Here is a 57,671-nt window from a genome sequence, read left to right on the forward strand (position 1 = left end):
TAAGCTGTTCGGCCGCCGGGTGTCCGGCGCCGGAGGCTGCGATGGCTGCAACGGAGCGGATCACGATGACGATGCGCGAACTGGACCGGTTCAAGGTCATTCAGGACGTGGTGGATGGCAAGCTCAAGCCCGGACGCGCGGCCGAACGCCTGGGCTTGACGGTCCGACAGATCGAGCGTCTGGTGATCCGCTCCCGGGAATCTGGTGCGGCTGGCCTGACCTCGCGCAAGCGTGGCCAACAAGGTAACCGGTTGGCTGGACGATCACCATGACGACGCGGGAGCTGGCTCGTCTGAAGGTTCGTGGGAGCCGTGATCGAGCAGCGTCTGACGCCTTGGCGAGCCGCCGAGCAGCTCGGGATCAGTCGACGGCAGATTGAACGGCTGGTCGCCCGATATCGTGCTGCTGGTCCGGCCGGACTGGTTTCGCCGCGTCGTGGCCGCGCAAGCAATCATCAATTCTGCTCGTCTCAATCTGGAGCGGCGCTCTCACGCACTCAAGCGCTCTCCCCAGGCCAAGCGCTTCGAATCTGAGCGATCGCGCCGCCATGGGCCGCTCCCCCAGGTGCGCAACACGCGCGGGTGGAGCTGAACCTCCCCTTTTTCTCAACGAAAATGACCGATCCGCTCACACTAGGGTTTTCATTGACTGATCCGCTCACTATTTCGGCTAAAATGCACACATCGATCAATTTCAATGATCGAAATGAGCACTTCTGCTGAAGGACATCGGACGGCGCGGTCGCCTGCGCAAGTAGCACGGAATGACGCGTTCAGCGGCGCGATCTTGATCGCCGGCACGCGGCCTCCGCTGATGTCGACATAACCCTTGGGAGACGGTGATTCCGCCCGCCGTTCCTTCCGCGATGGAGCAAGCATGTCAATTTCGTTCAAGGGAATCGTTCCCGCGCTGATCACGCCGATGACGGCGGACGAGAATGTCGATGAAGACGGTCTGCGCGCGCTCGTCGAACGGCTGATCGAATCGGGCGTGCACGGGCTCTTCGTGCTCGGCACCAATGGCGAATTCATCGCACTGAATGAAGGTGAGAAACTTCGCATCGCGCGCATCGCGGTCAGCCAGGCCCGCTCGCGCGTACCGGTGATCGCGGGCACCGGCGCCTATGCGACGCGCGACGTGATCGACCTGAACCGGAAGATGGCCGAGGCGGGCGTGGACGCCGTGTCGGTGATCACGCCGTATTTCAACGGCGCGACCCAGCCCGAGCTCTACGCGCACTACAAGAAGATCGCCGACGCCACGCCGCTACCGGTCATGCTCTACACGATTCCCGCGAAGGCGGGCATCACGCTGACGGTCGATACCGTGCGCCGACTGTCGGAAATTCCGAACATTCGCGGCATCAAGGACAGCGGCGGCGACTTCGACCGCCTGCTGCAACTGATCGACCTGCGGCGCGACGACTTCTCGGTCTTCACCGGCACCGACTCGATGATTCTGTGGACGCTGATCGCGGGTGGCGACGGCGCGGTCGCCGCAACGACCAATGCCGTCCCGCATGTCGTCATGTCGATTTGGAACAGGTTCCAGGCGGGTGATATCGCCGGCGCCCGCGAGGCTCAGGAATCGTTGCGTGCGCTGCGCGATGCGTTCGCGCTGGGGACGATGCCCGTCGTGCTGAAAACCGCCGCGCAGATGCTCGGAATGCCTGCCGGCCCCGCACGGTCCCCCGCCCTGCCGCTCGACGCCGGCGCCCGCGAGCGTCTCTCGCAGGCGCTGTCCATTTATCGCGACGCCGCGCGCGGCCACTGAAACGGATCATCAGCATGACCACCTATCACTTCCAGACCGTCAAGCACATCGTCCACGGCGCCGGCAGCCTCGCCACGCTTCCCGACAAGCTGGCGCTGCTCGACACGCCGGTCGAGCGCATCGCGCTGATCACCCAACCGTCGATGGAAGCGCTCGGCATCGCCGATCGCGTGATCGCATCGCTCAACGCGAAGGACATCGACGTGCGCATCATTCGCGGCGTCGAGCCGGAGCCGACCATCGGCAACGTCGAGACGGTCTACAACGAGCAGATCGCGCCGTTTGCGCCGCAAGCGATTTTGTCGATCGGCGGCGGCAGCGTGCTCGATGCGGCGAAGCTGTTCGCGGTGCGGCTGACCAACGACGAACCGCTGCAGAACTGGCTGGGCATCGATCTGATCAAGCAACCCGGCGTGCCGATGATTCTCGTGCCGACCACCGCCGGAACCGGCTCGGAAGTCACGCCCAACGCGATCGTGACGCTGCCGGACGAATCGTTGAAGGTAGGCATCGTCAGCCGTCACCTGCTGCCGCAAATCGTCATTCTCGATGCGGAGCTGACGCTCGGGCTGCCGAAGCCGATCACGGCCGCGACCGGCATGGACGCGTTCGTTCACGCACTCGAATCGTACATCTCGACGAAGGCGAACCCGATCAGCGACATGTATGCGATGGAGTCGATGCGCCTGATCGGCGCGAACATCGTCGAAGCGTACGACAACGGCCAGTCGCTGAAAGCGCGCGAAGCGATGATGCTCGGCTCGATGTACGGCGGCCTCGCACTCACCGCCGCCGGCACGGCAGCGGTGCATGCGCTCGCCTACCCGCTCGGCGGCATGTTCAACGTCACCCACGGCGTCGCGAACGCGATGCTGCTGCCGCACGTAATGGCCTTCAATCTCGATGCGATCGAGGGCCGCCTGTCGAACGTTGCGCGCGCACTCGATCTGGCCTCGAAGGCCGATTCGGACGCGGCCGCGGCACGCAAGCTGCTCGTCAGGATCGAGGAATGGACGGCCGCCGTCGAGATTCCGCAGGACCTGCGCAAGTTCGGCGTGTCGGAAGAACATCTCGATGCGCTCGCGGTCGCGGCATCGAAAGTCAAGCGCCTGCTCGGCAACAATCCCAAAGCGCTGACGCTCGACGACATGAAAACCATCTACCGCCGCCTGCTGCCGTGAATGCGCTCGCACGGCATACAGCCCGGCTTCTGATCATCGCCGACGATCTGTCGGGCGCGGCCGATTGCGCGGTGGCCGGGTTGCGTCACGGCCTGACGACGATGGTCCTGCTCGACGCCGGGCATGCATCGACATCGACGGACGGTGTCGACATCCTGTCGATCGACGTCGATTCGCGCCGCGCATCGAAGGACGTGGCGGCCCAGCGCAATGTCGCCGCGGTCGAATCGTTGTCGGCTGCCGGCACGCGCCTCTACAAGAAGGTGGACTCCACGCTGCGCGGCAACGTCGCAGCGGAAGTCGCCGCGCTCGCATCGCACCTCGGCATGGCGATCGTGTGCCCGGCCTACCCGGCCGCCGGCCGCACCACCCGCGACGGACGGCAATGGGTGCGCGGCGTGCCGGTCGAAGCAAGCGAATACTGGCGCAACGAGCACATCGTGGGCAAAGCCGACCTGGTTGCGCTGCTGTCCGCCGAGCATCTGCGCGTCGCGCATGCGGGATTCAGCGAGGTGCGCAGCAGTGAGCCGGGCGCACTCGCTGCTTACATTCGGCAACTGCAATCCGACGGCACGCAGGCCGTCGTATGCGACGCGGAGTCCGACGACGACCTGCAACGCATTGCCCGCGCATCCGCGACGCTCGACGACGTGTTCTGGGTCGGCTCGGCCGGCCTGGCTCCCGCCGTCATCGAAGCACTGGCGCTACCGCGCAGCGTGAGCGGTCCGGCGACCGACGATCAGCATCCGCACGGCCCCGTGCTGACGGTCGTCGGCACCATGTCGAGCATCTCGCATGCGCAACTGGACTGCCTCAAGGCGAACGCCGGCCCTCATCTCGTTGCACTCGAAGTCGCCGTCTCCGCGCTGGACGATCCGCAAAGCGACCTGACGACGGTCGTATGCGACGCGCTGCGCCGTGGCGAGCACGTGGTGGTGTCGTTGAGCCAGACGCACCGCGGGGACGTAAAGGACGGCCTGCTGTTCTGCAACCGTCTTGCATTGCTGCTGGCGCCCGCCATGCCCTACGCCGGCGCGCTCATCGCAACCGGCGGCGAAACGGCGCGCGCACTGCTCGCCGCGGCCGGCGCGAGCGCGTTGCGCGTCGTCGACGAAATCGAGGACGGCATGCCGCTGCTCGAATGCCGGCTGCAAGGAAAAGCACTTCCCGTCGTGACCAAGGCGGGCGGCTTCGGCCAGCCCGAGTCGATCCATCACGCCTGGCGTCGGCTTGCGCAGGAACGCAAGACAGCCGACACCACTCAATCCAATCAGTGAAGGAAGCTGCCATGGACAATCGTCCCATCATCGGCATCACCATGGGCGACGCGGCCGGCGTCGGACCGGAAATCATCATGAAGAGCCTTGCCCATGCGGCGGTGTACGACCAGTGCCGCCCCGTGGTCGTCGGCGACGCCGCGCGGCTGCGGGATGCCGGCCGCCGCGCGGGCGTCGATCTCGACGTTCGCACGGTCAGCCGGCCCGCCGAAGGCGCGTTCCGTGTCGGAGTTGTCGATTGCATCGATCTCGCGCTCATTCCGGCGGACCTGCCGTACGGAAAGCTGTCGCCCGTCGCGGGAGATGCCGCATATCAATACATCGCGCGCACCGTGGAGCTGACGTCCAAAGGCGAACTCGACGCGATCTGCACCGCGCCGCTCAACAAGGAAGCGCTGCATGCGGGCGGCCATATTTTCCCCGGCCACACGGAAATGCTCGCGCATCTGACGGGCATCGACGAGGTGTCGATGATGCTGGTCGCGCCCAATCTGCGCGTGATTCACGTGACGACGCACATCGGGCTGCTCGACGCAATTCGCAAGATCGAGCCGGGGCTCGTGCAGCGCACGATCGAACGCGCGCACGACACGCTGGTGCGTGCCGGCATCGCGAATCCGCGCATCGGCGTGTGCGGGATCAATCCGCATGCCGGCGAGAACGGCCTGTTCGGCTACGGCGAAGAGGAACAGAAGATCGTTCCGGCGATCGAGGTTCTTCGGGCGCGCGGCTGGGACGTCGAAGGCCCGCTGCCGGCCGATACGCTGTTTTTCCGCGCGGGGCGCGGCGATTTCGACGTGGTCGTCGCGATGTATCACGACCAGGGACACGGGCCGGTGAAAGTGATGGGCCTCGAAGCCGGCGTGAACGTGACGGTCGGCCTGCCCGTCATCCGCACATCGGTCGACCACGGCACCGCCTTCGACATCGCCGGCAAGGGCATCGCCGACGAACGCAGCCTGCTGGAGGCATTCCGTCAGGCCGTGGACCTCGCGACGCGGCGCAACGAGTCGTCGCCCGTCGCCACCGCCGCGTAAGCGGAGGACGCAACGACACGCACTATCCGCGGGCGACATCGGCAGGCACATGCCGGATCGCTCGAGGCACCGAACGCACATCAACCGAAGGTAACGTGGAGACAAGCGATGGCCACCTTCAGTTATTGGGACACAGCCACCATCATCGGGATGGTGATCGCCTACATCGTCACTACCAGCCTCATCAGCATTCGTCTGCGCAGCCGCAATTCCGAGCAGTTCATGGTGGCCGGGCGCTCGATGCCGGCGCTGGTGGTCGCGATCCTGCTGATGTCGGAATTCATCGGCGCGAAATCGACGGTGGGCACCTCGCAGGAAGCATTCTCGGCCGGCATCGCCGCGTCGTGGTCGGTGCTGGCGGCGGCCATCGGCTTCCTTTTCTTCGGTCTGTTCATGGCCAAGCGGCTCTATGCGTCCGGTGAGTTCACGATCTCCGGATTCATCGCGCAACGCTACGGCCATGGCGCGAAGCTCGCGGTCTCGGCGATCATGATCTACGCGCTGTTCGTCGTGAACGTCGGCAACTACGTGAGTGGTGCGGCGGCGATCTCGACGGTCATGCATATCAACCTGCCGACGGCCGCCATCATCACCGCGACCGTCAGCACGATCTATTTCGTCTGGGGCGGCCTCAAGAGCGTCGCGTACCTCACGGTCGTTCACAGCGCGGTGAAGCTGCTCGGCATCGCGATTCTGGTCGGCGTCGCATGGAAGTTGTCCGGCGGCATTGCGCCGATGGCGCAGCACATGCCAGCGCACTACTTCACGTGGACGGGCGCGCTGTCCGGCGGAACGATCGGCGCGTGGATCATCGGCACGGCCGGCGCGATCTTCTCGACGCAGTTCATCATCCAGGCCATCTCGGCCACCCGCAGCCCGGAGGGCGCCCGTGCATCGTCGCTAATGGCCGCGCTGCTGTGCGTGCCGATCGGGCTCGCGCTCGGCTTCATCGGCGTGGCGGCGAAGTACCTGTATCCCGACATCAAGAGCCTGTACGCCCTGCCGGTGTTCCTGCAGCACATGAACCCGATCCTGGCCGGCGTCGTCACGACGTCGCTCGTGGCCTCGATCTTCGTGAGCGTCTGCACTGTCGCACTGGCCATCGCCTCGCTGATCGTGAAGGACTTCTATGTGCCCCGCTTCAATCCGACGCCCGACGTCGAACTGCGAATGACGCGCTGGATTTCGCTGATCGTCGGCTTCCTGCCGCTGATCTTCGTGCTGTTCGTCCCGCAAATCCTCGCGTTGTCGTTCTTCAGCCGTGCGCTTCGCCTGTCCGTATCGGTCGTCGCGCTGATCGGCATATACCTGCCGTTCTTCAGCGGCAAGCGCGGCGCCGTGTCGGCACTCATCGTCGCGACGATCGCCACGACGCTCTGGTATCTGCTCGGCAATCCGTTCGGCATCGACAACATGTACGTCGCGCTCGTGACTCCGGCCATCGTGCTGATCGTCGGCAAGCTGCTGTTCCATGGCGAGAGATCGGACCTTCGCGACAAGCGGCTCACGCATCGCGAATCGCACTAACGTCGCCACTCGAGAGACATTTCATGAGCACGAATTTCGTTGAAGCGGCGAGCGCCGCGTCGGATCATCGCGTTCGCACCGCGTATGCCGACGCGGAACGGCAGGAAGCGTTCCTGCCCACCGCGTGCGTGCAGAATCACGCGGCCAACCTGCACTGCCTCGACAACGGCGACCTGCTGTGCGTATGGTTCGGCGGCACCCAGGAAGGCATTCCGGATGTATCCATCTACCTGTCGCGTCTCGCGGCCGGGACGAACGAATGGTCGCCGCCGCGAAAGCTGTCGTACGACCCGACCCGCTCCGAACAGAATCCCGTGCTGTTCACCACGCCGGACGGCCGCCTGTGGCTGATCTACACAGCGCAGTTGTCCGGCCACCAGAACACCGCGATCGTGCGCCGTCGCGTGTCGACGGACAGCGGCATTACCTGGGGCCCCGTCGAAACGTTGTTCGATCGCCCGGGGACCTTCGTGCGCCAGCCGATCGTCGCTCTCGACAGCGGCACGTGGATTTGTCCGATATTCCTGTGTCGCACGGAGCCCGGCGAGCGATGGGTCGGCAACGACGACGTCAGCGCGGTGATGGTGTCCGACGACCAGGGCGTGTCGTGGACGCTGCATGAAGTGCCGCATAGCGTCGGGTGCGTTCACATGAACGTGCACGTACTGCACGACGGTTCGCTGCTCGCGCTCTACCGCAGCCGTTGGGCGGACTTCGTCTACGCGAGCCGCTCGACGGATGGCCGCACGTGGAGTGCGCCCGCACCGACCGACGTGCCGAACAACAACTCGTCGATTCAGTTTGCAGTACTTCATAACGGGCACCTCGCGCTCGTATTCAACGAAAGCGATGCGTCGCACGGCAACGCGCGCCGCGCTTCCCTGTACGACGACATCGAAGATTCGGAGGACAGCGGCGAGCTGCGCGACCAGAAGGCGTCCTCCCGCGGCACGGCCTTTTGGGGCGCACCGCGCGCGCCGATGTCGCTGGCGATCTCCGAGGACGGCGGCAGGACCTGGCGGCGCCGCCGCAACCTGGAAATCGGCGACGGCTACTGCATGACGAACAACTCCTCGGACCAGCGCAACCGGGAATATTCGTATCCGTCGATCGTGCAGTCGCGGGACGGCACGTTGCACATCGCGTTCACGTGGTTCCGCCAGAAGATCAAGTACGTGCGCGTCGACGAGGCGTGGGTTCGCGGTCGATGATCGCTGTCGCGGCAAATGGCGGGTCACTGCCGCAATTCGATAAACTTGTCGGTCGCGAGGCGCGAACTTGCGCGCCCATTCGATCAGACCAGGACATCACGCACATGAAAGTGACCAGGCGCCGGGAGGCGATGCTGCAGGCCGTGCTCGGGGGCATGACGGACGTTGCGACGTTGTGCGAGCACTTCGGAATGTCGGAAGCGACGGTTCGACGGGATCTGCGTGCGCTGGCGAGCGACCGGCGCATTCTTCGCACGTACGGCGGTGCCGCCGCGGTCGGCGGCCACGAGCCGGAACTCTCGCTCGAGGAGCGGCGCGTCAGTTCGCAGGAACAAAAGGAGGCGATTGCGCACGCGGCGAGCGCGTTCGTCGAGGACGGCGACACCGTGTTCCTGGACGGTGGCACCACGACGGCGGCGCTGGCACGGGTGCTTGCCGGCCGGACCGAGGTTCACGTCGTCACCAACAACCTGCTGATCGTGAGTGCCCTCGCGTCGTCCGGCGTTCCCGTGACGGTGATCGGCGGCGACGTCCGGTCGTCCAGCATGAGCACGCTCGGGCCGCTCGCGCAGATCGCGCTGAGCCGCCTGAGCGTCGACAAGGCGTTCCTCGGTGCCGATGGCGTGGTCGCCGAACTCGGCTTGTGCGAGGCAAGCAGCGAGCAGTCGTATCTGAAGGAGTGCGTGATGCGACAGGCCGCCGAGGTTTTCGTGCTCGTGACCGCGGACAAGCTCGGGCGCGCTAGCCAGCAGCACTGGTCGCCACTGGAGCGCGACTGGACGCTCGTGACGGACGATGCGGCTCTCCACGAGCAGCTCGAACCGTTCCATGCGCAAGCGCGGGCCACGGTTCATGTCGTCGGTACGAAGGCCGCGTCGGCATCCGGTGGTTCATCGCGGAATCCAACCTAGTAGGAGCGAGCGTGGGTCGATTGGAGCAGTCGGGTTCGGGTTTGCGCCATGCCGTCGTCACGGGCGCATCGTCGGGAATCGGTCGCGCCATCGTCGATCGGCTGCTCGCCGACGGCTGGCGCGTCACGGGACTGTGCCGGTCGCACGTCGCCGCGACTCGCGATGCGCTGAAAATCGTGTCGGTCGACGTCACCGATTTCGCTGCGCTCGGGCCCGTATGCGATGAACTGGGCGCGGTCGACGCACTCGTGCATGCGGCCGGCTTCATGCGCACCGCACCGCTCGGCCAGCTATCGCACGAGGACGGCGCGGCGATGTGGCGCCTGCACGTCGAGTCCGCCATCTTCCTCGCCGATCGTCTGGCGCCGCGGATGGCGGCCGGCGGCCGCATCGTGCTACTGGGCAGCCGTACCGCCAACGGCGCGGCCACGCGCAGCCAGTATGCGGCGACCAAGTCCGCGCTGATGGGTCTCGCGCGGTCGTGGGCGGCGGAACTCGCGCCCGACGGCATCACCGTCAACGTCGTCGCGCCCGGCGCGACGGACACGCCGTTCCTGCGCGATCCTGCGCGCGCGGCAACACCCCCGAAGCGTCCACCGATCGGGCGATTCATCACGGCCGAGGAAGTCGCCGCGTTGACGGGCTTTTTGCTGAGCCCTGCCGCAGGCGCGATCACCGGGCAACAGATCGTCATGTGCGGCGGTGCATCGCTTTGACGCGGCGAGATCAGCGCCTCCGCCAATCGCTCCGGTTCAACACGGAACCCGACCGCCCCACACCGTTGCACCGCATCGAACTCAACGAAATGCTTCGGCAAACCGGTATGCGTTGAAGTCATTCTCGCCAGCACGCTGATGATCTCGGACGAGTTCCCGGAATACGATCTCTTCGCCCTTGACCCGGACGGCAACGCGCCGATGGCGCTCCATCTTCATGTCGACGGCGCCGATGCGACGATCGCCGCCGCCGTCGCGGCCGGCGCGCGCGTGACGCGTGCGCTCCAGGACCAGTTCTACGGCGAGCGTTCGGGCCGGATCCGCGATCCGTTCGGTTACGATTGGCTGATCGGGCATACGATCGAAGCGGTCGAACCCGACGAAATGCAACGGCATTACACGGCGCTGCTGTCCGGCGATCAGTAAGCAATTCGGACGGCATACCCCGAGCGATCACTCCGACATCCGCGATGCACTACCACCCCGACGACATCAGCCGGCTTTTCCTCGGTATTCCGCCGCTGCAGTTGAACCGCCCCGCGCCGGCCGAACGGTTTCTCGCCGTCGCCGTCGATACCGGCGTCGAACTCCGGCAGGTGCTGCGCGACTACCCGCATGTCCGCTACCAGCCCCTCGACTTCCACTATCTATGCCAGCAAAGCCTGTCCGCGCTGGACGACGCGCTGCTGGCCGACCTGACACGTGACATACGGCATGGCTGGCGCGGCGCGCACTGGGCCGCGCTGCTGATCGCGTTGTCGGGCAACGCGCGTTATCTGCCGCACCTCGACGAGGCCAGGCGCCACCGCGGCGTCGAATGGACCGCCGAGCTTGCCGAAGCTGCATCGGCAGCCAATGCGCAATCGTCGGCCTGCCGTTGCTGCCGGTCGATCGTGCAGTTGCGCAAACAACTGGCCGAGTTGCCGCGCGTCGTCGTGCGGTTGAGGCCCTGGTTTTCACCCGAAGCGCTCGAAGCGAGGGCAAACGCCGTTCGCATTGCCTATCGAAGCGGCGGCGCCGATGCGGCGCTGCCGATCGCCCGTCGCTAGGCGCTCGGCCCACCCTCGCGCGCTGACGCGCCGAATCCCACGCCCCGCCACGCACGCCTCCCTCCCCGACCGCTTCCCGCAGTCGCCGCATCTCGATTCCGAGCGATTCCGCAGAGGACCTTTCCTGCGCAGCGCCTTAATCGACCGCCGCCCGATCTCCAATAATGGCCGCTCGATCCATCGGCCGCCAGGCCGGTCCAACAACAACAAACACCTATGCATTCCTGTCAATCGAACCAGCATGCCGGCGCACGCGTCGCGGGGACCGTCATCGCCGCCTGCCTGACCGGTTTCGTGCCGGACGTCGCGCTTGCCCAGAGCAGCGTGACGCTGTACGGCCTGATCGACACGTCGATCACCTACTCGACCAACCAGCGCACGCGCGGTGCCGGCTCGCCCGGCAGCGGCGGCGTCGCGATGACGAGCGGCGCGCTGAACGCATCGCGCTGGGGGCTGCGTGGCCGCGAGGATCTCGGCGGCGGAACGGCCGCGGTCTTCGCGCTCGAAAACGGTTTCTCGGGCACCACCGGCAAGCTGTCGCAGAAAGGCGTCGACCTGTTCGGCCGCCAGGCGTGGATCGGCTTGAGTTCCCAGACGGCCGGCACGCTGTCGTTCGGCCGCCAGTACGACCTGATCCTCGATTTCGTGACGCCGCTTGGCGCGTCCGGCCCCGGCTGGGGCGGCAACCTCGCGGTTCACCCGTACGACAACGACGATTCGAACCGCAATCTGCGCATCAACCACGCGGTGAAGTACACGAGCCCGATGGTTCGCGGGCTGAGGTTCGGCGCGATGGTCGGGCTCTCGAACACGGCCGGCCAGTTCTCCAACAACGCGGTGTGGAGCACGGGCGTGTCGTATGCGAACGGGCCGCTGAAGCTCGGCGCCGGCTACCTGAAGATCAGCCGCGACCGCAACGCGCCGAACCCGGACGGCGCGCTCAGCACGGTCGACGGTTCGGCGACGATCACGGGTGGCAACCAGCAGATCTGGGCGATGGCCGGGCGTTATGCATTCGGGCCGCACTCGGTCGGCGCCGCGTGGTCGCATTCGACCACCAACGGCGTGACGGGCGTGCTTCAGGGCGGCAACATCGTGCCGCTGAAGGGCGAATCGCTGGTTTTCGACAACTTCACGATCGACGGACACTACTTCGTCACGCGTGCGCTGAGCGTCGCCGCCGCGTACACGTACACGATGGGCCGCTTCGACACCCGCACGGGCCAGACGCGCCCGAAATGGAACCAGGTCGTCGCGCAGGCCGACTATGCGCTGTCGAAGCGCACGGATGCCTATCTCGAAGGCACGTACCAGAGCGTGAGCGGCGGCAACGGCAATCCGGCGTTCAACGCGACCGTCTGGACCTTGACGCCTTCCGCGAACGGCAACCAGGCCGTCGTCGCGCTGGGGCTGCGGCACAAGTTCTGACGAAGCCGCGTGCGCCGCGGCCTCATGCGGCCTCATGCGGCCGACCGACGGCATCCGGCAAGGGCTCCCCGCATCACCCCGCTGTCCGCTGTGGCGTGCGGCACATACCGCACCCCGCTGGCGATAGCAAGAATGCCTCCCGACTGTCGCGTTTGCGCAAAAAATGCGGAGAAACTGGGCACGTTGTGACATTTTTCCTAATCTATTTGCAGCGACGCCGCGATCCGGCGTTCCGGTCGCAACATTCTTTCATCTGGCGCACCACCGGCTTACGAGCCCGCATCACGGCAACGGAGCCGGACCTTTCGCGCCATGGCGGCCGGACAGCTGCGTGCGGATGGCACGCGCCACGCTTTCAATGCAGTCAACCGCTGGAGACGAACGATGAGCAAAATGAACCGAATTGCGGTCCTGGCAACTTTCGTACTGCTTGCCGGTTGTCACAACGCGGCGAAAACGCCCGAGAATGCCGGCGCGGCGCCGCAGCCCTCGAGCGAAACCGTCGCGACGGTGACGGCCGACGATCTGAACAACCCGAACAGCCCGCTCGCCAAGCGCAGCATCTACTTCGATTTCGACCAGTACTCGGTGAAGCCCGAATTCCAGTCGCTGCTGCAGGCGCACGCCGACTACCTGCGCAGCCACCCGGCGCGGCACGTGCTGATCCAGGGCAACACCGACGAGCGCGGCACGTCCGAATACAACGTCGCGCTCGGCGAGCGCCGCTCGCAGGCCGTGATGAGCGCGCTTGAAACGCTTGGCGTGCAGGCCACGCAACTGGAGGCGGTCAGCCTCGGCAAGGAGAAGCCGGTCGCGCTCGGCCACGACGAGGAAGCGTGGGCGCAGAACCGCCGCGCCGATCTCGTCTATCGTTGATCCAGGCGCCGCCGCCGCGGCGATACGTAAAAAGCATGGAATAACTGCGCCGCCGAAACGTCTTTTCATCGCGCAGACGCGCGGTTCACGCGAACCGCCTTTCCTGTGGCCTGCGCGTTGCAAGGAGATTGCAATGAAATCGGCAACGTTGGCTGCGGCACTGATCGCGGCGCTGGTGCTCGTGCTGTCGGCGAGCTGTACGTCGTCGGGCAGCGGCGTGTCGCAAGGACCGGGCATGAGCCGGTATGGCGGCTCGGGAGGCAGCGGAGGCGGTGGCGGAGGGGGCGGCGGCTACTGACGCGCCGCGGCAAGGAAAACGGGGCGACGCATCGCGCGCGCGCGCCGGAAACCGGTTGCCTCGCCCGCGACGCCCCGCCCCCGGGCACGACTCAGCGCATCGCCTTCACGTCGGCCGGCGTGACGCTCGCGGGCTGGCCGCCCCACGTCGCGCGCAGGTAGTTCGAGAGCTGCGCGAGTTCGTCGTCGCTAAGCGTGCGCGCGAAGCCCGGCATCGGCTGCAGGTTTTCGAAGCCGGCGAACTTCTGCTCGTCGATGCCGTCGAGCATCGCGACCAGCAGGTTGCGCGGATCGCCCTGGCGCACCGTCGAGTTGCCGTTCATCGGCACCGCCACGTGCGGCTTGCCTTCGCCGTTGAAACCGTGACAGCCGGCACAGACCGCGAGATACACCGAGCGGCCGGGGGCCAGCTGCGCGGCGTCGGCCGACACCGGCTTCACCGGTTGCGGCGCGGGCGGCGTATCGCCGAGCAGGTACACCGACAGCGCGCGCAGGTCGTCCTTCGTCAGGTACTGCGTGCTCAGGTGCACGACCGGATACATCTCGCCGAACGCCGAGCCTTGCGGCGCGATGCCGGCGCCGAAGAACGTCTGCAGGTCGGTACCCGTCCACCCGCGCGCGGCCAGGCCGGCCGGCGTGATGTCGGGCGCGGCCACACGGCCGAGCGCCGCCCCCGCGAACGGCTTCGCACCGTCGAGCTGCCCGGTGAACGCGCGCGGCGTGTGACATTCCGCGCAGTGGCCGAGCGCACCCGCGAGATAGCGGCCGCGCTGCCAGTCGGCGGATTGCCCGGCCGACGCGTCCGGCAGGCTGTCCTTCAGGAACACCATGTCCCAGAAAACCATGCCGAAGCGCAGGTTGTACGGGAACTTGAGTTCATGCGCGCGGTTTTCCTGCGCGACCGGCTTGATCGTCATCAGGTACGCGTACATCGCGTCGGTGTCGGCACGCGTGAGCTGCCGGTACGACGTGTACGGCATCGACGGGTACAGGCGCTTGCCCGGCGCCTTGCCGTCGTGCAGCGCGGCGTAGAAGTCGTCGGCGCTCCAGTTGCCGATCCCGTGATCCTTGTCGGGCGTGATGTTCGAGCCGTAGAACGTGCCGAACGGCGATTCGAGCGCCGCGCCGCCGGCGAACGGCGCGCCGTCCTTCGCGGTGTGGCACGCCGCGCAGTCGGCGGCCTTGACGAGATAGCGCCCGCGCGCGATCTGGTCGGCGCCGGGTGCGCCGGACGCCGCGCTCGACGCCGGCGCGTCGTGGCCGCCGCAGGCGGCGAGCAGCAGCGCGCAGGCCGCCGCGAGCGCGGGCAGGCCCGCGGCCCGTGCGACACGATGAGCGAATGTGCGTTTCATGCGGCGTCCTTCACGAGTCCCGGCGTCGTCAGCACCACGTCCTTGACGGCTTCGTAGTAGCGGACATAGCCCGTGCAGCGACAAAGATGCGCGTCGAGCGCATCGGTGATCGTGCGCTCCACGTCGGCCTTCGCGATCGGCTCGCGCTTCAGGCGTTCGATCAGCACGGTCGCCGCGTTGACGAAACCCGGCGTGCAGTAGCCGCACTGGAAGCTGAAGTGCTCGAGGAACTTCTGCTGGATCGGCGACAGCTCGACCACTTCCCCGGCTTCGTTGCGCTTCGCGTGGCCTTCGATCGTGCGGATCGAACGGCCGTGGAAGAAGTGCGCGCCGGTAATGCAGGTGCGCATCTCCTCGCTCGTGCCGTCCGGCTTGTCGACGATCACGACGCACGCGTGGCAGATGCCCTGCCCGCAGCCGAGCCGCGAACCGGTGAGGCCGGCGTACTCGTGCAGGAACTCGATCATCATCAGCCCTTCCGGCACCTGCATCGGGCCGACGGACTTGCCGTTGATCCTGACCGACAGCGGCTTCTGCTGGAACCGGACGAGCGGACGCTCGACGGCAGCCGATGTCGATGCCGGCGCGGCAGGCGCGGACGCCGGTGCGGCGGAAGCCGCGGTCGGCGCGACAGGCGCGGACGCCGGTGCGACGGAAGCCGCGGTCGGTGCGGCAGCGCCGGTCGCAGCCGCGCCGGCGCTCGCGGCCGAAGCCGCGGTTTGGGCGGTCGTCATGCGAGCACCTCCTGAATCTTTTGCGGGGTCACCGGCAAGTCGGTGAAACGATGGCCGATCGCGTGCGCGATGCCGTTCACGATCGCGCCGACGACAGGGATCATCACCACTTCGGCGACACCCTTCGGCGGATCGGTTTCGGACAGCGGCGGCAGCACGTCGTCCGTCTGCGTCCAGACGGCGACATCGGACGCGCGCGGCAACTGATAACGGTTGAAGTTCCACGTGCCGTTGCCGGGGCCGTCCTCGTAGAGCGGCAGGTATTCATGCAGTGCATGGCCGATGCCCATCGCGAGACCGCCCTGCAACTGGCCCGACACGAGCTGCGGCGAAATCTGGTTGCCGCATTCCATGATCGAGTGGTGCGTGAGCAGTTCGACCTTGCCGGTCGCTTCGTGCACGGCCAGCTCGACGAGCGTGCCGACCGCCGTGTAGTACGTGACGGCCGCGTTGTTGCGGCTCGTCGGCGGGATGAACACGCGCTTGCGATCGAGCACGCGATAGCCGTTCGCGGTCGGCGGCAGCGTGCCGCGCAGCGCGGTCGCGCCCGACGGTGCGGCGGTGCCCGGCACCGGGCCGTCGTCGGTGCCCGTCTTCGGCGCGCCGACACGCAGCGACAGCCCGTCGATCGGCAGACGCTCGACCGTGCCGCCCACGTCGAACTCGGCGTCGGTCCACTGCCAGCGGTTGAACACGTGCACGACGGCGCCGGTCGGCAGGCCGAGCGCATGCGCCTGCTTCGCGAGCTGCTCGAACGTCAGCGGCTCGAGGCCGTCGGCGGTCAGCTTGCCGTCGACCCAGCGCGCATCTTCGATACGAATCGTGTACGGCGCGGCCTGGCCGCCGCCCAAGCCACGCGTCCAGATCGACATCGCGGCCGGCCACAGCCCGTAGCGGAACACCGCGCGCGCGGCCTCGCGCGTGCTGTGCGTGAAGTAGTACGCCGAATTCGTCGCGCTCGACGGCGACGCATAGCCCGGCGACCAGCGCGGGTTCGCGCTCAGGCGGTCCTGCTCGGCCTGCGACATCAGGTACGGATCGCCGCTCGTCTCGACCGGCAGGTCCGGCCATTCGGTCAGGGCCACGCGGACGTCGGTCGCCGGGCGGCCGAGCCATTTCGCGACCGCGACGGCCTGCGACGTCGACATCCCCGTGCCGATCTCCGCGGCCGTGTGTTGCAGCGACACCTTGCCGTGCGCGTCGAATTCGACCTTCGCGAACGATGCTTCCGCGCCCGTGCCGAAATCCTTCTGCACGCACGCGAAGCCGACGCCGTAGCGCTTGCCCGGATGCGCGGCCTCGAATTCGGCCTTGCGCGCGGCGCGGCGCGTCCACAGCGGATGCTGCTTCGCACGCTCCAGCACTTCGTCGACGCGCAGCGCGCCGGCGGGAATCGCGCCCTGCGTGTTCTTCATCCCCGAACGCAGCGCGTTGCGCAGACGGAAGTCGATCGGATCGATGTTCAGTTGCGCGGCGATCTCGTCGATCGCCATCTCGGTCGCGGCCATGCTCTGCAGCGTGCCGTAGCCGCGTGCGGAGCCGGCGTCGATCGCGCGCGACGCGATCGCGACCGCCGCGAGGTCGCTCTTCGGGAAGTAGTAGATCGATTGCGCGGCGGTGGCGCCGACCATCGCGACCGACGGCGAGAAGTTCGAGCGCCCGCCACCGTTCGCCTCGAAGTCGCCCTTGAACGACTGCAGCAGGCCCGTGTTGCGGTCGACCGCGATCCGGTAATGCATCTTGAACGCGTGACGCTTCAGCGACGTCTGGAACTGTTCGTAGCGGTCGTTCGCGAAACGCACCGGGCGGCCGTCCGCGTACAGCGCGCACACGAGGCCGTAGAACGGCACGTTGCAGTGATCCTTCGAGCCGTAGCCGACCGTGTAGCACGGATGCACGAACAGCTTCTTCACCGGGAAGCGGCATTTCGCGACCATCGCGGCGGCGTTCTCCGACACTTCGAGCGGCGACTGGGTCGGCACGACGAGGTGCAGCGCTTGCGTCGCGGCGTCGTACCAGCAGTTCGCGTTGTCGGGTTCGAGCGCGGCCGTATCGACCGACTGCGTGTTGTATTCGCGGTCGAACACGAGCCAGTCGGCGGACGGATGGTCGAGCTCGCCGGCGATCTGCCCGGCGAGGAACATGCCCTGCTCGTCGAGCTTGCCGTGCTCCTTGCCGTCCGGCCAGACCGGCAGGTGCTTGCGCATCATGCTCGGGAAGATCGGCGCGTCCTTCAGGCTCGAATAGACGTCGTCGTCATAGGCGGTCTTGCCGCCCACACGCACGTAACGGAAGGTACCCCACGGATCGCGCTCGAGCGGGCCCGTGACCGTGCCGTAGCGGATCACGTCGTCGCGGAACTTCAGCGCATTCTTCGCGAAGCGGAAGCGCGCGAAGTCGTGATAGATCAGGATCGCGACCGCATGGCCGAGATACGCGGGCGTCTTGCCGGCCGGCAACAGCATGTCGTCGCCGTAGAACGCCGGGAACGCGACGCCGTCGCGCGCGAGATCGTCGGCGGTGACCACGCGGTCCGGCTTCAGCTCGTCGCCGAGCAGCGACAGGTCGAAGCCTTCGTACGTACGATCGGCCTGCGTGACGCGCAGGATCATCGCGTGCGACTGCTGCTGCGGCCAGTGCGGCATGTCGGCGGCGCGCACGTCGCGGGCGAATACTTTCGAGCCCGTGACCTTCGCGATACCGTCGATGCGGAATTGAGGGATGCCGGTGACGCTATCCCATTTGACGGGAGTGAGGAGTTTTTCTTCGAAGAGCGCCGCGAACGCGCGGCTGCCGATGGGCGCGACATACACCGCGACGCCCGCCAGCACGCTGGCTTTCAGAAAACCCCGCCGTGACAGGCCGTGGTTTTTCATTGGGGGAACCTCCTGAGGCGGCTCGGACGGCGATCGGGTGTCGCGGCGTTCGGAGCGGCGCGCATTCTGGCATTGTTTTTGATATATCGCCTATAGTATTTCCCGCATGAAATACTTATCGAAATTCTTATAACGGGACTCAGCCGGGCTGCGGCGGGTGGTCGCGGGGGCGATTCGTTGTTCGTTTGCGTGCAGCTTGCGGCCGCCGCGCCGGCTTCGCGGTCTGCGGTCGGCCGCCGCACATCGTTCCGTTCGCAACGATGCTGCCTTCGCGCCGACGAATCCGCAAGCCTCCCGCAGCCGTGGTTTACGACTACCGCGCGAGGCGGTGCGCGGTGCTGCCGGGCGGCCCGCGACGCCGGTTTTTCATGGTAATGTCGTGCGCATCCGGCTCGGCCGGGCGCCCGCCACGTGCCGTGCGGATGCCGCCAGCCATCGCGACATCGTGTCGAGGTCAACGACCATGGCAGTCAGGGCATCTCTCCTGAACTCCGTTCTCGCCACTCCCCCCTCCGGCAATCACCGCGTGACGGCCGCGCTGCGTCCGTCGATGCTCGTGACGCTGTTCGAGGACGTGCGCCCGATGGCGATGTCCGGGCTCGCGAGCGGCTTCGTCGCGGCCGTCGCGCTGATGCGGCTGCAGCAGCTCTGGTGCCTCGTATGGCTGATCGTCGACATCGCCCTGCTCGCCACGCGGCTCTCGATCGCGCGGGCCTACGCGGTTCGGCGCGACGCCGGCGACGACCGTACCGAATACTGGGCGAGGCGCTATGCGCCCGTGTCGCTCGTCGCGTGCTTCGTGCTCGGCCTCGGCGTGATGGGCTGCGTGCAAGCCGCCGACGTCGAGCTCGGCACGCTGTCGGTAATGGTCGCGGGCGGCGTGTTCGGCGGGATCGCGTCGCGCAATTCGGCGCTGCCGCGGCTCGCGATGACGCAGGTCGCGCTCGGCGTGCTGCCGATCGGCGTCGGCGCGCTGCTGGCCCATCGGCCGGGCGCGTGGCTGCTGTTGCCGCCGCTGGCGATCTATCTCGCGGCGATGCGCACGGTGGTGCAGCGCCACTACCGCGTGCTCGTCGCGCTGATCGCCACGCGCCAGCGCAACGCCGAACTCGTCGCCCGCTTCGACGCCGCCCTCACCTACATGCCGCACGGCCTGTGCATGATCGACGACGAGAGCCGCGTGATCGTCGCGAACCGGCGCACCGCGCAACTGTTCGGCTCGCCGCGCGAGATCATGCTCGACACGCCGCTGCCGGCCGTCGTCGCCGCGCTCGGCGCCAATGCCGTGATCGATCCCGGCGGCGCCGGCCTCGCCGTGCAGTGCGACAACTGGCTGAACCGAGACGAACCCGGGTCGCTCGACATCACGCTCGCCGACGGCCGCCAGCTCGAACTGACGCGCCACCGCGTACCGGACGGCAACGCGGTGATCATCGTCGAGGATGTCACCGCGCGCCGCCAGACCGAACAACACATCCGGCACCTCGCGCGGCACGACGCGCTGACGGGCTTGCCGAATCGCCACGAACTGCATGCGCAGCTCAAGCGGATGCTCGCGCGCCGGCCGCGGCTGCCGAGCCCCGCGTTCGCGGTCATGTATCTCGACCTCGACGGCTTCAAGTCGATCAACGACCGCTTCGGCCACCAGGCCGGCGACGAAGTGCTCACGCAGGTCGCCAGGCGGCTCGGCAAGACGCTGCCGCCGGGCGAACTCGCCGCACGCATCGGCGGCGACGAATTCATCGTCGCGATCGACGACACGACGATGCATGCGTGCTCGATTCTCGCCGCGCGCATCATCCGGCAGATTTCGGCGCCGTACACGCTGTCGATCGGCCAGACCGTCTGCATCGGCATCAGCATCGGCATCGCACTCGACGACGGGCACGGCTCGCCCGACGAGTTGATCCGGCAGGCAGACAGCGCGCTGTACGACGCGAAGTCGGCCGGCAAGGGCATCTACTGTTTCTATTCGAGCGGCAGCCGCCGCGTGGCGCCGGTTACCGCAAACTGAGGCGACGACGCGCGCCGCACCGCGCATTCCCCTTTCCGCATTTCCGTCACCGCGTCCGCCGCATCCTCCCGACGATTCAATTCCGAAACGTTTTGCCGGTTCCCACGTGGCGCCGCGCGTTCGCGTGTCACGTGACGTGTTCCGTAACATCGCTGTCCGGCACGCCCAAAGATGGCTGCAGAAGCCCGCACGATCGCGGCAGAGGGCGGTATTTCGAGGCTGGCACTCTTATTGCTCCTTGATGGGAAAAGAACGTTTCAGGGAGCCCCAACATGAATACCGTCGACGTCATCGCACGAACCGAAATCATCGACGAACAGGCTGTGATCGACGGCGCGTCGCTGATTCGCCGGCTCGTGTCCGACCGTCGGATGCCGGCCGCGTACGAAGCCGCATGCGTCGACAATCCGCCGCTCACGCTGTACGGCGCGTATCGCCAGGGCGTCGCCGATCACGCCGCGCGGCGCGCGAATCCCTATCGCGCCGGCAGCCGTTTCTGGGCACTGTGGGAAGAAGGACGTCTCGAAGCTGAAACATCCGGCCGGTAAGCCGGTTGTACGCGTCGCCCCTGTCGCGACAAGGGATCGGCGCGACATCCGGCGCGTGGATGCTGCCGGCCGATGCGCCGGCATGCGTTCATCGCTGCAACATCCGCCTCGGTCCGGCGAGGCATCCTCGTCGATCAGGAAGAACGCGGGCAGTCGCGATCGGGGTGGGCGACACTACACCGATCGCCGGCGGATCACGACGCGATCGCCAAAGCGCGCACGGCATGTCGATGCCCGACGCCGCCCCCACATCAAGCAGCCACGCGCGCGCCCCTTCAGCCGAACAACTTCATCGCCGTCGTCAACGTATTCACGACGCCCCAAGCCAGCGGCACCAGCACATACAGCCAGAACACGGCCAGCACCGCCTTGTTGGTCGGACGAACGGCAGTCACGGTCTGATTCATTTCCAGCGTCTCCTGAATTTATTTGCCGGCTTCGAGCTGCGCATCGGTCATGTGATGGCGTTCGTTCACGTGCTTGACGAACAGGTTGCAGACGAAACCGATCACGAGCAGCGCCGCCATGATGTGAACCGTCATCGTGTACGCGTCGGCCTTCACGACGCCGTGCGCGACTTCATACGCACGGATGTAGTTCACGAGAACCGGCCCCGCGATACCCGCCGCGGCCCACGCCGTCAGCAGCCGTCCATGAATTCCGCCGACATATGCGGTGCCGAACATGTCCGCGAGATACGCCGGCACCGTCGAGAACCCGCCGCCGTACATCGACAGAATCAGGCAGAACGTCAGCACGAACAACGCGATCTGCCCCGACGCCGCAAACAGCGGCACGCAGAAATACAGCACCGCACCGAACGCGAAGAAAATGAAATACGTGTTCTTGCGTCCCACCCAGTCCGACGCCGATGCCCACACGAAGCGCCCGCCCATGTTGAACAACGACAGCAGCCCGACGAAGCCGGCCGCGGCCGCCGCGCTCACCGCCCCCTTGAAACTTTCCTGAATCATCACCGATGCCTGCCCGATGATGCCGATCCCGGCGGTCACGTTGAGGAACAGCACGAGCCAGATCAGATAGAACTGCGGCGTCTTCAGCGCTTCGTCGATGTGCACGTGATTCGACGTGATCATCTTGTTCTTCGTCACCGCGGGCGGCGTCCAGCCGGCCGGCTTCCACCCGGCAGGCGGCACCCGGATCGCGAGCGAGCCGATCGACATCGAGATGAAGTATGCGATGCCGAGCACGATGAACGTCTCGGCGACGCCGACACTCGTCGCGCTCTTGAAGTGATTCATCAGCGCGACGGACAGCGGCGCGGCGATCATCGCGCCGCCGCCGAAGCCCATGATCGCCATCCCGGTCGCCATCCCGCGGCGATCGGGGAACCAGCGGATCAGCGTCGACACCGGCGACACGTAGCCGAGCCCCAATCCGATGCCGCCGACCACGCCGTAACCGATGTACAGCAGCACGATCTGGTGCGTCTTCACGCCGAGTGCGGAAATCAGGAAGCCGCCGCCGAAGCAGCATGCCGCCGTGAACATGGTGCGACGCGGGCCGACCCGTTCGAGCCACTTGCCGGCAAAGGCCGCCGACAAGCCGAGGAAGAAGATCGCGAGCGAGAAGATCCAGCCAAGCGTCGTCAGCGACCAGTCACCGGGCGCGGATTCGGTGACGCCGATCACTTTCGTGAGCGGGCCGTTGAATACCGAGAACGCGTAGGCCTGGCCGATACACAAATGTACGGCCAGTGCCGCGGGCGGCACCATCCAGCGCGAAAACCCCGGTTGCGCGATGGTGGCTTCCTTGGAAAAGAAAGGCGCGGCGCCCGCGGGGGCGCCTGGCTCGATAACGCTGCTCATCAGTGGTGTCTCCGTTGGGGGATCGTGTGCGATCCGTTTTGTATGTCGGCGTTTCGACCGGGCGCTGTCGTCGCTCGTCTGGCGGGAGCGCCGCCTTATATGCAACGCGCGATCATATTGAAAGGCGCGTCGGGTCGATCCGCTGGCCGTTTTGGCATCGGCCTTGGAGAACTTAGTTGATCAAAACTGCATGTTCAATATGCAATTTTTTATCCTATTCGGGATGACCCGGGCGGCGAAGCGAGTCGGGACCGGCTTGAATGCCCTGCCCGGTCGGCTCCCGACGGGCCCCGGCCGCGGCGCCGGGCGAGCGGCTCGCGGAATGTCGCTTGTCGCGTGATCGCGACCGATGCGCGCCTCCAAATCATGCGACGGGTCGGCGCCACGAACCATCGAATGCGGCGCCCCGCATCGCTCGTCGTGGCCCATCCGCGCAATCGCTCGCCGCGCGTCCGTGCATGCGTGAATGGGATCGAACGGGGATGGGAACCGTATTTCGATCGACGCGTGCAAGCGTTCGGCACGGAACGCGCCCGGCGCGGCGCGCAGCGCTCGTTTCCTCTATAAGATGGCAGATTCCGTTCATCGAACGATGCTGCCATGACTTCCTCCTCACCCCGAAATCCCATTCACTGCGAAATCGATCTCGACGCGCAAGGCAAGCACGCGGGTTACCTGCGGCTGCCGCACTCCGTGCACCGCTCCGCATACGGCTGGCTGCCGATCCCGATCGCGTCGATCCGCAACGGCGACGGCCCGGTCGCGCTCGTCATGGCCGGCAACCACGGCGACGAGTACGAAGGCCAGATCATCGTGTCGCAACTGATGCGCGAGATCGAGCCCGACATGATCAGCGGGCAGTTGATCCTGCTGCCGATGGCGAATTTCCCGGCGGCGGACGCGGGCCAGCGCGTGTCGCCGCTCGACGAAGGCAACCTGAACCGCAGCTTTCCCGGCGACCCGACCGGCACGCCGACGCAGATGATCGCCCACTACATCGAGCACGCGCTGCTGTCGCGCGCGCAGTACCTGGTCGACCTGCATTCGGGCGGCAGTTCGCTGCTGTACCAGGGCGGCAACATGCTCGCGATCGATCCGCTCGACGCCGACGAAGCCGCGAAGCTCAACGGGCTGCTGGTCGCGTTCGGGTTGCAGAATGCGCTGCTGCACGCGCCGAATCCCGTGCATTCGGCGTCGGCCGCGCGCCGGCAAGGCGCGATCTCGATCGTCACCGAACTCGGCGGCGCCGGCATGGCCGACCCGTCGCTGATCCGGCTCGGCCGGCACGGGCTGCTGCATTACCTCGGCTACATCGGGCTGCTGCATGGCGCGCTCGTGCCCGACGCGCCGCCGACCGTCACGCGCTTCATGCGCGTCGACGGCGATCGCCATTTCGTCTATGCGTACGAGCGGGGGCTGTATGAACCGCTCGTCGAACTCGGCGACCAGGTGAAGGCCGGGCAGCCGGCCGCGTGGGTGCATTTTCCCGATACGCCATTGCGCGAACCGGTGCTGCACCGGTTCAACGGCGATGGCGAGGTGGTGTGCAAGCGTGTGCCCGCGCAGGTGCGGCGGGGAGATTGCCTGTTTCAGTTGGCGGAATTGTCGACCCCGCCGCGTGTCATCGAGTGACGAATCCGACTGGCGCGTTCGCGACCGTCGTACGCCGACGCCGGTGCGTACGCGCTAACCGTCAGTCGGACGACACCGGCGACTCGTTTCCCTGCGCGACGCCGCATTGATGGCAATGCGGGAAGAAGAAGAAATTCCGGCCGCCGCATTCGCATACGTTGAAAAGCTTCAATCCACAATGCACGCAGAAAGTGGAATCGTCGCCGCCGAGATTCCATTGTTTGTCGCATGACGGGCAGCGCTTTTTCTCGAGTGACCGGACGGCTTTTTCGTATCCGATCGTGCGCGCGCGTTCGCCCTGATCCTGCTGCAATTCGAGCCGTTTGCGTTCGGCATAGCGCTGAAACGCCTTCATCATGTAAAGACCGGCGAACACCGTGAGCACGATGCCGACCAGGACCCGGACATAGCCGCCGAAATTCGGCAAGTACGGGACCAGTTCAATGAAAAACGCACTCAGCGCAAACAGGCCGAAACCGTACACGAAAGGCCAGTAGCGCGCCTTGCGGTAGCGGATGAACAGCCAGATCGCAACCAGCAGGATCGGTAGCGTCAGTGCCAGCCGCAGCCCGAACACCTGCATCTCGTAGTGCCGTGTGGCTTCGTCGAAGCGCCGTTCGGCTGCTGCGTTCGCTTCGGCGATTTGCGTGTCGACTTGGGTTTGCTGCGATGCCAATGCCCGTTGCTGGTCGCCGATCGCATCGATCTGATGCTGCCAGTTGACCACCACGGCCTGGAGCGTATCGAGCTTGCGCGTTCTCGCCAGAATGTCCGGGTCCCTCGCACCGCCTCCCGTCACCGCGCGGGTGGCCAGCCAGTTGCGGAAACTTTCCTTCTCGGCCGCGTATTCCTTCGCGGCGCGGCCACGCGCCACTTCCATCGTGTCGACTTTCTCGGCAAGCGCGTCGCGCTGCGCCAGCAACTGGCGCCGCGCCGCATCCAGCCGCGCTTTTGTCGGCGCATCGGCGAATTGCTCGACGACCGGCGGACCGCCGCTCGGAGCGAACGCCATGTCGCGGATCACGAGGCTGCCGAGCATGTTCAGAAAGACGGCGAAGATGATCGCGATCACCCATGAAGCGAGTCGCAGGAGCCGCGCAGGGCTGGTCAGGCCATCGCCGGAAGTCATCATTGTTTTTTTCCTTCTTGTTGGAATGGTTTCCATTGTCGTCAATCTTGAAGCAACCGTCGATTGTCTTTCTCGCCGGTGACAGCCCGGAACCGCTCTGATGCCGAATGCCGATCGGTTAGGGGCCTTCGGCGCCGTCAAGCTTTTGGTATCCTTGATCCGCAAAGCGAACGGTCGCGTGGGGGCCGGGAATTCCCGGTCAGAAAGATGCCCCCTCGCCCGAGCGAGTCTTTGGCCTGATGCAGCGATTCATAGAGCGTGCACCCTGACTCCACGGAATATGCTCGATATCGTCCGATTCATCATCGTCGCGATCGTTTTCTATGGTTCCGGGATCGAGGCTATGCGCTGGCTGTCCGGCTGGAAGGAGCTTGAGCCGTACGTGGCAAGCCGGAATGCCCCGGACGGAAGGCAAGTCTCCAACGGCTCCTATCGTTGGGTTTCGTGCCGATCAAAATGGACAAGATTTGCCGTGGCCGTTGAACTCTATCCTCAACACTTATGGCTACGACCCGGCTTTCCCCTGAACTTGCGACTTCCCGCGATCTGCATACCTTGGGACGCCATAAACGCGTCACAAAAAGAAGTATTCCTTTCACGCACGGTCACGTTACGTATTCAAGGTTGCTCGACCTCTCTGCGCTTTTGCGGCGCGGTAGGCCAGCGAATTCTGGCGGAGGTTGAAACGCAAAGAGCGAGACGCGTAGCCCCTGACTCTGTTGATCACGCCGACGGGCGCACCGGCCTTTGAGCTTGCTGGTATCCCGTCCAATGACCGCGTCCGAGTACGAGCCGGGCGCTGTCATCGGCTAACCCGGTGGCCGCTTCCGGCCACCGACCCTCCCCGTCATATAGAATGACTCGCTTTGCCCGTACGCCTATGTGGTTCAAGAACCTTCAGCTTCATCGTCTTCCGGCACCTTGGGCCGTCACCCCCGATCAGATGGAAAAATGGCTGGCGCCGCACGCGTTCCAGCCGGGCAGCAGCGTCGAAATGCAGCGCGTCGGATGGGCGTCGCCGCGTGACGACGGCGCGCTCGTGTATTCGATCAACCGGCAGATGCTGCTGGTGTTTCGCTCCGAAAAGAAGCTGCTCCCGGCATCGGTCGTCAATCAGGTGACCAAGGCGCGCGCGCTCGAAGTCGAAGAGCAGCAGGGCTTCAAGGTAGGCCGGAAACAACTGCGCGAGCTCAAGGAACAGGTCACCGACGAACTGCTGCCGCGCGCGTTCAGCATTCGCCGCGACACCCGCGTGTGGATCGACACGGCGAACGGCTGGCTCGTCATCGATGCCGCAGCACAGGCGCTCGCCGACGACGTTCGCAGCCTGCTCGTCAAATCGATCGACGGGTTGCCGCTCGCGGGCGTTCAGGTGGCGCGTTCGCCGGTCGCCGCGATGACGGACTGGCTGTTGTCCGGCGACGCGCCGGGCGGATTCACCGTGGACCAGGACGCCGAGTTGCGCTCGAGCGGCGAAGGCGGCGCCACGGTGCGGTACGTCGGCCACGCGCTGGAAGCGAACGACATGCGCCGGCACATCGAAGCCGGCAAGCAATGCATGCGTCTCGCGATGACCTGGGATGACCGGATCTCGTTCGTGCTGACACCGTCGCTGACGATCAAGCGTGTCACGCCGCTCGACGTGATCAAGGAGGCGGCGGATCCGACCGCGCAGAACGACGATGAGCGCTTCGACTCGGATGTCACGCTGATGACGGGTGAACTGGCGCGGATGCTGACGAGCCTCGTCGATATCCTGGGTGGCGATCAGCAGGACTCGATTCCTCAGCCGGCTGCAGCCTGAACGCCGTCGTCGAGTATCGTCGCCCCGCGACGGCGGGGCTTCGCGCCGATGCGACGAATGAGAGGCGGACCGTCGCCACCGTGGCGGCGGGTCGCGCCGGGCGCTCGCATCTCTGCCGATCCGCGGCGGTCATCTACGTCGCCCGCTCCGCAGACGGACGTGGCTCCCCACCACGCCCGTTCGCCCCCACCCCACTCCCGCTGCAAGCCTTCTTCCACCTCCCGCGAAATCCTTATCGAAATTGCTTCGTTCGCCTTTGCCGGCCGCGCCGCTAACGTGTTCGAAACGGCGGCGGCGCGCCGGATGCCTCGCACGAAGCACGACAGCAGCCGCCATCACGACAACTGCGTCGCGATAACGGAACGGACCGGACGGGCTGCGTGCCCGCCCCCTGCCAGGAACGTCCGCATCGCGCGCCATTCGCGATGCCCATGGCCACGAACGACCGCATCATCGACACGACGCCGCTCGACGTCCGCGCGCAGCCGCTGATCGACGCGCTGATCGACGAGTATTCGACCCGTTACGACGCGTACCGCCCCGACAGCCGCGCGTCGGCCCGCGACGAGCTCGCGCGCTACCCGGCCGAACTGTTCGCGCCGCCCGACGGCGCCTTCGTGCTGCTGCTGCGCGACGGCGAAACGATCGGCGGCGGCGCATTCAAGCGCTACGACGCGCAGACCGCCGAACTGAAACGCATCTGGACACGCACCGACCTGCGCCGCCAGGGTCTCGCGCAGCGCATCGTCGAAGCGCTCGAACTGCGCGCCGTGCAGCAGGGCTATCGCCGCCTCTACCTGACGACCGGCTTTCGCCAGCCCGAAGCATGGGCGCTGTACGACCGCACCGGCTATACGCGGCTATTCGATTCGTCGATCGATCCCGAAGCGTATTTCCACCTGCGCTTCGGCAAGGACCTTCTCGATCCGTCGCGCACGTCGACGCTGGCCGATTTGTGGGCGCCCGTGCCCGAACCGGTGCTTCCGCGCTGAGTGCACGGCGTCCCGCGTTTCATGTCGCCCATTCCGCATTCCACGCTCTCCACGCTTCCACGACAGGACGTTTTCATGCATCGAGCCGTACCGCTTTCATCCCGTGCCGTGCGCATGCTGGCCACCGCACTGATCGGCCTGAGCACCATCGCCGCCGTAACGGCCGCGTCCGCCGCGACGTTCGACCTGAGCCCCGAGCAACGCGGCCGCCCGCGTGGCGCCGCCGATGCGGCAGTCGAGCGCGCGGTGCCTGCGTCGTTCAAGTTCGCCGACCCCGGCACGCTGACGATCGGCATCGCGCCGAGCCTGCCGCCGATCAGCTCGTATGCGACCGACGCTCGCACGGTGATCGGCTTCGACGCCGACGTCGGCCAGCTCGTGGCCGACAGCCTCGGCCGCAAGCTGAAGATCGTCGCGCTCGCGTGGGCCGACTGGCCGCTGGCGCTCGAATCGGGGAAAGTCGACGCGGTGATCTCGAACGTGACCGTCACCGAGGAGCGCAAGCAGAAGTTCGATTTCTCGACCTATCGCAAGGATCAGGTCGGCTTCTACGTGCGCAACGACAGCAAGATCCAGGCGATTCGCGAGCCGAAGGACGTCGCCGGGCTGCGCATCGTGACCGATGCCGGCACCAACCAGGAAAAGATCCTGCTCGCCTGGGACCGCGAGAACGTCGCGCACGGGCTGAAACCCGTGCAGATCCAGTACTACGACGACCAGGCGATGCGCATCGTCGCCGTGCAGTCGGGCCGGGCGGACGCGGTGTTCAGCGTGAACTCGGTGCTCGCGTATCAAAGCGCGCAGCAAGGCAAGACGCGGCTCGTCGGCGCGATCAGCGGCGGCTGGCCGCGCACGGCCGACATCGCGATCGCCACGCGCCGCGGCAGCGGGCTCGCCGAGCCGCTGACCGTCGCGCTGAACGGGCTGATCAAGAACGGCCGCTACCGGCAGGTGCTCGACCGCTGGAACCTCGCGTCCGAAGCGATCGACCAGTCGCGCACGAATCCACCGGGGTTGCCGAAGAGCTGAGCGCCGCGCGCCCGCAACCGTCCATCCACGCTCACGCAGGAACGCCGCTCACCATGTCTTATTCGCTTTCGTTGCTGGACAAGAGTCCGATCGCCGACGGCGCGAACGCCGCCGATGCGCTGCGCTTCACCACGACGCTCGCGCAACGCGCCGAACAGCTCGGCTACGCGCGCTTCTGGGTCGCCGAACATCACGGCACGCCGGGCTTCGCGAGCTCGGCGCCGGAGATCGTCGTCGCGCACCTGCTCGCGCACACGTCGCGCATCCGCATCGGCTCGGGCGGCGTCATGCTGCAACACTACAGCCCGTTCAAGGTCGCCGAGTCGTTCAAGCTGCTGGCCGCGCTCGCGCCGGGCCGCGTCGATCTCGGCATCGGCAAGGCGCCCGGCGGGCTGCCGCTGACCACGCGCGCGCTGCAGTGGTTCCACGACAAGGCGCGCAAGCCCGATTTCGCGGGCCAGCTCGCGGAACTCGACGCGTTTCTCGGCTGGGGCGTGGCCGAAGATCATCCGCTCGCCGGCGCGGTCGCGATGCCGGTGCCGCCGCAACCACCCGAACGCATCCTGCTCGGCGGCTCGCCGGACAGCGGCGCGCTCGCTGCGCGCAACGGCTGGCGCTTCTGCTACGCGGGCCATTTCAACGGCGACGACGCGAATCTCGAACGCTCGCTCGACGCATACCGCAGCGCGGGCGGCAAGAAGCCGCTCGTCGCGCTGTACGCGGTCGCCGCCCCCACGCGCGACGAGGCCGAGCAACTGATCGGGCCGCTGAAGATCTTCAAGCTGCAGTTCGCGGGCGGCCAGAGCTTCAACCTCGCCAGCGCGCAGGCGGCTGCGGAATTCGCGCGGCAAAGCGGCGCGTCCGACTACCGGATCGACGAGCTGCGCCCCACGGTGCTGGCCGATACGCCCGAACGCGTGCACCGCGCGCTCGATGCTCTGAGCCGGCGGCTCGACGTCGACGCGTTCGTGATCGATTCGCCGGTGACCGACTACGCGGCGCGGCTCGCGTCGGCCGAATGGCTCGGCGGCGCGCTGTCCGTCACACCGCTGCAGGCGGCTCTCGCGGCCGACCGCTCCCTTTCCCCTGACCAGAACGCGTGACGCTCCCATCATGACGACCCGACGATCGATACCCTTCGGCCTGATGCTGCAAGGCGCAGGCAGCCATATGAACGCGTGGCGGCATCCGAGCAACCCGCCCGACGCGAGCATCAACCTCGACTTCGCGATCGGCGTCGCGCGCAAGGCGGAAGCCGCCGGCATCGCGTTCGCGTTCGTCGCGGACGGCCTCTACATCAACGAGAAGTCGATCCCGCACTTCCTGAATCGCTTCGAGCCGCTGACCGTGCTGTCGGCGCTTGCGGTCGCGACGAAGAAGATCGGGCTCGCGGGCACGATCTCGACGTCGTACAGCGAGCCGTTCACGGTCGCGCGCCAACTCGCGTCGCTCGACGCGATCAGCGGCGGGCGCGCAGGCTGGAACGTCGTGACGACGCCGCTCGAAGGCACCGCGAAGAATTTCGGCAAGGCGCACCCGGATCACGAACTGCGCTACGAGATCGCCGACGAATACCTCGAGGTCGTGCAGGGCCTGTGGGACAGCTGGGACGACGATGCATTCGTGCGCGACCGCGCGACCGGCCGCTTCTTCGATCGCGACAAGCTGCATACGCTCGATCACCACGGCCGCTTCTTCCAGGTCGCGGGCCCGCTGAACATCCAGCGCTCGCCGCAGGGGCAACCCGTGATCTTCCAGGCCGGCTCGTCCGACACCGGGATCGGCCTCGCGGGCAAATACGCGGATGCCGTGTTCACGCATTCGCCGTCGATCGAGGAAACGGCGGCGTTCACGCGGCGGGTGAAACAGAGCGCGATCGAGCACGGGCGGCAGGCCGGCGACGTGAAGATCTTCCCTGGCGTGGGGCCGATCGTCGGCCGCACGGCCGCCGAAGCGGAGGACAAATACCAGGCGATCCGCGACCTGCTGACGATCGACGAGGCGCTCGCGTACCTCGGCCGCTATTTCGATCACCACGATTTCACGCAGTACGCGCTCGACGCGCCGTTCCCGGAACTCGGCGAGCTCGGCCGCAACAGCTTCCGCTCGACCACCGACCGGATCAAGGCCGATGCGAAACAAAAAGGCCTGTCGCTGCGCGAGACCGCGCTCGCGGTCGCGACGCCGCGCCCGAACTTCATCGGCGCGGCCGAGCACGTCGCCGACGAGTTGATCCGCTGGCACGACGCCGGCGCCGGCGACGGCTTCATCCTCGGTTTTCCGGTACAGGCGCAGGGTATCGACGATTTCATCGAACTCGTGATTCCGGTGCTCGAGGCGCGCGGCCGCTACAGCCGCGACCTGCCCGGCGCCACGCTGCGCGACCACCTCGGTCTGCCGCGCAAGGCGAGCCGCTACGCGACGCCCGGCGCCGCAAAAGAAACGGCTGTCGAAGCGCACGCCTGACGCCGCCGCGCCGCGTGCGCGGCGCGCCCGCCGAACGATCGATTCGAGGATTCTGACCACATGAGCGACACGACCCACCTCGGCGGCGCGCTGCCGCCGCTCTCTTCCTCCGGCGCACGCGAGCCCGGCACGCGTTTGCGGATCGTGCCCGCGCGCCACCGGTCGCGCACGGCCGGCACCGTGCTCGCGCTCGTGCTGATCGCGATCACGCTGCATTCGGTCCTCGGCAACCCGCAATGGGGCTGGCCGGTGTTCGCCGAATGGTTCCTGTCGCCGCCGGTGCTGTCGGGGCTCGCGCGCACGCTGGTGCTGACGCTGCTCGGCGCGGTGTTCGGCTTCGTGCTCGGCGCGTTCGTCGCGCTGGCCCGGCTGTCGCGCTCGCGCCTGCTGTCCGCCAGCGCGTGGACCTTCGTGTGGCTGTTCCGCTCGATTCCGCTGATCGTGCTGCTGCTGATCCTGAACAACCTCGGCTACCTGTACGAGCATGTGCGGCTCGGCGTGCCGTTCACCGACATCGTGTGGTTCGACACGCCGACGACCGACCTCATCAGCCCGTTCCTCGCGGCCGTGCTCGGCCTCACGCTGAACCATGCGGCGTTTTCCGCGGAAGTGATCCGCGGCGGCATTCTCGCGGTCGACCAGGGGCAGCTCGAGGCCGCCGCCGCGCTCGGGCTGCCGCGCGGCCGGCAGACGTCGCGGATCGTGCTGCCGCAGGCGATGCGCGCGATCCTGCCGACCGCGTTCAACGACCTGATCTCGCTCGCGAAAGGCACGTCGATGGTGTACGTGCTCGCGATGCCGGAGTTGTTCTATACGGTGCAGGTGATCTATCGCCGCAACCTCGAAGTGATTCCGCTGCTGATGGTCGCGACCGTCTGGTACCTGATCATCCTGACCGTGCTGTCCGCGATCCAGGTGCAGGTCGAGCGGCACTATGCGCGCGGCGCGCTGCGCAATCCGCCGCCGTCCGCGCTCACGTTCGCGCTTGCGCGCATCGGCGCGCTATCGCGGCGTGTCGCGTCGCGCCGCGCGGCATCGGGCACGCAGGCCGCGGGCGACACCCGCACCGATACCGCGGCCGCCGTGTCGCGCACCGGCGGCGAAGTGGCCGTGCATGGCGTGTCGAAGCAGTTCGGCATGCAGCGCGTGCTCGACAACGTGTCGTTCGTCGCACCGCGCGGCAGCGTGACCGTGATCGTCGGTCCGTCGGGCTCCGGCAAGTCGACGCTGCTGCGTACGATCAACCATCTCGAACGCGTCGACGACGGCTTCATCGACATCGACGGCGAACTGATCGGCTATCGCCGCGACGGCGACGTGCTGCACGAATTGAGCGAACGCGACGTGTTGAAGCGGCGCACGGCCGTCGGCATGGTGTTCCAGAACTTCAACCTGTTCCCGCACCTGACGGTGCTCGAGAACCTGGTCGAAGCGCCGGTCGCCGCCGCCGGCCTGACGCGCGACGCAGCCGAGCACGCCGCGCGCACGCTGCTCGCGCGGGTCGGCCTCGCGGACAAAGCCGATGCGTATCCGCGCCAGTTGTCCGGCGGCCAGCAGCAACGCGTCGCGATCGCGCGGGCGCTCGCATTGCGGCCGAAGGTGCTGCTGTTCGACGAGCCGACGTCGGCGCTCGACCCGGAACTCGTCAACGAGGTGCTCGACGTGATCAAGGAACTCGCGCGCTCGGGCACGACGCTCGTGATCGTCACGCACGAGATCGGCTTCGCACGCGAAGTGGCGGACAACGTGCTCTTCATGGAACGCGGGCGCATCGTCGAGGCCGGGCCGCCGGCCGTCGTGCTCGATGCACCGTCGCATCCGCGCACCCGCGCGTTCCTGTCGCGGGTGCTGTGATGCGCGCCGCTTCCGACTCGCGAGGTGCCGCGCGATGACCGATCGACGCCAGTTCATCACGGCCGCGCTGGTCGCGGCAACGGGCTTGCCGTGGCATGCGGCGCGCGCGGCTGCGGCCACCGCCGACCTCAATCCGCGCCAGGCCGGGCGCGTGCGCGCCGGCCCCGACGACGCGGCCATCCGCGCGGCAAGCGGCTACCGCTGGGTGCGCGACGGCGCGTTCACGGTCGCGATTTCGCCGCACGCGCCGCCCGTATCGACCTATGCGACCGATGCGCGCACCGTGGTCGGCGCCGATCCCGACTATGCGCAGCTCGTTGCCGACGCGCTCGGCCGTACGCTCGTGCTGGTGCCCATCGCATGGGCCGACTGGCCGCTCGGGCTGACGTCCGGCAAGTACGACGCGGTGATCTCGAACGTCGGCGTGACCGAGAAGCGCAAGGAGAAATACGATTTCACGACCTACCGGCTCGGGCTGCACGGCTTCTACGTGCGCACCGGCAGCCCGATCCAGAAAATCGCCGAGCCGAAGGACATCGCGGGTTTGCGGATCATCACCGGCGCCGGCACGAGCCAGGAGCGCATTCTGCTCGAATGGAGCAAGCGCAACGTCGCGCAGGGGCTCAAGCCGGCCGAGCTGCTCTATTTCGACGACGATGCAACGGCGCGCGTCGCGCTGCTGTCGGGCCGGGCGGACGCGGAGTTGAACCCGAACGCGTCGCTCGCGTACGAGGCCGCGCGCAGCGGCAAGATCCGGCGTGTCGGTGTCGTCAATGCCGGCTGGCCGGCGAATGCGGATGTCGCGATCGCGACACGTCGCGGCAGCGGGCTCGCGCCCGCGCTGACGCTCGCGACCAATGCATTGATCGGCAATGGCCGCTACGGGCAGGCGCTGGCGCGTTGGGGATTGCAGAGTGAAGCGATCGCGCGGGCGGAAACCAATCCGCCGGGGTTGCCGTCGTTCTGACGAGCGGCGACGTGGGTCGCCGTTCAGGTCGCGCTGCGCGCGAGGGCCGTCATGGGCGGTGCAGCGCTGTCCCGGACGTGCCCGGCCGCCCCGCCGGTCGACAGCCGGGCCTCTTGCCCAAACCGGTACCGCCGAGCCCTGCCGGTCAAGCTCTGCAACCCGCGCACGGATCGCCGGGATCAGTGCGCGCCCGTAGTCGAGCATGAGTTTTCCGTCCTCAATCTCGCATCGCGCGTCGGGCTGCGTCCTGCCAGGCCATCTCGTCAGCCCAATCGCCCTCATTCGCCGTGCCGAGCAGGTCGCCAGTAGCTTCGTCGTAGACGATTGCGTCATGCTCATCGTAAGTAGAAGTCGCCATTGGATAGGTATCGCGCACGACTCGACGCACATTCGCTTCCGCATCGTGGCCTGGTCGATAACGTTCACTCATGACGTTTTCCGCTACAGGTCGTATTTGGCGCGCAAGTCTACATCCGCGCCAGGCGCGCGTGATGCGCCAAGCGAGCGTCAGCCGGAACGTCCACGAGATTCGCTTTTCCACAGTCGACCGACGTCTCCCATTCGGTCGTCCGGCGAACAAGGTCGACCAGCTCGCTCAATTCGCGCTTCATCGTGTCGAACACCATCTTGCACCGCCGTTTTTCTTACTCGATGATCGTCTGAAGCCTAGCGAGTGCATCTTCTACAACCTCAACAGGTGCGCGTTCGACCTTGCGAGCGCCCCGCGCTTCCAGATCAAGCATGCGAACCATGTTCACGAGCGCTACGCCTTGCGTCTCGGTCCCCGCACCGGACAGCGGTACCGCGAACCCTGCGAAGCGGGCAAATTCGCCACCCTGGGTGATCGGTGCGACCAGTGCAACGCCCAAAGCGTTGAACGCTGCGGGCGAGAGCACAAGCGCCGGACGAAAGTCGCCTTGCTGCTCACGGCCAACAGTCGGATTCAGGTTCACGCGCACGATATCGCCTCGCTCGAACTTGACTCGCCTCACCATGCCTCACGCCCCACCGGCTTGACTTCGCCCCACGCAGCCATGTCGGCCGGGAAAGGGGCTTTCGCGTCGCATTGGGCGACAAGATCATTCAGCGAATACTTACGGCGGGCCGGGGTCAGCAACACGCCATCCGGACGCACGTCCGCGCTCAGCGAACTGCCGACCGTTGCGTGGATCTGTTCGAGCAAAACGCTCGGCAGACGAACTGCCGCACTATTGCCCCATTTTTGAATCTTGAGTTCCATGACCACCTCCATGTGTCGATCCATTGTAGATACATGCAGGACGAATTGCAAGCGTCGAGTATCTACAATGAAGATACGGAGATCGGCATGTCCAAAGGGGAGCCACCCGCTCGTTATCGGCAGGGATCCCCCACCCCTTTATGCATATATGCCCTTCACTCTCAAAGCTCGATCCCGGCGGTCGCTTCGCGAAGTTCATGTGGTGACGTGTCGAGATAGGGCGAAACGTGGTCGAGATGAGAATGTCCCCGCGCGTAGCCTTCGAACGATTCCTCGACATATATTTCGCACACGAAATAAGCTTCGCATTATATTTCGTATGCGAAATAAATTCCCGGAGCGACGACGACCATGACTGCCCAACCCATCGAGTTCTCCGCCATCGACGGCTATCCGCTGCGCGGCACGCTGTGGACACCCGACGCCGAACCGCGCGCACTGGTGCTGATCCATCCGGCGACGGCCGTCCCTGAACGGCTGTATGCAGGCTTCGCGCGCTTTCTGACCGAACGCGGTTTCGCGGCGCTGACCTACGACTACCGCGGCATCGGCGCATCGCGGCCCGCGCGTCTGGGCGCGCTGCAGGCCCGCATGCGCGACTGGATGGAGCTCGACGTGGCCGCCGCGACCGCGTGGGCCCGGCACACGTATGAAGGGCTGCCGCTGCTGGCGATCGGCCACAGCGTCGGCGGACACGCGATCGGGCTGTCCGGCGCGACGCCGCATCTGCGCGCCGCCGTGCTCGTCGCCGCGCATGCCGGCAGCACGCGGCTGATCGCGCAGGCCACCGAACGCCTGAAGGTGCGGCTGATCCTGCGCGTACTCGGCCCGCTGATGTCCGCGCTGCTCGGCTACGTGCCCGGCAAGCGGCTCGGGCTCGGCGAGGATCTGCCGGCGGGCGTGTTCCGCGAATGGAGCCGCTGGACGACGCTGCCGCACTATTTCTTCGACGATCCGACACTCGGCGCGGCCGAGCGCTTCTCGAAGCAGCAGTTGCCGATCCTTGCGCTCGGCTTCGACGACGATCCGTGGGCTAACCCGGCCGCGATCGGCCTGCTGGTAAGCTATCTGACCCGCGCGAAGGTCGAACGCCGCCAGATCGATCCGCGCGCGGCGGGCAGCGGCCCGGTCGGGCACATGGGCTTCTTTCGCAGCCGGCCCGGCGCCGTGCTGTGGCCCGACGTCGCCGATTGGCTCGCACAGGCGCTCGACACGCCGCGCACCGCGAGCCGCCCCTCCCTTTCCATTGCAGCCGGGAACCCAGCTTGAGCGAAGACCGACGACTGTTTTTCATGTTGAACATCGGCCAGCGGCGCGTGCAGCGCTGGATCGACCGCAAGGCCGAAACCGAGACGCGCGCGAGCGCCGCGCAGGCCGGCGCGCTGTTCTGTCTCGCGAAGCAGGACGGCGCGCTGATTGGCGAAGTCGGCGCCGCATTGCAGCTCGCGCCGTCCGCGATGACGGGGCTCGCCGACCGCATGGCGAAAGCCGGCCTCATTACGCGTCATGCCGATTCGGACGACGGCCGCGCGACGCGGCTGTACCTGACCGACGAAGGCCTCGCGGCACTCAAGCGCGCACGCGTGCTGCTGCGCGAACTCAACGGCAAGCTGTGCGACGGGTTTTCCGACGACGAACTCGATGTCGTCGCGCGCTGGCTGCACGCGTTGCAGGAGCGGTTTCCAGCGGAGCGCTGAGCAGCGCGTCACGCGCTCACGAGCGGCTCGCGCCGACATCAATCGCGAGCGATTGCGATTCGCGTTTTCGATTCGATTTTCATGCCGCCGCAGCGGCAAATCTTGCGTGCCCGCGCCCGCTTCCGGCAACGCTTTCCGGCTACGTACTGTTACAAAAAACCGTCTGTCGCGCGGCATTCGAATCGCCTACATTGCAATCCACTTCGACGCATTCGTCGCATGCCCGGACCGGCTTTCCCGTCGGGTCGACATCGCAGGCACACCCGACAAGCAATGAAAATGAAGAGGAGTCTTAACCGAAGCGCTGGCGGCATCCAGCGCACGCGGATGGCGATGACCGAAGCGGCATGCTGAACGGCACGTAACGACGCGCGCGGCTCGATTGGCCGCGCCCCGGCTCGCGTCGTCTCGTCGTGCCCCGCCATCGCATCCGCACCTCACCGAGGAGTCGTCCATGCGACGCATGATCGTGTCCCATCCGCTTGTCACCCGCCTGTCCGCCGCGATGGCGCTGGCCGCCGCTGCCGCGGCGCACGCCGAACCCGTCGTCGTGTCGGGCCCCAGCCCGTTCGCCGCGTGCACCATCGGCGGCCCGGGCACCAACTACGTGAATGCAGAAGTCGAACCGTGGCTCGCGGTCAACCCGGCGAATCCGAACAACATGATCGGCGTGTGGCAGCAGGACCGCTGGTCGAACGGCGGCGCCCACGGGCTCGTCGCCGGCTACTCGTTCGATGCCGGCGCAACCTGGGCGCGCACGCCGCAGCCGTTCAGCGCATGCGCGCCGGGCGGACTGAAGTACGAGCGCGCATCCGATCCATGGGTGTCGTTCGGTCCGGACGGCACCGCGTACTCGGTGTCGATCTCGTTCAATCAGTCGAACAACGGCAACGCGGTCGCCGCGTCCGTCTCGACCGACGGCGGACAGACGTGGAGCGGCCCGGCCGTGCTGATCGCGAACGACGAACCGACGACGCAATTCTTCAACGACAAGGAATCGGTGACTGCCAACCCGGTGAAGGCCGGCACCGCATACGCGGTATGGGACCGCCTCGAACTGCCGAACGGCAACCCGTACGCGAACCTGCACACGCAGGCATTCCGCGGGCCGACGCTGTTCTCGAAGACGACCGACGGCGGCAAGACGTGGAGCGCCGCGAAGGTCATCGTCAATGTCCCGTCGCGTCAGCAGACGATCGGCAACCAGATCGTCGTCGATCCGAAGAGCGGCACGCTCTACGATTTCTTCGACCTGATCCAGCCGCCGTTCAGCAAGGCGGCCGGCAAGGTCGCGTTCATCAAGTCGACCGACGACGGCGCGACGTGGACCAAGCCGCAGGTGATCGCGGGACTGCAGACGGTCGGCGTCACGGATCCGAACACCGGCGAACCCGTGCGCACCGGCGACATCATTCCGGAGCCGGCGATCGACCCGGCATCGGGGCAGCTCTACGTCGTGTGGCAGGACAGCCGCTTCAACGGCGGCACGTACGACGAGATCGCGATATCGACGTCGAAGAACGGCGGCGCGACATGGAGCACGCCGCAACAGGTGAACACGCCGACCGGGCGCCCCGCGTTCAATCCATCGGTGCGCGTCGACAACACGGGTGCGGTGATGGTCACGTACTACGACTTCCGCGACCTGCAGGCCGGCAACACGACGACGCTGCCGACCGGCTTCTGGCGCAAGATCTCGCACGACGGCGGCGCCACGTTCGCGGACGAGCGGCGCGTCGGCGGCCCGTTCGACATGAAGCTCGCGCCCAATGCCGAAGGGTTCTTCATCGGCGACTACCAGGGGCTCGACGTCCTCCCGTCGTCGTCGTTCCATCCGTTCTTCGTCCAGACCAACGCGGGCAACCTGACGAACCGCACCGACGTGTTCTTCGCGCCGTGATGCGAGGATGACGTCACGCCGCCGCGCGACGCCATGCGCCGCGCGGCGGGCGGGCGCAGGTTCGGCGCATCAATGCATGTCGGTCAGCACGATGCGCCCGTCGACCTTCCCTTGCCTCAGCTTCGCGAATACGTCGTTGATGTTGGCGAGCCGGTCGCGGTGGATGTGGGCGCGCACCAGGCCGTCCGCCGCGAAATCGAGCGACTCCTGCAGATCGCGCCGCGTGCCGACGATCGACCCGCGCACGGTGATCCCGTTCAGCACGGTCGAGAAGATCGGCAACGGGAAATCGCCGGGCGGCAGGCCGTTGAGCGCCACCGTACCGCCGCGCCGGACCATCCCGAGCGCCTGCGCGAACGCGCCGCGCGACACGGCCGTGACGAGCACGCCGTGCGCGCCGCCGATTTCCTTCTGGATCACTTTCGCGGGATCGTCGACCGATGCATCGATCGTCAGGTGTGCACCCAGTTGCCGCGCCAGCGCGAGCTTGTCGGGCGAGATGTCGACGGCCGCGACGTGCAGGCCCATCGCACGCGCATACTGCACGGCCACGTGCCCGAGGCCGCCAATGCCGGAAATCGCCAGCCACTGGCCCGGACGCGTGTCGGTGACGCGAATGCCCTTGTAGACCGTGACGCCCGCGCACAGGATCGGCGCGATCTCGTCGAACTCGACCTGCGCGGGCAACTGGCCGACGTAATCGGGATCGGCCAGCACGTATTCCGCGTAGCTGCCGTTCACCGAATAACCGGTGTTCTGCTGGCCATGGCACAGCGTTTCCCAGCCCGTGCAGCAGTACTCGCAATGACCGCAGGCCGTGTAGAGCCACGGCACACCGACACGGTCGCCCTCGCGCACGTGCGTGACGCCCGCCCCGACCGCCGCGACGATCCCCACGCCTTCATGGCCCGGGATGAACGGCAGCGACGGCTTGACGGGCCAGTCGCCGTCGGCCGCGTGCAGATCGGTATGGCACACGCCCGACGCCTTGATGTTGACGAGAATCCGGCCGGGCCCCGGTGCGGGGATCGGGACTTCCTCGATGCGCAACGGCTCGCCGAACGCGTGTACCACGGCCGCTTTCATGGTCTGGGTCATGCGTTGCTCCTGTCTGGTCGATGAGCAACCCAGTATCCGGTTTCGGAATCGGAGCACGTTGATACGCGTCAACGCATCGGGGCGCATGCCACGGTCAACGCGGCTTCGCCACGATCGGCGTCGTTTGACGCGAAAGCTCGAGCCGGCGTTTGCACGCCGCGTCGCCGCCCCGCCGCTCCCACGGCCATCGCCGATCCAACGGAAACCCGACGGGATCCTGCCATTCGGCTTGGAATTTGAAATGATATAACATATCATTTCGCGTGCTCGTCCGCCTGACGCCATTCCAACCGAGGTGGCCGAGCCTCGCCGAGCCATGTTTCAACGGGTCATTGCGCGTCATTGACGCAACAATATATCGTATCTAGCGGTGACCCGCATCGCTCGTTATCCGATCCGATTCCAACCGATTCACCGACCATGCGCGACCACCCTCGCTTACCGCTTCGCCCGCTCTCGTCCTTGTCGCTGATGCTGTTCGCCGCCGTCGCCCACGGGCAGACCGATGCGCCCGCCGCATCCGGCACGCCGGCCGCCGCCCCGCTCGCACCGATCTTCGTGACCGCGAACCCGCTGGGCGACACCGAACTGATCGCACCGACCGTCCAGCTTTCCGGCGATGCGCTGACGCGCCGCCAGGCCGATTCGCTTGGCGAAACGCTCAACGGACTGCCCGGCGTGTCGACCACCACCTACGGGCCGATGGTCGGCCGTCCGATCATCCGCGGGATGGACGGCGACCGGATCCGGCTGCTGCAGAACGGCGTCGCGGCCTATGACGCGTCGTCGCTGTCGTACGACCATGCGGTGCCGCAGGATCCGCTGTCGATCGAGCGCGTCGAGATCGTGCGCGGCCCGGCCGCGCTGCTGTACGGCGGCAATGCGGTGGGCGGCGTGGTCAACACGATCGACAACCGGATTCCGCGTGAAGCGATCGAGGGCGTGACCGGCGCGCTCGACGCGCGCTACGGCGGCGCGAATTCCGTGCGCGCGGGCGCCGCGCAGGTCGAAGGCGGCAACGGCCGCTTCGCGTTCCACGTCGATGCATTCGATCGCGAGACGAGCAAGCTGCGGATTCCCGGCTACGCGCGCAGCAGCCAGCAACGCGCGATCGACGGCCCCGACACGCCGCAACCGGAAGGCAACGTGCCGAACAGCGACGGCCGCGTGCACGGCGGCGCGGTCGGCGCGTCGTACACGTGGGCAGACGGTTTCGCGGGCCTGTCGTACAGCGGCTACGAGTCGAACTACGGCTCCGTCGCGGAAAGCGACGTGCGGCTGCGGATGCGCCAGGAACGCCTCGCGCTCGCCTCCGAGGTACGCAACCTGAGCGGACCGTTCACGAAGCTGAAATTCGACTTCGCGTACACCGACTACCGCCACAAGGAAGTCGACAACGGCGAGACGGCGACCACCTTCCGCAACCGCGGCTACGAGGCGCGCATCGAGGCGCGCCATCGCAAGATCGGCCCGTTCGAAGGCGCGATCGGCGTGCAGTTCGGCCAGAACACGTTCTCCGCCCTCGGCGACGAATTGCTCGTGCCGTCCACGCGCACGAACAGCGTCGCGCTGTTCGGCCTCGAGGAATGGCAGGTCGTCCCGGCGCTGAAGCTGAGCCTCGGCGGCCGCTTCGAGCACGTGAAGGTCGATCCCGATCCGGCCGGCGTCGAAAAATTCGCGCTCGCGCAGCCGCGCGACTTCAACGCCGGCAGCCTGTCGGCCGGCGCGCTGTTCTCGCTGACGCCGGTATGGTCGATCGCGGCGAACGTCGCCTACACCGAACGCGCGCCGACCTTCTACGAGCTGTATTCGAACGGCCCGCACGATGCGACCGGCCAGTTCCTGATCGGCAACCCGAACGCGTCGAAGGAAAAAGCCGTGTCGACCGACCTGTCGCTGCGCTATGCGAGCGGGCCGAACCGCGGCAGCGTCGGCGTGTTCTACAACCGCTTCTCCAACTACCTGACCGAGTACAACACCGGCCGCGTGGTGGACGGCGACGGCGAGCCCGTCGCGCCCGGCACCGACGGCTCGCTCAACGAGGCGATCTATCGCGGCGTGCGCGCCGAGTTCTACGGCATCGAGCTGGACGGCAAGTGGCGGGCATTCGCGCGGCGCGGCCATACGGTCGATCTCGAACTGACGGCCGACTATACGCACGCGCGCAACGTCGACACGGGCCAGCCGTTGCCGCGCATCGCGCCGCTGCGCGCGACGCTTGCGGCCGACTACGGTTACGGCCCGTTCGGCGCGCGTGCGCAGGTCACGCACGCGTGGTCGCAGCATCGGGTACCCGACAACGACTTCTCGACGGACGGCTACACGTCGCTCGGCGTGATGCTGACCTACAAGTTCCGCGTCGGCTCGACGCACTGGCTCGCGTACCTGCGCGGAGACAACCTGACAAACCAGGAGATTCGCTACTCGACTTCGGTCGTGCGCGGCTTCGCACCGGAAGGCGGCCGCAGCGTGATGGCCGGATTGCGCACCACGTTCTGACCCTCGTACGGCCCGCGGCGCCCGCCGCGGGCCTGTTACCGGCGCGAATGCGAACCGCCCGCGCCGTTCCGTTTTATTCGTCAATCCATCGCGCCATTACGTCGATTACACCGTTCACGTCGAACCCGCGCATCGTAACGAAATTCCTTTATTCGCCAGTAAATCAGAACGAAATCATCTGATGATTATTATAAAAAAGATGTTTTTTGTTTTGCCAGTAAAGCCGGCTTCAAATCCTGCGCATAACAAATTGAATAACCGCGCCCCGCGAGATTTTTGATCCAGATCAAGAAAGCCCATCCGATAAGGCCGTCAGCATCAAGAAAACGAATGTAAGGGTTTTCGAAGGCTAAAGAATCATCCCGAATGCCCGTTAAATCCGGCACGAGCCCGTATCTGGTCGCACGATAAATTCAATTTACCAAACCACACGCGCAGGGGCACCACGTGAAAATCGCCAGAATGAGCATCAAAACAAAACTCCTTGGCGGCTTCGGCCTGCTCGCCGCGGTCGTCGTGACCGTATCGGGCATGGCCCTCAAGGCACTGTCCGACACCAACACCGAGTTTTCACGCTACATGAACGGCATCAACGCGCGGGCGAACCTGTCCGCGCAAATCCGCACCGCGGTCGACCGGCGCGCGATCGCCGCGCGCAATCTCGTGCTCGTCACCCGGCCGTCCGACATCGAGGCCGAACTGGCCGAGGTGAACCGCGCGCACAAGGACGTGCAGGACCATCTCGCGAAGCTCAAGGAACTCATGGCGGACGCGACCGACACCTCCGCTCGCGCACGCGAACTGGTGGCCGAGATCGTACGCATCGAAACCCGCTACGGGCCGGTCGCGCTGCGCATCGTCGGGCTCGCGCAAGCCGGCAAGAAGGACGAGGCAATCGCCGACATCGACGACAATTGCCGCCCGCTGCTCGCGCAACTGGTGCGTGCGACCGACGCCTACGCGACCTATACGCATGAACGCGAAATCGAGATCGCGCAGGCATTCGCGGATCGCTACGCGGTGGAGCGCAACCTGCTGGCCGGCATCAGCCTGCTCGCCATCGCGATCGCGACCGGCGGCGGCCTGTGGCTGACGCGCAAGATCACGGTGCCGATCGGCTCGGCCGTGGACGTCGCGCGCACGGTGGCGAACGGCGATCTCGGCAGCCGCATCGAGGTGCGCGGCAACGACGAAACGCGCGACCTGCTCGACGCGCTGCGGACGATGAACGAGCGGTTGATCGGCATCGTCGGCCGCGTGCGCGACTCGTCGAACAGCATCGCGCACGCGGTCAGCGAGATCGCATCGGGCAACCTCGACCTGAGCCTGCGCACCGAGGAACAGGCCGCATCGCTGCAGGAAACAGCGGCGACGATGGAGCAATTCACGTCCACCGTGCGCCTGAACGCGGAAAACGCGCAGCAGGCGAGCACGCTCGCCGCGAATGCGTCGGACGTCGCGCATCGCGGCAGTTCAGTGGTAGGTCGCGTGGTCGATACGATGACGGAGATCGGCCAAAGCTCGTCGAAGATCGCCGACATCACCGGCATCATCGAAGGCATCGCGTTCCAGACCAACATCCTCGCGCTCAACGCGGCGGTCGAAGCCGCCCGCGCGGGCGAACAGGGTCGCGGCTTCGCGGTCGTCGCGAGCGAGGTGCGCAGTCTCGCGCAGCGCTCGTCGACGGCGGCGAAGGAAATCAAGGAGCTGATCTCCGCGTCGGTGCAGACGATCCGCGACGGTTCGGCGCTCGCGGGCGAAGCCGGCAAGACGATGTCCGACGTCACGCAGGCCGTGGCGCGCGTGACGGACATCATGGGCGAGATCGCGGCCGCGTCGGCCGAGCAGAGCCGCGGCATCGACCAGGTGAATCTGACGATCACGCAGATGGACGAGACGACGCAACAGAACGCGGCGCTCGTCGAGCAGGCGGCGGCCGCATCGAAGTCGCTCGAGGCGCAGGGCCGCGAGTTGTCCGAAACGGTCGCCGTATTCCGGATGCCGGCTGACGCCCATGCGGCATTGCCCGGCACGCATGCGCGGGAAGCCGACCTGCGTCGCTGGCAACCGGCTGCCGCGTAACGGCATACGCGAAGGAGACGACGATGCGCACGCTGTTCCGCTTGTCCGCCTGTGTCGCGCTGGCGCGCCCCGCACGATGCGCGGCCGCGCGCGGCACGCGATGCGCCGGCGCATCGTCGTCGTCCGATGCGCCGGGAAGCGCACGCCCACGGCGGCGCGCGGTGCCGCTGCGCGTCGCACGTTCGCGGCATGCGTGCATATAGGCCCGCGAGACCCGCGCACGGCATGTAACCGCCACATCCGCATCGAAAATCATTCCAGTCGATACGCATGCCGTCATGCACGCATACGCATCGTCGGCACCGTCACACGCGATTCGCCCCACTCGCCGCACGGCCTTGCACACACGGCTTCTAAGTGCGGCGCAAGTTTCGGTCCCGCTCCCGCATCGCCCGTTGCCGCAGCGCCGCCGTCGATCCCGCGCGGCATGCTCGCCCGCGCCGTTCGTCGACACGGACTTTTAAAACGCACGAATGACGAGTATCCTAAAAAAGCACTTTTCGACCGGACGGCGAATCGCGTGCCCTGACTCCCGTCCGATCGCCATGCGGCCCCGTCGTATCGCGCAGCGCGCGCCGATGGCGGCGTCTGCCTCTCGCGCCCTGGCCGCACGAACCTTCCCCAACAATCTTCAGGAGAGCTGGTGAGCCGACTCGTCGTCGTATCCAATCGCATCGCAGATCCCCGTAAAGCCGCGGCCGGCGGCCTCGCCGTAGCCGTGAAGGACAGCCTGCAGGAAACCGGCGGCGTCTGGTTCGGCTGGAGCGGCAGGCTACGGGGCGGCGACGATCAGCCCGCGCATGGCGACGACGTGCAGATCCAGAACGTCGGCGGCATCCAGCTCGCGACGGTCGATCTCGATCCGCAGGATTACGACGCTTACTACCTCGGTTACTCGAACAACGTCCTATGGCCGGTGTTTCACTACCGGCTCGATCTCGCGCAGTTCGACCGGCGCTTCGCCGACGGCTACCGACGCGTGAACCAGCTGTTCGCGCGCAAGCTGCGCACGCTGCTGCGGCCCGACGACACCATCTGGGTCCACGACTATCAGCTGATTCCGCTCGCGGCCGAGCTGCGCGCGATGGGCTGCACGAATCCGATCGGCTTCTTCCTGCACATCCCGATGCCGCCGCCGCCGATCATGGCGGCAATCCCGGAGCACGAATGGCTGATGCGCTCGCTGTTCGCGTACGACCTCGTCGGCTTCCAGACCGAATCGGATCTGCTCCACTTCGAGCATTACGTCGAAGCGGAAGCCGGCGCGGCGCGGCTGCCGGACGGCCGACTGCGCGCGTTCGGCCGTACGCTGTCGGCCGGCGCATTCCCGATCGGCATCAACGTCGACGAATTCGAGTCGCTCGCGCGCGATCGCGACGGCCTCGCCATGTTCGAACGAATGCGCGACGAATATTCGCGCCGCCAGTTGCTGGTCGGCGTCGACCGGCTCGATTACACGAAAGGGCTGCCGCAGCGCGTGCATGCGTTCCGCGAATTGCTCGAACAGTATCCGGAGAACCGCGACCGTGCGACGCTGATCCAGATCGCCGCACCGAGCCGCGAGGATCTCGGCGCCTACGACGACCTGCGGCGCGAGATGGACAGCCTGTGCGGCGCGATCAACGGCGACTACGGCGAGCTCGAATGGATGCCGATGCGCTACATTCACCGCACCGTCGCGCGCAAGCGCCTGCCGGGCCTCTACCGCGCGAGCCGGGTCGCACTCGTCACGCCGCTGCGCGACGGGATGAACCTCGTCGCGAAAGAGTTCCTCGCCGCGCAGGACGCGGCCGACCCGGGCGTGCTCGTGCTGTCGCGTTTCGCGGGCGCGGCCGAGCAATTGAAGTCGGCGCTGCTCGTCAATCCGTACGACACGCAAGGCACCGCGCAGGCGATCCAGCGGGCGCTCACGATGCCGCTCGAAGAGCGCCGCCAGCGTCACGCCGGGCTGATGGCGATCGTGCGCAAGAGCGACGTGCACTGGTGGCGCACGCGCTTTCTCGAAGCGCTCGCCGAAGCGGCCGAAGTCGCGGCCGCGACCGAATCCTGACGCGCCGACGCGCGCTCACACCTTCGTCATCGTGCATTCGAGCGCGACGCCGTTCGATCGAGACGTGCGCGTCGCTCATGGCGACTCCGTGACGGGAAAGATAGAAAAGAAAGCGCACGGTATCGGAATATCGACGCGCACCGGTCGCCGGCCCTCGCACCGGCATCAGCGATCGGGTTCGTGCGGCCGGCGATACGCGATGAAATCGCGCTCGACGGTGGAGGCCTGCTCCGTTTCGATCGCGCCGCCGCGCGCGTTCGTTTCGTCGCCGGGTGACACCGACGTCGCCGACGACGGTTCGATCCGCCCGTCGATCAGCGCCTGCAGCGCGTCGCGTTCGAGCACCTCGCATTGCAACAGCCGTCGCGCGATGCGTTCGAGCGCGTCGCGGCGCTCGCCGAGCGTCGCCGCCACGCGCGCATGCGCATCGGTCAACAGCGTCCGCACCTCTTCGTCGATCATTCGCGCGGTGTGCTCGCTACAGCGACCGCCCTCCGCATGCCACGCGCCGGGCATGCCCTGGCGCACGTCGCCGTCGTCGAACGTCGCGAGCCCGATCTTCTCGCTCATCCCGTACTGCATGACCATGTGGCGCGCCATCGCGGTCGCGCGTTCCAGGTCGTTCTGCGCACCGGTCGAGACGTCGCCGAACACGAGTTCTTCCGCCACGCGCCCGCCGAGCAGCGCATCGATCCGGTCGAGCAGCTCGCTGCGGCGCAGGACGTAGCGATCCTCGGTCGGCACCTGCTGCGTGTAGCCGAGCGCGGCGACGCCGCGCGGAATGATCGACACCTTCTTCACCGGGTCGCAATGCGCGCGGCTTTCCGCGACGAGCGCATGGCCGGCTTCGTGATATGCAATCGTCAGCTTCTCCTGCTCGTTCATCACGCGGCTCTTGCGCTCGAGGCCCGTCAGCGCGCGATCGATCGCCTCGTCGAAATCGGCCATGCCGATCGCCGGCTTGCCGAGTTCGGCCGCATGCAGCGCGGCCTCGTTGACGACGTTCGCGAGATCGGCGCCGACGAAGCCCGGCGTGCGCGACGCAAGCTCGCCGAGATCGACGTCGGCCGCGAGCTTCACGTGCTTCACGTGCACGCCGAGGATCTGGCGGCGACCGTTCACGTCGGGCCGGTCGATCGCGATGTGCCGGTCGAAACGGCCCGGCCGCAGCAGCGCGGGATCGAGGATCTCGGGCCGGTTCGTCGCGGCCATGATGATCACGCCGGAGCCGGCCTGGAAGCCGTCCATCTCGACCAGCAACTGGTTGAGCGTCTGTTCGCGCTCGTCGTTGCCCGACATCGGGCCGACGCCGCGCACCTTGCCGAGCGCATCGAGCTCGTCGACGAACACGATGCACGGTGCCTTCTGCTGCGCCTGCTCGAACAGGTCGCGCACGCGCGCGGCGCCCACGCCGACGAACATCTCGACGAACGCGGAGCCGCTGATCGAGAAGAACGGCACGGCCGCCTCGCCGGCCACCGCGCGCGCGAGCAGCGTCTTGCCCGTACCCGGCGCGCCGACGACGAGCACGCCTTTCGGGATCTTGCCGCCGAGCCGCTGGTAGCGATCGGGATTGCGCAGGAATGCGACGAGTTGCTGCAGTTCGGCCTTCGCTTCGTCGATGCCCGCGATGTCGTCGAACGTGATGCCGGTTTCCTGCTGCACGTACACGCGCGCGCGGCTCTTGCCCATCCCGGTAAAGTCCTGCAGCCCGCCGCGCTTGCGCAGCATCATGTTCCACACGAACACGAGCAGCATGAGCGGCAGCAGCCACGACGCGAGCGACGCGATCCACCCCGTGTCGGGCGTGCCGTGATAGCGGATGCCGGCGGCGGTCAGCGTGTCGATCAGGTGTTCGTCGGTCACGCGGCTGGTCGTGAAGCGCCACGGCGCGCCGGCCTGCTGCACGACCGCCGCGTCTGACGCCGGCAGCATCGTGCCGGCCTGCGGCATCTTCAGCGCGCCCGAGATCGACGCTGGGCCGACCTCGAGATCGTCGACGAGCCGCGCGGCGACGAGCCGGTGGAAATCGCTGTACGCGATCGGTGTCGACGTCGGGTGCAGCATCAGCAACTGCGCGGCGAACAGCACGAAGAAGCCCGCCGCGATCAGCAATCCCGGGTAGTCGAATTTCCTATCCATGGCATCGGGCCGGCCGTATCTGCTGCGCCGCGTGCACTCACACCGGCACGCGCGCGGAAACGGTACGCGGCCGCCATGCGGAAACGGCATGCATCCACGCCATCGTCGCCTCGCTGTCTCGCGTCGTTCGTCGCATCGATGCCGCCTCGGCAACACCGTGGGCCGGCGTCGCGGGGCGATCCTCGCCCGGGCGGCATACCGCCGCGCGCCGCCCCTGGTTCCAGTCTAGTTCGCGCGCGGGCATCGCGCACCGCTCGCCGCGCGAGCGTCGAATCGTCCGACAAGCAGCTTTCATCTGCCCCCTTGGCGCGTTATAGTCGCGTTCATGACATTTTCATGACAATCGCGTCGCGCCGCCGCGCGCGATGCCGGCCGTAGCATTCCGCCCTGCGTCGCGGCAGCCCGCGGCGCCGGCACGCATCGAACGACAACACCCACCCATCCGAGGAGCCACGACGTGAACGACACCCCCGATCGCCCCGACGACCTGCCCGCCGATCCCGACCGCCGCCGTGTACTCGGCGGCATCGCCGCCCTTGGCGCCGGTGTCGCGCTCGCCGGCTGCGAGACCACCGCGGGCAACGCGCCACGTTCGGCCGCCGACCTGCGCATCGACGAAGCGTTACGCCAGCGCGTGCGCCACATCGTCGTGATCTATGCGGAAAACCGCAGCTTCGCGAATCTGTACGGCGATTTCCCGGGCGTGCGTCATCCGCTCAGCGAAGTGCGGCCCGAACACGCGCAGCAGTTCGATCGCGATGGGAAGACGCCGCTGCCGGTACTGCCGAAGATCTGGGGCGGGCTCGTGCCGCAGGCGCAGGAAGTGGACGGCAAGCGCTACGCGATCGCCGAGCGCGACATCGACAAGCTGCCGAACGCGCCGTTCCGGATTTCCGACGCGCAGGGCAAGCCGCTGCCGAACGGGGTGATCACGCGTGACCTGTGGCATCGCTTCTACCAGAACCAGATGCAGATCGCGGGCGGTCGCAATAATCAGTTCGCCGCGTGGGCCGATTCGGGCGGCCTCGTGATGGGCCATTACCGCAATTCGGCCGACACGCTGCGGCTGTGGAATCTCGCGCGGCAATACACGCTGTGCGACAACTTCTTCATGGCGGCCTTCGGCGGTTCGTGGATGAACCACATGTTCCTGATCTCCGCGCAACCGCCGCTGTATCCGGACGCGCACAAGCATCCGCATGCGGCGAAACTGCTGTCGAAGGTCGAAGGCGACGATCCGGCCGGCACGCGCCTGAAGCTCGCCGACGATTCGCCTGCGTCCGCGCTCGACGGCCCGCCGAAGTTCGCTGGCGACGGCCCGCTGACGCCGGACGGCTACGGCGTGAACACGATGGCGCCGCCCTACCAGCCGAGCTACGTGCCGCCGCCCGATCCGGGCAACGCCGCGTATGCGGATCCGGCCGACCATCGCGTGATGCCGCCGCAGGGCTACGCGACGATCGGCGACCGCCTGTCGGAAAAGAACATCGACTGGGCGTGGTACAGCGGTGCGTGGCAGTACGCGCTCGAGCATCGCGACACGGGCACCGTGCCCGATTTTCAGTACCATCACCAGCCGTTCAACTACTTCGCGAACTACGCGCCCGGCACCGAGGCCCGCCGCCGGCACCTGCGCGATGCGGGGCTCGGCGACGAGCCGTCGACCAACCACTTCATCGCCGACATCGACGCGGGCCGCCTGCCGGCCGTCACGTTCTACAAGCCGCAGGGCAACCTGAACATGCATGCGGGCTATGCGGACATCGAATCGGGCGACCGTCACATCGCGACCGTGATCGACCATATCCGGCGCGGCCCGCAATGGGAAAACACCGTGATCGTGATGACGCACGACGAGAATGGCGGCTGGTGGGATCACGTCGCCCCGCCGGTCGGCGATCGCTGGGGCCCGGGCTCGCGGATCCCGGCGCTCGTGATCTCGCCGTTCGCGAAAAAGGGCTTCGTCGATCACACGCTGTACGACACGAACTCGATCCTGCGCTTCATCAGCCGCGTGCACGGCCTCGCGCCGCTCGACGGCGTGGTGTTGCGCAACAACGCGTTCGCCGCACGCGGCGCGACACCGCCGGGCGATTTGACGAACGCGCTCGATCTCGGCTGATCGCCGGGTTGATCACCGGAAACGACGACGCCCCGGGCCACACGATGGATGGCCCGGGGCGTCGTTCGTTGCCGGCCCGGCGAGGCTAGGCGGCGCCGCGCAATGCGCCGCACACGACGTGCGCGACGGACGGGCCGCATCTGCGTACCGCATTCGACTTCCTCGGACGTTTCGCCGGCCGCCGCGACGCCGATCCTTGCGACATCGATGTCGAAACGACAACGTCCCGCCGCCGCAGAGGCTTGCCGGCGACGGGAGCTTCATACCTCGCTCGACTCGTGACGTCGATTCCGCGCGTCAGCCGCCGATACGCTGCTCGATCCTGTTCATCGTGTCGGTCATTTCAGCCGGCAAGCGCAGCTTCAACGTATCGAACAGCGCCGCATGCAGCTTCAGCTCCTCACGCCATTCATCCGCGTTCATCGACGTCACCGCATCGAACTGATCGCGTGTGAAATCCAGGCCGTCCCAGTGCAGGTCTTCATACGCAGGCGACACGCCGAACGCATGCTCGCCGCCGCCGCCGGTGCCTTCGAGACGATCGAGCATCCACTTCAGCACACGCATGTTCTCGCCGAAGCCCGGCCACACGAACTTGCCGTTCTCATCCTTGCGGAACCAGTTCACGCAATAGATCTTCGGCGGCTTCGCGCCGGCGGCTTCGAGCTGCTTGCCGAGCTTGAGCCAGTGCGCGAAATAATCGCTGACGTTGTAGCCGCAGAACGGCAGCATCGCGAACGGATCGCGGCGCACGACGCCCTGCTTGCCGACAGCTGCCGCGGTCGTCTCGGAGCCCATCGTCGCGGCCATGTACACGCCTTCGACCCAATCGCGCGCCTCGGTCACGAGCGGCACCGTCGTCGAGCGGCGGCCGCCGAAGATGAACGCATCGATCGGCACGCCGGCCGGGTTTTCCCAGTCGTCGTCGATCGACGGGCACTGCGCGGCCGGCGCGGTGAAGCGCGAGTTCGGATGCGCGGCCTTGCGTCCGGTTTCCTTTCCGATCTCCGGCGTCCACGGGTTGCCCTGCCAGTCGGTCAGCTTCGCGGGCGGCGTGTCGGTCAGCCCTTCCCACCACACGTCGCCGTCTTCCGTCAGCGCGACGTTCGTGAAGATCACGTTTTCCTTCAGCGTGGCGATCGCGTTCGGGTTGGTCTTCACGCCCGTGCCCGGCGCCACGCCGAAGAAACCGGCTTCCGGATTGATCGCATACAGGCGGCCGTCGCGGCCGGGCTTCAACCACGCGATGTCGTCGCCGATCGTCGTGACTTTCCAGCCGTCGAAGCCCTGCGGCGGGATCAGCATCGCGAAGTTGGTCTTGCCGCACGCGGACGGGAACGCGGCCGCGACGTGATACTTCTTGCCGGCCGGCGACGTCACGCCGAGAATCAGCATGTGTTCCGCGAGCCAGCCCTGATCGCGGCCCATCGTCGACGCGATGCGCAGTGCGAAGCATTTCTTGCCGAGTAGCGCGTTGCCGCCGTAGCCCGAGCCGAAGCTCCAGATTTCGCGCGTTTCCGGGAAGTGCACGATGTACTTGACCGGATTGCACGGCCACGGCACGTCCTGCTGGCCGGCCTCGAGCGGATGGCCGACGCTGTGCACGCACGGCACGAAATCGCCGTCCTCGCCGAGCACGTCGTACACCTCGCGCCCCATGCGCGTCATGATCCGCATGTTCACGGCGACGTACGGACTGTCGGACAACTCGACGCCGACATGCGCGATCGGCGAGCCGAGGGGCCCCATCGAGAACGGCACGACGTACAGCGTGCGGCCGCGCATCGAACCGCGGAACAGCCCGTTGAGCGTCTCGCGCATTTCGGCCGGATCGATCCAGTTGTTGGTCGGGCCGACGTCGTCGCGCGACGCCGCGCAGATGAACGTGCGATCCTCGACGCGCGCGACGTCCGACGGATCGGATTGCGCGAGATACGAGTTCGGGCGCTTCGCCGGGTTCAGGCGCGTGAGCGTGCCCTGGTCGACCATCGCCTGGCACAGCGCATCGTATTCTTCCTGCGAACCGTCACACCACACGACGCGCTCGGGCTCCGTGAGGGCCGCGATGCGCGATACCCAGTCGATCAGCTTGCGATGTTTGACGAAAGCCGGCGGAGCGATCAGCGAGCCGTGTGTCGCTTCGGCCAAAGTATTTTGCGACATGGGGATGTCTCCAGATTATTGGACGGGGATGGGGATGCGGGGCGAGCCCGCGAGATGGGGAATGCGTGCGGAGCGCAGGACGATGCGGCACGCAGGACGGGACGCGCGAGCGGAGCGCGCGTCGATGCCGCGATGCGTGCGAGAGAAGGTGAAGTCTCGTTAGAGGGTGCGAACGCGAGTTTCGCCATGCAAGCAACCTGCCATACAACTCCATGCCGGCCAGCATACCATCGCCGTTATTGGGCCGGCGTTGCGTTGCAACAAGAAACAACTGTGACGGCGCACCGGCACGCGCGTTGCAGGCGGGTGATTTTTACGGCGTCGTCGCAGGCGGCTGGGGGAACAAAACGGCCGCAACAGCCGCCCGGCAAGGGTTTCGCGCGAGCGGCAATTTCAACCTGCGACGCGTCCGTGCCGGCGATGCGAACACGCACGGCGCCCATTCGCGTTTTCGCTACTCAGGCAAACCCTGAATTAGGTTGCGTACACAAACATCCCGATCGAATGCTCGATGCAGCCACTGCTCATAACGGTGCGCGCGGCAATCCGGGGTAATACGCGTCCGGCTACGACGCGAATCGTCGAGGAGTACTTCCGTTCGCCGCAATGACCGACCCGCCTGTATTTCTTCCACGCGGTTGGCGACACGCAAAATCCCGGCCCGACGTGTGTCGGGATGATGGATGGACAGTTGCGGGCGCTTCATCGATTTCGACGAGATCGATGGGATGCCGACGAGCCAGTACGTCGTGAAGGCCATGCGCCGGTAACGCGCCAGCCAAGGCAGACAAAAAAAACGCCAGCCCCAAGGGGCTGGCGTCGTGCTTCGCGTCGGACGACGCTCAGAACTGGTTCATCGTGTTGTCCTTGCCCGCTGCCTTCAGCGCCGCTTCGCCGCTGAAGTATTCCTTGTGATCGTCACCGATGTCCGAACCGGACATGTTCTGGTGCTTCACGCAGGCGATGCCCTGACGGATTTCCTTGCGCTGCACGCCCGCCACGTAGCCGAGCATGCCCTGGTCGCCGAAGTATTCCTTGGCCAGGTTGTCGGTCGACAGCGCAGCGGTGTGGTACGTCGGCAGCGTGATCAGGTGGTGGAAGATGCCTGCTTCACGCGATGCATCGGCCTGGAACGTACGGATCTTCTCGTCGGCCAGCTTGGCCAGTTCGGTTTCGTCGTATTCGACGCTCATCAGTTGCGCACGGTCGTAAGCCGACACGTCCTTGCCTGCAGCCTTCATCGCGTCGTAGGCCTGTTGACGGAAGTTCAGCGTCCAGTTGAACGACGGGCTGTTGTTGTACACCAGCTTCGCGTTCGGGATCACCTTGCGGATCTCGTTGACCATGCCGCCGATCTGCGCGATATGCGGTTTTTCGGTTTCGATCCACAGCAGGTCGGCGCCGTTCTGCAGCGACGTGATGCAGTCGAGCACGCAACGCGCTTCGCCCGTGCCGGCGCGGAACTGGAACAGGTTGCTCGGCAGGCGCTTCGGACGCAGCAGCTTGCCGTCGCGCTTGATGACGACGTCACCGTTGCCCAGCTGGTCGGCCGACAGTTCCTCGCAATCGAGGAACGCGTTGTACTGGTCGCCCAGGTCGCCCGGCGTGTTGGTCACGGCGATCTGCTTGGTCAGGCCGGCGCCCAGCGAATCGGTACGCGCGACGATGATGCCGTCGTCCACGCCCAGTTCCAGGAACGCATAGCGGATCGCGCGGATCTTCGCGAGAAAGTCCTCGTGCGGGACCGTAACCTTGCCGTCCTGGTGGCCGCACTGCTTCTCGTCCGACACCTGGTTTTCGATCTGGATGCAGCACGCACCCGCTTCGATGAACTGCTTGGCCAGCAGGTAGGTCGCTTCCGCGTTGCCGAAGCCGGCGTCGATGTCGGCGATGATCGGCACGACGTGCGTGACGTGGTTGTCGATTTTTTGCTGGATCGCGGCCTTGGCGGTCGCGTCCTTCGCGGCATCCAGCTCGCGGAACAGGCCGCCCAGTTCACGGGCGTCGGCCTGGCGCAGGAACGTGTACAGCTCGCGGATCAGCGCGCTGACCGAGGTCTTTTCGTGCATCGACTGGTCCGGCAATGGGCCGAACTCCGAGCGCAGCGCGGCGACCATCCAGCCCGACAGGTACAGGTAGCGGCGTTCGGTGCTGTTGAAGTGCTTCTTGATGGAGATCATCTTCTGCTGGCCGATGAAGCCGTGCCAGCAGCCCAGCGACTGCGTGTACTTGGACGGATCGGCATCGTAGGCGGCCATGTCGGCGCGCATGATCTTCGCGGTGTACTTCGCGATGTCCAGGCCGGTCTTGAACTTGTTCTGGGCACGCATGCGGGCGGCATATTCGGGGCTGATGGCATTCCACGCGCTGCCGTGGTTTTCCTTCAATCCAGCCACTGCCTTGATGTCGTCTTGATATTGGGACATGTCTATCTCCTGGGAACGAAGCGCATTTGAGTAAAGGATTCAGCGTGCCCGCCGCGTGTGACGAAGCGAACTGCATGGACTCAATAGTAATCTTGTCCGGCGCGAATTCGACCAAGTCTTATATAAGACATAAGATATAAATTTCTATTGTTTTTCAATGAGATAGCCACGCGTTTTTGCGATGCAAAACACGGTTTCAAGCGGCGGTAAAACGCGGCGGCAGGAAGTCGGCACTAATTCCGCAATATGAAATGCCCTTTCGGCTGCTGAAGGAGGCGCACGCTTTGCCTAGGCCGCGGCAACGACTGCCGTCGCACTTCGTCACAGCCATGACAAAACGTCTATACTTGGACGATTATTTGATCCGCGCGCGTCAGCGCATCGGCCAGCTTTCCGGAAGCGACATGAACGACTCTCCCGTCTTCGACACCCTTTGCGAACTGCTGAATTCAGCCGGCGCGCGTTTCCGCGTGCTCGAGCATCCGGCGGAAGGCAAGTCCGACGCGATCGCCGCGCTGCGCGGCACACGCCCCGAACAGGGCGCGAAGGCGATGCTCTGCACGTTCAAGGACGGCGGCGACGCCGCCGCGCTCGCGGTGATTCCCGGCCACCTGAAGATCGACTTCCGCAAGGTCGCCGATGCGGTGGGCCGGCGCAAGGCGACGCTCGCATCGCCCGACGTCGCGGCCGCCGTCACGCGCTGCGTGATGGGCGCGGTGCCGCCATTCGTGTTCGATTCGAACGTGACGCTCGTCGTCGATCCGTCGCTGGTCGAGCGCAACGCCGAGATCGCGTTCAACGCGGGGCGCCTCGACCGCTCGGTCGTGCTCGACACGGCCGACTATGTCCGGATCGCGCGCCCGCTGCTGGCCGACATCACGCGACCGGAAACGACGGACACGCCCGCCCCCGAGGACCACGCATGACCACGAACCGCAAACCGCTGCCGTCGGAGCAGGCATCGCTGATCGAGCAGGTGCAGCGCATCGCCGAAGGGCTCGGCGAGATGTTCGCGCCGTTCACCGAGGTCGTCGTGCACGACCTGCGCACGCCGGAGCATGCGATCCTCGCGATCCACAACAACCTGTCCGGACGCGCGGTCGGCGATCCCGCGACCGAACTCGGCCTCGCCCGCATCGCCGACGACGAGTTCCCGCAGGTGCTCGCGAATTACCCGAACCGCTTCGCCGACGGCCGGACCGCGAAAAGCACGTCGATCGGCATCAAGGATTCGACCGGGCGCTACGTGGCCGCGCTGTGCCTGAATGCCGACGTCACGCTGTTCCGCGGCTTCCAGGGCATGCTCAACCAGTTCTGCCGCACGGACGGCGAAGCCGTCGTCGAAACGCTCGACCCGGCCAGCGCCGACGCGATCCGGCAGCGCATCGACGCATTCGCGACGCGCCTCGCGACGACGCCGCGCGAGCTGAAGACCGACCAGCGCCGCGAGCTGATGCAGACGCTGAAGGCCGACGGCTTCCTCGAGGTGCGCCGTGCGATGGAGATCGTGTCGCAGCATCTCGGCGTCTCGCGCGCCACCGTCTACAACGATGCGAAGTGACGCGCCGCGCCCGGCGTTCCCGTTTTGAGTTTCCCGTTGACTGATCTTTTCGACCCTCGAGCGACCATGAATTCTCCGACTCTCCCCACATACGACGACGTCGCCGCCGCCGCGGTCCGCCTCGAAGGCCACGCGCACCGCACGCCGGTGATGACGTCGCGGACGATCGACGACGCGCTCGG

At 66.5% G+C, this 57,671-nt stretch carries 48 protein-coding genes and 2 pseudogenes (1 of these 50 running past the window's edge); 35 read left to right on the forward strand and 15 right to left on the reverse strand.

From position 1 onward, the window contains the following. Positions 1 to 41 precede the first annotated feature (41 nt). Positions 42 to 239: pseudogene (locus HWX09_RS17335) on the forward strand (helix-turn-helix domain-containing protein); the annotation flags it as partial. A 29-nt stretch (positions 240 to 268) separates the two neighbouring features. Next, positions 269 to 458: pseudogene (locus tag HWX09_RS17340) on the forward strand (helix-turn-helix domain-containing protein); the annotation flags it as partial. Positions 459 to 641: 183 nt separating this feature from the next. Here the strand turns inward: HWX09_RS17340 and HWX09_RS17345 are convergent. After that, on the reverse strand, positions 642 to 878 hold the full coding sequence (locus HWX09_RS17345; protein WP_155257260.1) for a hypothetical protein: 237 nt from the start codon (positions 876 to 878) through the stop codon (positions 642 to 644). Here HWX09_RS17345 and dapA point away from each other — a divergent pair. From dapA to HWX09_RS17410, 13 genes are all read left to right on the forward strand, one after another. Further along, entirely contained in the window at positions 877 to 1,773 is an 897-nt protein-coding gene (dapA, locus tag HWX09_RS17350; protein ID WP_027780696.1) for a 4-hydroxy-tetrahydrodipicolinate synthase, read from the forward strand. The two genes, HWX09_RS17345 and dapA, sit on opposite strands and share 2 nt — an antisense overlap. 14 nt (positions 1,774 to 1,787) lie before the next feature. After that, on the forward strand, positions 1,788 to 2,954 hold the full coding sequence (locus HWX09_RS17355) for an iron-containing alcohol dehydrogenase (RefSeq protein ID WP_027780697.1): 1,167 nt from the start codon (positions 1,788 to 1,790) through the stop codon (positions 2,952 to 2,954). Then, complete coding sequence (locus HWX09_RS17360; protein ID WP_027780698.1) at positions 2,951 to 4,231, forward strand: four-carbon acid sugar kinase family protein; 1,281 nt, start codon at positions 2,951 to 2,953, stop codon at positions 4,229 to 4,231. The genes HWX09_RS17355 and HWX09_RS17360 overlap by 4 nt, the downstream gene beginning before the upstream one ends. Positions 4,232 to 4,242: 11 nt before the next feature. Then, complete coding sequence (gene pdxA, locus HWX09_RS17365; RefSeq protein ID WP_027780699.1) at positions 4,243 to 5,268, forward strand: 4-hydroxythreonine-4-phosphate dehydrogenase PdxA; 1,026 nt, start codon at positions 4,243 to 4,245, stop codon at positions 5,266 to 5,268. Positions 5,269 to 5,376: 108 nt separating this feature from the next. Continuing rightward, positions 5,377 to 6,795 (forward strand): sodium:solute symporter family protein, encoded by a 1,419-nt coding sequence (locus HWX09_RS17370; protein WP_027780700.1) that lies wholly within the window; start codon positions 5,377 to 5,379, stop codon positions 6,793 to 6,795. Between the two features lie 23 nt (positions 6,796 to 6,818). Continuing rightward, positions 6,819 to 8,006 carry an exo-alpha-sialidase gene (locus tag HWX09_RS17375; protein ID WP_027780701.1) on the forward strand — a complete coding sequence of 396 codons (1,188 nt, stop codon included), beginning with the start codon at positions 6,819 to 6,821 and terminating at the stop codon, positions 8,004 to 8,006. Between the two features lie 104 nt (positions 8,007 to 8,110). Then, a complete protein-coding gene (locus HWX09_RS17380) occupies positions 8,111 to 8,917 on the forward strand; it encodes a DeoR/GlpR family DNA-binding transcription regulator (protein WP_027780702.1) in 807 nt (268 codons plus the stop codon). Positions 8,918 to 8,928: 11 nt separating this feature from the next. After that, positions 8,929 to 9,633: an SDR family oxidoreductase gene (locus HWX09_RS17385; protein WP_027780703.1), complete on the forward strand. Its 705-nt coding sequence runs from the start codon at positions 8,929 to 8,931 to the stop codon at positions 9,631 to 9,633. A gap of 201 nt (positions 9,634 to 9,834) precedes the next feature. Continuing rightward, a complete protein-coding gene (locus HWX09_RS17390; RefSeq protein WP_230469034.1) occupies positions 9,835 to 10,059 on the forward strand; it encodes a VOC family protein in 225 nt (74 codons plus the stop codon). 44 nt (positions 10,060 to 10,103) lie between these two features. Beyond that, positions 10,104 to 10,682, forward strand: a complete 579-nt coding sequence (locus HWX09_RS17395) for a hypothetical protein (protein WP_027780704.1) — start codon at positions 10,104 to 10,106, stop codon at positions 10,680 to 10,682. Between the two features lie 216 nt (positions 10,683 to 10,898). Then, positions 10,899 to 12,110, forward strand: coding sequence for a porin (locus tag HWX09_RS17400; protein WP_027780705.1), 1,212 nt, complete (start codon positions 10,899 to 10,901; stop codon positions 12,108 to 12,110). Positions 12,111 to 12,494: 384 nt separating this feature from the next. After that, positions 12,495 to 12,986, forward strand: a complete 492-nt coding sequence (gene pal / locus HWX09_RS17405) for a peptidoglycan-associated lipoprotein Pal (RefSeq protein WP_027780706.1) — start codon at positions 12,495 to 12,497, stop codon at positions 12,984 to 12,986. A gap of 133 nt (positions 12,987 to 13,119) precedes the next feature. Beyond that, the gene (locus tag HWX09_RS17410) at positions 13,120 to 13,284 is read left to right on the forward strand and encodes a hypothetical protein (protein ID WP_034185218.1); all 165 of its coding nucleotides are present in this window, start codon (positions 13,120 to 13,122) and stop codon (positions 13,282 to 13,284) included. A gap of 91 nt (positions 13,285 to 13,375) precedes the next feature. Here the strand turns inward: HWX09_RS17410 and HWX09_RS17415 are convergent, their stop codons facing one another. Genes HWX09_RS17415 through HWX09_RS17425 form a run of 3 tightly spaced genes read right to left on the reverse strand, consistent with a single transcriptional unit; the run spans position 13,376 to position 18,245 of the window. Next, positions 13,376 to 14,635: a cytochrome c gene (locus HWX09_RS17415; protein WP_027780707.1), complete on the reverse strand. Its 1,260-nt coding sequence runs from the start codon at positions 14,633 to 14,635 to the stop codon at positions 13,376 to 13,378. After that, positions 14,632 to 15,369, reverse strand: a complete 738-nt coding sequence (locus tag HWX09_RS17420) for a (2Fe-2S)-binding protein (RefSeq protein WP_027780708.1) — start codon at positions 15,367 to 15,369, stop codon at positions 14,632 to 14,634. Before HWX09_RS17420 ends, HWX09_RS17415 begins: the two co-directional genes overlap by 4 nt. Then, the gene (locus tag HWX09_RS17425; RefSeq protein WP_027780709.1) at positions 15,366 to 18,245 is read right to left on the reverse strand and encodes a molybdopterin cofactor-binding domain-containing protein; all 2,880 of its coding nucleotides are present in this window, start codon (positions 18,243 to 18,245) and stop codon (positions 15,366 to 15,368) included. Before HWX09_RS17425 ends, HWX09_RS17420 begins: the two co-directional genes overlap by 4 nt. Positions 18,246 to 18,708: 463 nt before the next feature. Between HWX09_RS17425 and HWX09_RS17430 the strand changes: the two genes are divergently transcribed. Further along, on the forward strand, positions 18,709 to 20,259 hold the full coding sequence (locus HWX09_RS17430) for a sensor domain-containing diguanylate cyclase (protein WP_027780710.1): 1,551 nt from the start codon (positions 18,709 to 18,711) through the stop codon (positions 20,257 to 20,259). Positions 20,260 to 20,531: 272 nt separating this feature from the next. Beyond that, complete coding sequence (locus tag HWX09_RS17435) at positions 20,532 to 20,807, forward strand: hypothetical protein (protein ID WP_027780711.1); 276 nt, start codon at positions 20,532 to 20,534, stop codon at positions 20,805 to 20,807. 275 nt (positions 20,808 to 21,082) lie between these two features. On the opposite strand, the gene HWX09_RS17440 is transcribed toward HWX09_RS17435, so the two are convergent. After that, complete coding sequence (locus tag HWX09_RS17440) at positions 21,083 to 21,214, reverse strand: hypothetical protein (RefSeq protein WP_027780712.1); 132 nt, start codon at positions 21,212 to 21,214, stop codon at positions 21,083 to 21,085. Between the two features lie 18 nt (positions 21,215 to 21,232). After that, complete coding sequence (locus tag HWX09_RS17445; RefSeq protein WP_027780713.1) at positions 21,233 to 22,636, reverse strand: OFA family MFS transporter; 1,404 nt, start codon at positions 22,634 to 22,636, stop codon at positions 21,233 to 21,235. A gap of 600 nt (positions 22,637 to 23,236) precedes the next feature. Here HWX09_RS17445 and HWX09_RS17450 point away from each other — a divergent pair. Beyond that, the gene (locus HWX09_RS17450; RefSeq protein ID WP_027780714.1) at positions 23,237 to 24,268 is read left to right on the forward strand and encodes a succinylglutamate desuccinylase/aspartoacylase family protein; all 1,032 of its coding nucleotides are present in this window, start codon (positions 23,237 to 23,239) and stop codon (positions 24,266 to 24,268) included. 61 nt (positions 24,269 to 24,329) lie between these two features. Here HWX09_RS17450 and HWX09_RS17455 read toward each other — a convergent pair whose 3' ends face one another. Next, entirely contained in the window at positions 24,330 to 25,400 is a 1,071-nt protein-coding gene (locus tag HWX09_RS17455; protein ID WP_027780715.1) for a hypothetical protein, read from the reverse strand. 877 nt (positions 25,401 to 26,277) lie between these two features. Between HWX09_RS17455 and HWX09_RS17460 the strand changes: the two genes are divergently transcribed. The 7 genes from HWX09_RS17460 (at position 26,278) to HWX09_RS17490 (ending at position 34,509) form a co-directional block, all read left to right on the forward strand. Beyond that, positions 26,278 to 27,201, forward strand: a complete 924-nt coding sequence (locus tag HWX09_RS17460) for a recombination-associated protein RdgC (RefSeq protein WP_027780716.1) — start codon at positions 26,278 to 26,280, stop codon at positions 27,199 to 27,201. A 431-nt stretch (positions 27,202 to 27,632) separates the two neighbouring features. Further along, positions 27,633 to 28,193: a GNAT family N-acetyltransferase gene (locus tag HWX09_RS17465; RefSeq protein ID WP_027780717.1), complete on the forward strand. Its 561-nt coding sequence runs from the start codon at positions 27,633 to 27,635 to the stop codon at positions 28,191 to 28,193. A gap of 75 nt (positions 28,194 to 28,268) precedes the next feature. Beyond that, complete coding sequence (locus HWX09_RS17470; protein WP_027780718.1) at positions 28,269 to 29,222, forward strand: ABC transporter substrate-binding protein; 954 nt, start codon at positions 28,269 to 28,271, stop codon at positions 29,220 to 29,222. Between the two features lie 53 nt (positions 29,223 to 29,275). Then, the gene (locus HWX09_RS17475; RefSeq protein WP_027780719.1) at positions 29,276 to 30,325 is read left to right on the forward strand and encodes an LLM class flavin-dependent oxidoreductase; all 1,050 of its coding nucleotides are present in this window, start codon (positions 29,276 to 29,278) and stop codon (positions 30,323 to 30,325) included. Positions 30,326 to 30,335: 10 nt separating this feature from the next. After that, positions 30,336 to 31,688, forward strand: a complete 1,353-nt coding sequence (locus HWX09_RS17480; RefSeq protein ID WP_027780720.1) for an LLM class flavin-dependent oxidoreductase — start codon at positions 30,336 to 30,338, stop codon at positions 31,686 to 31,688. Positions 31,689 to 31,748: 60 nt separating this feature from the next. Continuing rightward, complete coding sequence (locus tag HWX09_RS17485) at positions 31,749 to 33,542, forward strand: amino acid ABC transporter permease/ATP-binding protein (protein ID WP_080681155.1); 1,794 nt, start codon at positions 31,749 to 31,751, stop codon at positions 33,540 to 33,542. A gap of 34 nt (positions 33,543 to 33,576) precedes the next feature. Next, the gene (locus HWX09_RS17490) at positions 33,577 to 34,509 is read left to right on the forward strand and encodes an ABC transporter substrate-binding protein (RefSeq protein ID WP_027780721.1); all 933 of its coding nucleotides are present in this window, start codon (positions 33,577 to 33,579) and stop codon (positions 34,507 to 34,509) included. 217 nt (positions 34,510 to 34,726) lie between these two features. On the opposite strand, the gene HWX09_RS17495 is transcribed toward HWX09_RS17490, so the two are convergent. The 4 genes from HWX09_RS17495 to HWX09_RS17510 are packed head-to-tail and all read right to left on the reverse strand — an operon-like array spanning position 34,727 to position 35,749. Next, positions 34,727 to 34,939 carry a hypothetical protein gene (locus tag HWX09_RS17495; RefSeq protein ID WP_155257261.1) on the reverse strand — a complete coding sequence of 71 codons (213 nt, stop codon included), beginning with the start codon at positions 34,937 to 34,939 and terminating at the stop codon, positions 34,727 to 34,729. Between the two features lie 37 nt (positions 34,940 to 34,976). Continuing rightward, entirely contained in the window at positions 34,977 to 35,135 is a 159-nt protein-coding gene (locus HWX09_RS17500; RefSeq protein ID WP_230469035.1) for a hypothetical protein, read from the reverse strand. An 18-nt stretch (positions 35,136 to 35,153) separates the two neighbouring features. Beyond that, positions 35,154 to 35,504 carry a type II toxin-antitoxin system ChpB family toxin gene (locus tag HWX09_RS17505; protein ID WP_027780722.1) on the reverse strand — a complete coding sequence of 117 codons (351 nt, stop codon included), beginning with the start codon at positions 35,502 to 35,504 and terminating at the stop codon, positions 35,154 to 35,156. After that, positions 35,498 to 35,749, reverse strand: a complete 252-nt coding sequence (locus tag HWX09_RS17510) for an AbrB/MazE/SpoVT family DNA-binding domain-containing protein (RefSeq protein WP_027780723.1) — start codon at positions 35,747 to 35,749, stop codon at positions 35,498 to 35,500. Before HWX09_RS17510 ends, HWX09_RS17505 begins: the two co-directional genes overlap by 7 nt. 351 nt (positions 35,750 to 36,100) lie before the next feature. Between HWX09_RS17510 and HWX09_RS17515 the strand changes: the two genes are divergently transcribed. The 3 genes from HWX09_RS17515 (at position 36,101) to HWX09_RS17525 (ending at position 39,346) form a co-directional block, all read left to right on the forward strand. After that, positions 36,101 to 37,018, forward strand: a complete 918-nt coding sequence (locus HWX09_RS17515; RefSeq protein WP_027780724.1) for an alpha/beta hydrolase — start codon at positions 36,101 to 36,103, stop codon at positions 37,016 to 37,018. Further along, positions 37,015 to 37,446, forward strand: a complete 432-nt coding sequence (locus tag HWX09_RS17520) for a MarR family transcriptional regulator (RefSeq protein ID WP_027780725.1) — start codon at positions 37,015 to 37,017, stop codon at positions 37,444 to 37,446. The genes HWX09_RS17515 and HWX09_RS17520 overlap by 4 nt, the downstream gene beginning before the upstream one ends. Positions 37,447 to 37,900: 454 nt before the next feature. Next, positions 37,901 to 39,346, forward strand: coding sequence for a sialidase family protein (locus tag HWX09_RS17525; protein ID WP_027780726.1), 1,446 nt, complete (start codon positions 37,901 to 37,903; stop codon positions 39,344 to 39,346). Positions 39,347 to 39,415: 69 nt separating this feature from the next. Here the strand turns inward: HWX09_RS17525 and adhP are convergent, their stop codons facing one another. Further along, positions 39,416 to 40,444 (reverse strand): alcohol dehydrogenase AdhP, encoded by a 1,029-nt coding sequence (adhP, locus tag HWX09_RS17530; RefSeq protein WP_027780727.1) that lies wholly within the window; start codon positions 40,442 to 40,444, stop codon positions 39,416 to 39,418. A gap of 471 nt (positions 40,445 to 40,915) precedes the next feature. Between adhP and HWX09_RS17535 the strand changes: the two genes are divergently transcribed. From HWX09_RS17535 to otsA, 3 genes are all read left to right on the forward strand, one after another. Next, positions 40,916 to 42,943: a TonB-dependent receptor gene (locus tag HWX09_RS17535; protein ID WP_027780728.1), complete on the forward strand. Its 2,028-nt coding sequence runs from the start codon at positions 40,916 to 40,918 to the stop codon at positions 42,941 to 42,943. A 462-nt stretch (positions 42,944 to 43,405) separates the two neighbouring features. Beyond that, positions 43,406 to 45,025 carry a methyl-accepting chemotaxis protein gene (locus HWX09_RS17540; protein WP_027780729.1) on the forward strand — a complete coding sequence of 540 codons (1,620 nt, stop codon included), beginning with the start codon at positions 43,406 to 43,408 and terminating at the stop codon, positions 45,023 to 45,025. Between the two features lie 643 nt (positions 45,026 to 45,668). Continuing rightward, positions 45,669 to 47,075 (forward strand): alpha,alpha-trehalose-phosphate synthase (UDP-forming), encoded by a 1,407-nt coding sequence (otsA, locus tag HWX09_RS17545; protein WP_027780730.1) that lies wholly within the window; start codon positions 45,669 to 45,671, stop codon positions 47,073 to 47,075. A gap of 165 nt (positions 47,076 to 47,240) precedes the next feature. Here otsA and ftsH read toward each other — a convergent pair whose 3' ends face one another. Then, positions 47,241 to 49,217, reverse strand: a complete 1,977-nt coding sequence (gene ftsH / locus HWX09_RS17550; protein WP_027780731.1) for an ATP-dependent zinc metalloprotease FtsH — start codon at positions 49,215 to 49,217, stop codon at positions 47,241 to 47,243. Between the two features lie 457 nt (positions 49,218 to 49,674). On the opposite strand from ftsH, the gene HWX09_RS17555 reads away from it, so the two are divergent. Next, on the forward strand, positions 49,675 to 51,339 hold the full coding sequence (locus HWX09_RS17555) for an acid phosphatase (protein ID WP_027780732.1): 1,665 nt from the start codon (positions 49,675 to 49,677) through the stop codon (positions 51,337 to 51,339). 297 nt (positions 51,340 to 51,636) lie between these two features. Here the strand turns inward: HWX09_RS17555 and HWX09_RS17560 are convergent, their stop codons facing one another. After that, entirely contained in the window at positions 51,637 to 53,502 is a 1,866-nt protein-coding gene (locus HWX09_RS17560; protein WP_027780733.1) for a phosphoenolpyruvate carboxykinase (GTP), read from the reverse strand. An 842-nt stretch (positions 53,503 to 54,344) separates the two neighbouring features. Beyond that, on the reverse strand, positions 54,345 to 55,928 hold the full coding sequence (locus tag HWX09_RS17565) for an isocitrate lyase (RefSeq protein ID WP_027780734.1): 1,584 nt from the start codon (positions 55,926 to 55,928) through the stop codon (positions 54,345 to 54,347). Positions 55,929 to 56,332: 404 nt separating this feature from the next. On the opposite strand from HWX09_RS17565, the gene HWX09_RS17570 reads away from it, so the two are divergent. From HWX09_RS17570 to HWX09_RS17580, 3 genes are all read left to right on the forward strand, one after another. Beyond that, positions 56,333 to 56,854: a YbaK/prolyl-tRNA synthetase associated domain-containing protein gene (locus HWX09_RS17570; protein WP_027780735.1), complete on the forward strand. Its 522-nt coding sequence runs from the start codon at positions 56,333 to 56,335 to the stop codon at positions 56,852 to 56,854. After that, complete coding sequence (locus HWX09_RS17575; RefSeq protein WP_027780736.1) at positions 56,851 to 57,489, forward strand: PAS domain-containing protein; 639 nt, start codon at positions 56,851 to 56,853, stop codon at positions 57,487 to 57,489. Before HWX09_RS17570 ends, HWX09_RS17575 begins: the two co-directional genes overlap by 4 nt. A gap of 66 nt (positions 57,490 to 57,555) precedes the next feature. Next, positions 57,556 to 57,671 carry the start of a threo-3-hydroxy-L-aspartate ammonia-lyase gene (locus HWX09_RS17580; protein WP_027780737.1) on the forward strand. Its footprint extends 859 nt past the window's final position, so 116 of the gene's 975 nt are visible here — the first part of the coding sequence; it begins with the start codon at positions 57,556 to 57,558; the stop codon falls past the right edge of the window.

Source organism: Burkholderia sp. BCC1208 (genome assembly GCF_902833095.1).
Classification (GTDB): domain Bacteria; phylum Pseudomonadota; class Gammaproteobacteria; order Burkholderiales; family Burkholderiaceae; genus Burkholderia.

Bases quoted from the DNA above. Each gene is read 5' to 3' on its own strand.
- HWX09_RS17570 (WP_027780735.1), top strand. From the start codon at position 56,333: ATGAACGACTCTCCCGTCTTCGACACCCTTTGCGAACTGCTGAATTCA.
- HWX09_RS17345 (WP_155257260.1), bottom strand. From the start codon at position 878: ATGCTTGCTCCATCGCGGAAGGAACGGCGGGCGGAATCACCGTCTCCC.
- HWX09_RS17525 (WP_027780726.1), top strand. From the start codon at position 37,901: ATGCGACGCATGATCGTGTCCCATCCGCTTGTCACCCGCCTGTCCGCC.
- HWX09_RS17435 (WP_027780711.1), top strand. From the start codon at position 20,532: ATGAATACCGTCGACGTCATCGCACGAACCGAAATCATCGACGAACAG.
- HWX09_RS17460 (WP_027780716.1), top strand. From the start codon at position 26,278: ATGTGGTTCAAGAACCTTCAGCTTCATCGTCTTCCGGCACCTTGGGCC.
- HWX09_RS17445 (WP_027780713.1), bottom strand. From the start codon at position 22,636: ATGAGCAGCGTTATCGAGCCAGGCGCCCCCGCGGGCGCCGCGCCTTTC.
- HWX09_RS17485 (WP_080681155.1), top strand. From the start codon at position 31,749: ATGAGCGACACGACCCACCTCGGCGGCGCGCTGCCGCCGCTCTCTTCC.
- HWX09_RS17515 (WP_027780724.1), top strand. From the start codon at position 36,101: ATGACTGCCCAACCCATCGAGTTCTCCGCCATCGACGGCTATCCGCTG.
- HWX09_RS17370 (WP_027780700.1), top strand. From the start codon at position 5,377: ATGGCCACCTTCAGTTATTGGGACACAGCCACCATCATCGGGATGGTG.
- pdxA (WP_027780699.1), top strand. From the start codon at position 4,243: ATGGACAATCGTCCCATCATCGGCATCACCATGGGCGACGCGGCCGGC.
- HWX09_RS17505 (WP_027780722.1), bottom strand. From the start codon at position 35,504: ATGGTGAGGCGAGTCAAGTTCGAGCGAGGCGATATCGTGCGCGTGAAC.
- HWX09_RS17480 (WP_027780720.1), top strand. From the start codon at position 30,336: ATGACGACCCGACGATCGATACCCTTCGGCCTGATGCTGCAAGGCGCA.
- HWX09_RS17450 (WP_027780714.1), top strand. From the start codon at position 23,237: ATGACTTCCTCCTCACCCCGAAATCCCATTCACTGCGAAATCGATCTC.
- HWX09_RS17425 (WP_027780709.1), bottom strand. From the start codon at position 18,245: ATGAAAAACCACGGCCTGTCACGGCGGGGTTTTCTGAAAGCCAGCGTG.
- pal (WP_027780706.1), top strand. From the start codon at position 12,495: ATGAGCAAAATGAACCGAATTGCGGTCCTGGCAACTTTCGTACTGCTT.
- HWX09_RS17510 (WP_027780723.1), bottom strand. From the start codon at position 35,749: ATGGAACTCAAGATTCAAAAATGGGGCAATAGTGCGGCAGTTCGTCTG.
- HWX09_RS17470 (WP_027780718.1), top strand. From the start codon at position 28,269: ATGCATCGAGCCGTACCGCTTTCATCCCGTGCCGTGCGCATGCTGGCC.
- dapA (WP_027780696.1), top strand. From the start codon at position 877: ATGTCAATTTCGTTCAAGGGAATCGTTCCCGCGCTGATCACGCCGATG.
- HWX09_RS17355 (WP_027780697.1), top strand. From the start codon at position 1,788: ATGACCACCTATCACTTCCAGACCGTCAAGCACATCGTCCACGGCGCC.
- HWX09_RS17400 (WP_027780705.1), top strand. From the start codon at position 10,899: ATGCATTCCTGTCAATCGAACCAGCATGCCGGCGCACGCGTCGCGGGG.
- HWX09_RS17375 (WP_027780701.1), top strand. From the start codon at position 6,819: ATGAGCACGAATTTCGTTGAAGCGGCGAGCGCCGCGTCGGATCATCGC.
- HWX09_RS17390 (WP_230469034.1), top strand. From the start codon at position 9,835: ATGGCGCTCCATCTTCATGTCGACGGCGCCGATGCGACGATCGCCGCC.
- HWX09_RS17440 (WP_027780712.1), bottom strand. From the start codon at position 21,214: ATGAATCAGACCGTGACTGCCGTTCGTCCGACCAACAAGGCGGTGCTG.
- HWX09_RS17420 (WP_027780708.1), bottom strand. From the start codon at position 15,369: ATGACGACCGCCCAAACCGCGGCTTCGGCCGCGAGCGCCGGCGCGGCT.
- HWX09_RS17500 (WP_230469035.1), bottom strand. From the start codon at position 35,135: ATGGTGTTCGACACGATGAAGCGCGAATTGAGCGAGCTGGTCGACCTT.
- HWX09_RS17465 (WP_027780717.1), top strand. From the start codon at position 27,633: ATGGCCACGAACGACCGCATCATCGACACGACGCCGCTCGACGTCCGC.
- HWX09_RS17395 (WP_027780704.1), top strand. From the start codon at position 10,104: ATGCACTACCACCCCGACGACATCAGCCGGCTTTTCCTCGGTATTCCG.
- HWX09_RS17565 (WP_027780734.1), bottom strand. From the start codon at position 55,928: ATGTCCCAATATCAAGACGACATCAAGGCAGTGGCTGGATTGAAGGAA.
- HWX09_RS17410 (WP_034185218.1), top strand. From the start codon at position 13,120: ATGAAATCGGCAACGTTGGCTGCGGCACTGATCGCGGCGCTGGTGCTC.
- HWX09_RS17490 (WP_027780721.1), top strand. From the start codon at position 33,577: ATGACCGATCGACGCCAGTTCATCACGGCCGCGCTGGTCGCGGCAACG.
- HWX09_RS17415 (WP_027780707.1), bottom strand. From the start codon at position 14,635: ATGAAACGCACATTCGCTCATCGTGTCGCACGGGCCGCGGGCCTGCCC.
- HWX09_RS17560 (WP_027780733.1), bottom strand. From the start codon at position 53,502: ATGTCGCAAAATACTTTGGCCGAAGCGACACACGGCTCGCTGATCGCT.
- HWX09_RS17430 (WP_027780710.1), top strand. From the start codon at position 18,709: ATGGCAGTCAGGGCATCTCTCCTGAACTCCGTTCTCGCCACTCCCCCC.
- HWX09_RS17535 (WP_027780728.1), top strand. From the start codon at position 40,916: ATGCTGTTCGCCGCCGTCGCCCACGGGCAGACCGATGCGCCCGCCGCA.
- HWX09_RS17540 (WP_027780729.1), top strand. From the start codon at position 43,406: ATGAGCATCAAAACAAAACTCCTTGGCGGCTTCGGCCTGCTCGCCGCG.
- ftsH (WP_027780731.1), bottom strand. From the start codon at position 49,217: ATGGATAGGAAATTCGACTACCCGGGATTGCTGATCGCGGCGGGCTTC.
- HWX09_RS17475 (WP_027780719.1), top strand. From the start codon at position 29,276: ATGTCTTATTCGCTTTCGTTGCTGGACAAGAGTCCGATCGCCGACGGC.
- HWX09_RS17575 (WP_027780736.1), top strand. From the start codon at position 56,851: ATGACCACGAACCGCAAACCGCTGCCGTCGGAGCAGGCATCGCTGATC.
- adhP (WP_027780727.1), bottom strand. From the start codon at position 40,444: ATGACCCAGACCATGAAAGCGGCCGTGGTACACGCGTTCGGCGAGCCG.
- HWX09_RS17380 (WP_027780702.1), top strand. From the start codon at position 8,111: ATGAAAGTGACCAGGCGCCGGGAGGCGATGCTGCAGGCCGTGCTCGGG.
- HWX09_RS17495 (WP_155257261.1), bottom strand. From the start codon at position 34,939: ATGAGTGAACGTTATCGACCAGGCCACGATGCGGAAGCGAATGTGCGT.
- HWX09_RS17455 (WP_027780715.1), bottom strand. From the start codon at position 25,400: ATGATGACTTCCGGCGATGGCCTGACCAGCCCTGCGCGGCTCCTGCGA.